The following is a 55,393-nucleotide window of genomic DNA, read 5'->3' as shown; positions in this document are numbered from 1 at the left end:
CGCTCGCGGCGTGTACAGTGCGCGCCAACGACCTGATGGCGCTATCGCGCGAGCGGATTGCGACGGAGGTATTGAAGCTGGTCGTGGCGCGGCATGCTCCGCGTGTCATAGCATTGATGGTCGAGCGCGGCATCTTCCGACCGGTGTTGCCAGAGATCGGCGACGACGCCGCGAGGCGGTTGGCGGCGCTAGCCGAGCGGGAGGCAGCGGCCGCGGTGTCGCCCGATGCATTGCGGCGGCTTTGCTCCTTGATCCCCAAGGACCCCGCGGTGCTGGAGCATGTCGGCGCCCGACTCAAGCTGTCCAAGGCGGAGCGGCGGCGGATGGTCAGTTCGGGCGAGAATATCGATCTGCGTGGGCCGGAGATTCTGGCTTATCGTATCGGCACGGCGCTCGCGGTGGATCGGCTGCTGCTGTCCGATCGCCCGATCGAAGAGGTCGTCCGCGCAGCGGCATTCCACGCGCCCACGCTTCCCCTGAGCGGTGGCGCATTCGTCACGCGCGGGATCGACAAGGGCCCGGACGTCGCAAGGTTGCTGAAGCAGGTCGAGGAAGCCTGGATCGCGGAGGGCTTCCCGCAAGCTGGCCGAGTCGAGCAACTCGCCGATGCTGCGGTCGATCAGCTCCGTTCGAGCAGGAACGCGTAGGCGTCGATTGCTTCCAGGGGACGGGCATAGACATAGCCTTGGCCATAGGTGCAGCCGAGTGCCGCCAATGTCTGGGCCAGTTCGTTCGATTCGATGCCCTCGGCGGTGGTTCCCATGCCCAGCGCCTGGGCGAGGCTGAGGATGGCGCGGACGATGGCAATCTTGTCGCGGTCGGCGAGCATGCCGGTGATAAAGCTCCGGTCGATCTTCAGCACGTCGATCGGCAGGCGCTGCAGATAGGCCAGGTTGGAGTAACCGGTGCCGAAATCGTCCATGGCAATCGTCGCGCCGAGCGCCTTCAGGGCACGCATGATGTCCGCCGTTCGGTCGGGATCGATGACCAGCGCGCTTTCGGTCAGCTCGAGCGTGAAACGCCGCCCCTCCAGACCGTGCGTGGCCAACGCGCGTTCGACGATCGGCGCAATGCGATCGCGCTGTAGCTGGATGGCGGAGAGATTGACCGCCAGCTTTGCGCCGCAGTCCCCACCCGATCTTCGGTCCCAATCGGCCAGCGTCTCCGCCGCCTTGTCGATCGCCCAGCGACCGAGCGGCACGATCAACCCCGATTCCTCGGCGACGGGGATGAAGTCGCATGGCGAATGGTCGCGCCCTTCCTCGTCGGTCCAGCGCGCCAGCGCCTCGAAGGAGACGATCTTGCCCGTCGCCAGATCGCAGATCGGTTGGTAGGCGAGCCGCATCAACCCGTTCTCCACCGCCCGGCGCAGCGCGGTTTCGATGCCGAACTGTTCGCGCGCGATATCGAACGCCTGTGGCTGATACGATTCGGCCTTGCCGCTGACCTTCGAGCGCTTGACGGTGAATTGGGCGTGGCGGATCAACTCCCCGGCATCGGCGAGTTCCTCCGCGCCGAAGGCGATGCCGATCGAGACCGACATGGTGATCTCGAAGTCGGACAGGCGAAACGGCGTGCTGAGTGCTGCCACGATGCGATCGGCGACATGCCTAGCATCCCCCGGACCGTCCTCCAGCGTCAGCAGGATACCGAATTCATCACCGCCGGTACGTGCCAGCACGTCCTGCGCGCGCAACGCGCTCTTCAAGCGACGCGCGACGGTGATCAGCAATTCATCGCCCGCCATTGAGCCGAGGCAGGCGTTGACCCGGCTGAAGCGGTCGAGGTCGATCACCATCACCGCATACCGCGCGCGCTGTGCCGGATCGACGAGCTTTGCCTCCAGCCGATCGGAAAAGCCGGCGCGATTAGGCAGGCCGGTGAGGCTGTCCGTCATCATCTCGCGGCGCATATTGTCTTCGGTGCGCAGTTCGGAGGTGTGATCGAGCAAGGTGATCAGGCAGCGCTGCAGCTGGCTGCGCTCCAGCCGCGCTAGTGTGACGCGGTAATGCCGACAATCGATCGAATCGCCGAACTGCCAGCCGAATTCATCGTGCAGCAGATCGCCGTGCAGGAAAGCCTCGACGCGCCCGCCGAGAAGTTCGAGCAACGGTGCGGCGCCATCGGCCGTGCCGAGCCCCGCATGCTGGAAGGCAGTATTGCAGGCAGCGAGATCGAAGCGGTCGCCGCGCTGGACGACGAGCGCCGCGGGTATCGGCAACAGATTTATTGCCGCCGTGGCCAACCCCAAGCTCGGCACAGCGGAAGGCTCTTCCGCCAGCGGTACCGCCGGAGACTTGCGAAGCCTGCCCAATGCCTTGGTCATCATCATCAAGCATTATTGGTAATGCAAGTTAGTTAAGAGGAACTAAAGCTGCCTGACCGAAGCTATCTTAACGTTCTGCTTCGCGCGCGCCATGTTCCATCGTTGCGCGCAGGCGCCGCGATCCTGGAATCTAGAAACGATTGTCGCGCGGGAACCCCGTTGGCGGCATGCGACCGGCGGCCCCCCGGGCCGCCCGCCAGGCCGTCACGTCGGTTTCGGTTCGCGTGCGGCCCGTATCGCCGCCCATCGCCCAACTGAGCCCGTTGGCGAACACGAACGTCACGGCGTCGGACAGCCCGCCATCGCCGTAGCGCTGCAACTGCACCCCCTGCCCCTTGGACAGTTCGGCCAGCTCGGTGAGGGGGAACACCAGCAATCGGCGATTGTCGCCGATCGCGGCGACGTAATCCGCCGCTGGATCGACCGGCTTAACCAGTTTCAGTTTCGCCCCGGGTCGCGGCGTCACCACCGTCTTGCCCTTGCGCGTCTCGGCGATCGTGTCGGTCGCCTGCACGATGAACCCGCGCCCGTCGCTTGCCGCCACCAGCAATTTCTTCGCCCGGCTCGCCGGCAGCAATGCGACGATACCGACATCGCCGTCGAGATCGATCATCAGCCGCACCGGCTCGCCGAACCCGCGCCCGCCGGGCAATTTATCGGCACCTAACGTGAAGAACCGCCCGTTCTCTGCCGCGAGCAACAATTTGTCGGTCGTCTGCGCGTTGAAGGCGAACATCGGTCCGTCGCCTTCCTTGAACTTGAGCGCGGCCAGCGCCGCCTCATCGGCATGGCCCTTCATCGCGCGAATCCAGCCGCGTTCGGACAGGATCACCGTGATCGGCTCGCGCTCGATCATCAATTCCATCGGAATGTCGCGCGACGGCGCTGCCTCGGCAACGGTGGTGCGCCGCTTACCCAGCGGCGTCTCCGGCCCATAACGCTCGCGCAGCTTACCCATGTCGCGCTTCAACCGCGTGCGCTGCCGCGCCTCGCTGCCCAGCAACAGCTCCAGCCCGCTCTTCTCAGTCTCAAGCCCGTCGCGCTCTTTCCGGATCTGCATCTCCTCCAGCTTGCGCAAGCGGCGCAGCCGCATATCGAGGATCGCCTCGGCCTGACGGTCGGTCAGCCCGAACTCCGCGATCATGATCGGCTTGGGCTCGTCCTCGGTGCGGATAATCTCGATCACCCGGTCGAGATTGAGATAGGCGATCAGATAGCCGTCGAGCAGCTCGACCCGCTCAGCGATCTTGTCGAGCCGATATTGCGAGCGCCGCTGCAGCACGACGAACTGATGCTCGACCCAACCCTGCAGCGCCTCGCGCAAGGACATCACGCGCGGCGTGCGCATCTTGTCGAGCACGTTGAGGTTCAGGCTGACACGATTCTCGAGATCGGACAGCCGGAACAGGCTCTCCATGAGCATGTCGGGATCGACCGTGCGGCTGCGCGGCTCGATCACGATGCGGATCACCGCGTCGGATTCGTCGCGCACATCGGCCAGGATCGGCAGTTTCTTGTCGTTGATCAGCCCGGCGATCTGCTCGATCAATTTGCCCTTCTGGATGCCGTACGGGATCTCCGTGACCACCGCATTCCAGCCGCCGCCCTTCTCCTTCTCGATCGTCCAGCGCGCGCGTACGCGAAAACCCCCGCGCCCGGTGGCATAGGCCTCGGCGATCGCCGCCGGCGAATCGACCACCAGCCCGCCGGTCGGGAAATCCGGCCCTCGTACATGCTCAAGTACCTGCGCATCGCTCGCATCGGGCTGATCGATCAGCAGGATCGCCGCGTCGAACAGTTCGGCGGCGTTATGCGGCGGAATGCTCGTCGCCATGCCCACGGCGATCCCCGCCGCGCCGTTGGCGAGCAGATTGGGGAACAGGCCCGGCAGCAGTTCGGGCTCTTCGTCTTCGTTGTTGTAGGTCGGGCGGTAATCGACGGCGTTCTCGTCGAGCCCCTCCATCATGTCGATCGCGACCTGCGTCAGCCGCGCTTCGGTATAGCGATAGGCCGCGGCATTATCGCCGTCGATATTGCCGAAATTGCCCTGCCCGTCGACCAGCGGATACCGCATCGCGAAATCCTGCGCGAGGCGGACCATCGCGTCATAGACCGACTGATCGCCATGCGGATGATACTTGCCGATGACATCGCCGACGACGCGCGCGCATTTCTTATAACCTTGGCTCGGATCGAGCTTCAGCAGCCGCATCGCCCACAGCAGCCGGCGATGCACCGGCTTCAGCCCGTCGCGCACATCGGGCAGCGAGCGCGCGGTGATCGTGGACAGCGCATAGACCAGGTAACGGTCGGAAAGCGCACTATCGAACGGCGCATCGACAATGGCGTTGAAGGGGTCCTCGGGGTCTTTCACGGCGCTGGGCATTGATGCGGATTAGCAGCGTGCCGGGAGTTGCGCCATGGCATCGGCATGATCTTGCGCGATCTCGGTCAACAGCCAGTCGCGGAACTGCCGGATCTTGGGTGAGGTGCGGCGATGCTCGGGATACACCAGCCAATATGCCTGGCCTTGCGTGGCGACGTGATCGAATGGGCGGACGAGGCGGCCCTCGGCAAGATCGCCGCGCCAGAAGAACGGCGTGAGCAACGCAATGCCCTGCCCGGCGATAGCGGCATTGCCTTCCATCGCCTGTGAATCCAGCCGAACGCTCGGGCGGCGACCCGGCAGCTGTGCACCGCCGGCATCGGCCAGCCAATACACCCACCATGGATCCTCCGCGCCGACCAGCGGGAGATGATGCAGGTCGGCCAGCGACAGCGCGCCGCCATGGCGGGCAAGAAAGCCCGGGCTGCACATTGGCGTGAAATCGACCGGGAGCAGTAGATCGGCCAGCAAACCGGGCCAGGTGCCCAGCCCGGAGCGTACCGCCACGTCGACCGGATCGGCGGCGAAATCGACCAGCGAGTCACTGGTGTTGAGCCGCACCGCCATGTCGGGATGTGCCATCTGGAACCCGCCAAGGCGGCGGGCGAACCACGTATTGGCGAAGGTCGTTGAGGTCGATACGGTCAGCAGCGACACATCCTCCGCGCGCAGGGCGCCGAACGCCGCGTCGAGCCCGTCGAACGCATGCGACACGGCCGGGGCAGCACGACGCCCGGCCTCGGTCAGCACCACGCCGCGCTTTTCGCGCCGGAACAGCGGCACGCCGAGCCGCTCCTCGAGCAGCTTGACCTGATAGCTGACCGCCGCCTGTGTCATGCCGAGTTCGGCCGCGGCGATAGTGAAATTCTCATGACGAGCTGCTGCTTCGAACACCCGGACAGCGGATAAGGGCGGCAGGCGGCGCATGCCGAACGATAAGGTGGCCTTGTGTATCTTGTCGAATGATTTGTTGGCGAACACTGGCGGCGCCGCGCATGTTCCATGCATCATCAACGACAGCGACAAGGAACGATGCGATGCGCGACGATTTCCTGAGCGCCGACTGGGCCGCCGAGCATGGCAGGCTGAGCAGCGACATCCATAAGCTGATCAGGCGGATAGCGGCCGGCTATACTCGGCTTTGCGCACGGCAGTTCAGCGCGCCGTGGCGGCAGCCACCACGACGCCGCCAGAATCGAGCTTGAACGGCGGCATTGCCCGCCGTTAAGCCGTCGGCATGATCCGCCTTGCCATTTGCGCTTTACTCGCCTTGACCCCCGGCATGGCCGTTGCCGAAACCCCGACGCTGCTGACCTGGCCCGATCTGACGAAGCGCGCGCAGCCGAAGCCCGATGCGACGATCGCTTATGGCGACGATCATCTGCAGAAGGTCGATGTTTGGATGCCTACAGGCGACGCGCCACGTCGTGGTTTTCCGACCGTGCTGATGGTGCATGGCGGCTGCTGGACGACGAGCATCGCCGACCGCAGCCTGATGAACTGGATCGCTAACGATCTGCGCCGCTCCGGTATCGCGGTGTGGAACATCGATTATCGCGGCGTGGACCGCAGCGGCGGCGGCTATCCAGGCACGTTTCTCGATGTCGCCAAGGCGTCGGATGCGTTGCTGACCCATGCCAAAAGGTACCGGCTGGATACCAGGCGTGTGGTGGCGGTGGGGCACTCGGCCGGCGGACACCTCGCGCTGTGGCTGGCCGCGCGTGGGCGGCTGCCGAAAGACAGCGTGCTGCATGTCGCCCACCCGCTGAAGATCGCGCATGTCATTAGCCTGGGCGGCCTGCCCGATCTCGCCGCCACCGCAGCGAGCCCCGACAATGGCTGTGGAGTCGAGGTTGTCGGTAAGCTGGTCGGCGCACCGTCGCCGGCGCGGGCCGACGTGTACCGCGACACATCCGTGCCGCGGTTGCTGCCGTTCGGGGTGGGGCAGGATTTGGTCAATGGCGCAGAGGATCGCATCATCCCGCTCCGGCTCGGCACCGGCTATGTCGCGCACGCACGCGCGGCCGGGGATCGGGCGGAACTGCATGTCATGCCCGCGACGGGGCATGTCGAGCTGATCGCGCCGGAGAGCGCCGCCTGGGCGGAAGCCAAGCGGCTGATTTGGGCAGCGCTGCGGTGAGGCGGAGCGACGTATCTACTTAACTGGGGATCGCACACGATGTACCCCAAGCCGTCACCCCGAACTTGATCCGGGGTCCAACGTGCCGCACGCCCTGCCCTTGAACTCTATGCCTGTCGCAAGCCGCGTGGCGGACCCCGGAACAAGTCTGGGGCGACGGTTCGAGGATGGCCTGATCCCGGCAGCCCGATCATTGCTTTGTACGGTCGCAACACTCGGTTGACCGCTCCTATGGAACGGGTCATCATTCCCTAGCTCAATGATAGGGTATGGAGACGGACGATGCGTATCGGACTGATTTCTGCGGCAACGATCACCTTGGTCTCCGTCACCGCCTGCAGCCAAGCGCCGCAATCGCGCCAAAGCGAGACGATGCAGACCAGCGATGTCGCCGAAGCGCCCGGCATCAACATCACCGCCGCCCCCGGCGTCGCCTTCACCTACCGTTACGCCTTCCGCCTGCCGCCTAAGCGGATTTCCGCCGCGCAGGAACAGCACGCCGGCGCGTGCGAGAAACTGGGCGTCGCGCGCTGTCGCATCACCGGCATGCGCTATCAACTGATCGGCGAGAACGACATCCGCGCGATGCTCGCCTTCAAGCTCGATCCCACGCTCGCCCGCGCCTTCGGCAAGGAAGGCATCGCCGCGATCGAGAAAGCCGATGGCAAGCTGATCGACGCCGAAATCACCGGTACCGATGCCGGCGCGGAGATCGATACGCTGAGCAGCGGCAAGGCCCGCGCTGCCGACGAGCTCGCCCGCATCGACAAGCAACTCGCACGCGGCGATCTGCCCGCCAGCGAGCGCACCGAATTGCAACGCCAGCGTGCCGAGTTGGCCGGCGCCGTCGCTACCGCGTCAGCCGGCGTCGCCGAACAGCGCGCCAGCCTCGCGACCACGCCGATGACGTTCGATTACGAATCCGGCGCCGGCATCCGCGGCTTCGATGCCAGCGCGCCGCTCACCAGCGCGCTCGATACGTTCCTGTCCTCGGCACAGACGACGCTCGCCTTCGTGCTCGGCTTCCTCGCGATTTTCGGACCACCGGCGCTCGCCGCATTGCTGCTGTGGCTGCTGTGGCGCCGGCTGCGGCCATTGCTGCCCGAACGCCTGCGCCGCCCGAGCCAGGCGCCGGTTTCCCCTCGCCCGGCGGCAACGATGGTCCCGCCGCGCGGCGATGCCAGCGACGCTTAATTGCGCCTTCGCCGCGCTTTCTATATAGGCGCGCTCATTCCCGCCCCGGCCCGCGACTCCCGTGGGTGCGGGGCGCTCTTGTCGAAGGGTAATGCCATATGGCCCGCCGCCGCCAGATCTACGAAGGCAAGGCCAAGATCCTGTACGAGGGTCCCGAACCCGGCACGCTGATCCAGTATTTCAAGGACGATGCGACCGCGTTCAACGCCCAGAAGAAGGGCACAATCAGCGGTAAGGGTGTGCTCAACAACCGCATCAGCGAGCATGTCTTCACATTGCTCGGGCTGATCGGCGTGCCGACGCATTTCATCCGCCGGCTGAACATGCGTGAACAATTGATCCGTCAGGTTGAGATCATTCCGGTCGAGGTGGTGATCCGCAATGTCGCCGCGGGATCGCTCAGCAAGCGGCTGGGGATCGAGGAAGGCACGCAGCTGCCGCGGACGATCATCGAATATTACTACAAGGACGACGCACTCGGTGATCCGATGATCACCGACGAGCATATCGCCGCGTTCGGCTGGGCGAGCCAGGAAGAGATGCACGACATCGCCGACCTGGCGATCCGCGTAAACGACTTCCTGAGCGGCATGTTCGCCGCCGTCGGGATCCGGCTGGTGGACTTCAAGCTGGAGTTCGGCCGGTTGTGGGACAATGACTATGCCCGCGTGATCCTGGCCGACGAGATCAGCCCGGACGGGTGCCGGCTGTGGGACATGGAAACCAACGAAAAGCTCGACAAGGACCGCTTCCGCCGCGATCTCGGCGGCGAAGTGGAAGCGTATCAGGAAGTCGCGCGGCGCCTGGGGCTGCTGCCCGAGGGGGCCGATGGCGCGGTGCTCGACATGGAAAAGCACCGCAAGAGCAAAGAAAAATAAGCCCGCTTGCCCGCCCTGGGATGATACAGGGCGGGCTCGCGGTCAGCGGCTGATCAGCCGTGCGGGCGCATCACGACCTTGATGACGCCGTCTTCCTTGTCGCGGAACTTCTTGTACATTTTCGGTGCGTCTTCGAGGCTCGCGGGATGCGTGATGACGAAGCTCGGGTCGATGTCGCCCGCCTCGATCCGCGCCAGCAGCGGCTTGGTATAGGCCTGGACGTGGGTCTGGCCGGTCTTGATCGTCAGCCCCTTGTTCATCATAGCGCCGATCGGGATCTTGTCGCCCATCCCGACATAGACGCCCGGGATCGAGACTGTGCCACCCATGCGGCAGCTCATGATCGCCTCGCGCAGCACGTGCACGCGATCGGTCGCCAGGAACGTAGCCGCCTTCACCTTGTCGAGCACCGCATCGGCAGCGCCGTGCGCCGAAGCTTCGCAGCCGACCGCGTCGATGCAGCTGTCGGGGCCGCGGCCCTTGGTGCGGAATTGCAGCTCGTCATACACGCTGTCGACTTCGGCAAAGTTGATCGTCTCGGCACCACCAGCTTCGGCCATCGCCAGCCGCTCGGGCAGCTCGTCGATGGCGATCACGCGCCCGGCGCCCAGCATCAATGCCGAGCGGATGGCGAACTGGCCAACCGGGCCACAACCCCAGATCGCGACAGTGTCGCCCGGCTCGATCTGCGCATTCTCGGCCGCCATGTAACCGGTCGGAAAAATGTCGGACAGGAACAGCGCCTGATCGTCGGTGACGTTGTCGGGGATCTTGATCGGTCCGAAATCGGCCATCGGCACGCGCAGATATTCCGCCTGGCCGCCGCAATAACCGCCGAGCATATGGCTGAAGCCGAACAGGCCGGCGGGCGAATGGCCCATCGCCTTGATCGCAATATCGGCATTGGGGTTGGTGCGCTCGCAGGCCGAGAACAGGCCCTTCTGGCAGAAGAAGCAGTCGCCGCAGCTGATCGTGAACGGCACGACGACGCGATCGCCGATCTTCAGGTTGGTCACTTCCGAACCGACCGCGACGACCTCGCCCATGTTTTCATGGCCCAGGATGTCGCCGGCTTCCATCGTCGGCTGATAGCCGTCGAGCAGATGGAGATCGGAGCCGCAGATCGCGCATGCCGTCACCTTGATGATGGCGTCGCGGGGATGTTTGATCTCGGGATCGGCGACAGTGTCGACGCGAACGTCGCCTTTACCGTGCCAGACTAGGGCGCGCATGATGATTCTCCGTGGTCGGGGGGTGTATTGGCCGAACAGGTGGTGACACCGATCGTTCCGTCGGCACGCACATTGGCCGCGAGGTGCTTGCGGGCGCGGCGCCCGCCCGGCATAGCGGCGCCATCGCCACAAACCGGACGTAGAACATGAAACTCCGAATTGTCGTCACGCTGAAGAACGGCGTCCTCGACCCGCAGGGCAAGGCGATCCACAAGGCGCTCGACGGCCTTGGCTTTGCCGGCGTCAACGACGTGCGCGCCGGCAAGCTGATCGAGATGGACGTTGCCGACGATACCGGCGACACCGCGATCGACGAGATGTGCCGCAAGCTGCTCGCCAACACGGTGATCGAGAATTACCGGGTAGAACGCGCATGAAGGCGGCGGTGATCGTCTTTCCCGGATCGAATTGCGACCGCGACCTCGCGGTGGCGATCCGCGAAGTCGGCGGGGTCGCGCCGGATATGGTGTGGCACGGCGACAGCGAATTGCCGGAGGGACTGGACCTGGTCGCGGTGCCGGGCGGCTTTTCCTACGGCGATTACCTGCGATCGGGCGCGATGGCGGCGCGATCGCCGATCATGCGCGCGGTAACTGACGCGGCAGCACGCGGCATGCCGGTGCTGGGCGTGTGCAACGGCTTCCAGGTGCTGACCGAGGCGGGGCTGCTGCCGGGTGCGCTGATGCGCAATGCGGGGATCGACTTCGTCTGCCGCGATGTGTCGCTGGTGGTCGACAACACGCAGTCGCTGTTCACCGGCGGCTACGATGCCGGCGAGACGATCTCCGTGCCCGTCGCGCATCACGACGGCAATTTCTTCGCCGATGACGAGACACTCGATCGGCTGGAAGGCGAAGGCCGCGTCGCGTTCCGTTATGGCGAAAGCGTCAATGGCTCGGCGCGCGGCATTGCCGGCGTGCTGAATGCCGCCGGCAATGTGCTCGGCATGATGCCGCACCCCGAACGGCGCATTGAGAAGGCGCATGGCGGCAACGATGGCCGGCGGTTGTTCGAGGGGTTGCTGGCGGCGGTGGCATAAGAGGCAGTCGCCTCCGCGACTGATGGGCGGCCAGTCTCGGCATGAGCCGCTCCCCGGCGAAGGCCGGGGCCCAGGAGCGAAAACGCAGCGTGGCTGGCGCTGCGCTCCGTTACGACTGGACCCCGGCCTGCGCCGGCGCGCAGCAGTTTAAAGACGCGTCTTGAACGGCGTGAAATCCGTGTCGCGGTCGAACACGTCGATGCCTTCACGGCGCTTGAGGAAGCCGACCACCGCATAGGTGACCGGCGTCAGCAGCACTTCCCAGCCGACCTTCAGCACCCATTGCGTGACGAGCACGGTGAGCACGAGGTCCGTCGTCCACCCCGCCGCGCCCAAGAAGGCGAGCGGATAGAAGATCAGGCTGTCCATCCCCTGCCCGGCGATGGTCGAGCCGATCGTGCGCATCCACAGATGCTGTCCATTGCTCCACAATTTCATCCGCGCGAGCACGTAGGAATTGACGAACTCGCCCGCCCAGAAGGCGATCATCGACGCTAGCACGATGCGCGGCACCTGGCCGAACACGGTTTCGTATGCCGCCTGGTTGCCCCAGCTCGGCGCCGGCGGCAACGCGACGACGACCCAGGACATGAACGCCATGAACGCGACCGCGACGAACCCGGCCCAGATCACGCGCCGGGCGCGCGCATACCCATATACCTCGGTCAGCACGTCGCCGATGACGTAAGAGATCGGAAAGAACAGGATGCCCGCGCCGAACGGCCAGCTGCCGATCCCCGGCAGATCGACCACCGCGACCTTGCCCGCGCCGAGCACGTTGGAAAGCAGGATGATCGCGACGAACGCGGCCATGACGAAGTCGAAGTAGCGCAAATGGCCAGGCGCATCGGCGGCGAGCGGCGGCGGCCTGCGCTGATCGATCTCGTTCCCGCTCATGCGAGCCTGTATGAAGCCGGTTTCGCCGCCGCGCAATCCGCGCTATTTGGAGGCGTGCGCGCCCGTAGCTCAGTTGGATAGAGCAAGGAGCTTCTACCTCCTCGGTCGGGGGTTCGACTCCCTCCGGGCGCGCCAATTTTTGCGGCCACACCTTCGCGGCCGATCGGCGCCTTGGTCCACCCGATGGCCGCTTCCGACTTGGCGCGTTAAGTGATGTGGCCGTGAACCCCGGGATCGGCGGCACTCGTCCGACGGTGCAACAGCGCTTTCGAAAGTCGAAGACGCACCGGATAATCCACATACTTGTCCAGCATCCAGGCGAAGGCGCACAGGATTGCAACCAGTATGATACCGCTCCACGGCGCATGGTCGTGCAGGAAGGTGTTGCCCCGCCAGCCGTTGAAGGCGCGTATTGCGGTCCAGACCGGTGCATGAATGACGTAGACGGGGTAGGAAAGCGCCCCGAGCGCGACCGAGACCGAAAGCCAGTGGCCGGTCGGTCGTGAGCCGGCACCGAGCCAGACAATCCATGGCATGAACAGGACGATGACCGCCAGTTCGTACAGCCAGCCGGTCGGGGGGGCCGGCTTGAACAGCAAGGGCAGGATCAGCAGCGCGAACAACAGCGCGGGATGCAGCGACAAGCGCGTCGGCCGGACCAGCCAGAGGCGGTAAAGGCCAACACCCGCGAAGAACGAGAATACCACACGCGCCAACCCGCCGACGAAAGTGGCGCGCAGCGTGCCGTTATCGAGCGACCCGACGACCAGTCCGCTCGCGACCAGCCCTACGAACCCGAGAAGGATGATGCCCATGAGAAGCCTGTTGCTCAAACGTGGTGCCAGCGCCGCATAGACGAGATTGGCGACGAGTTCGAAGAAGAGCGACCAGTACGGGAAATTGATCGGGAACAGGTCATGGTTCGTGGGGTCAAATTCCGTCGGCGACGGCAGCATCAGCAGGTTCAGCGCAAGGTGTCCGTAAAATCCCGCATGATCTGGCGGACGTTGGTACGTCCACATGGCGGCCGCGCCCATTGCAAGACCGATCAGATAAAGCGGATAAAGCCGGATCAGCCGTGCCGTGACGAACCAACCGAAGCTTCCGCCGCCCGTGATTTTGCGCTCATAAGCGTAGGAAATCACAAAGCCGCTCAGGACGAAGAAGAAGTCTACGGCTGGGGCGACGTTGGCCGGGTGCAGCGTGTCGAGGTAGAATGAAAGGTGCATCGCAACGACCGCGATGGCGGCAATGCCGCGCAAACCGTTCAGAACGTCGAAAGTCTGTTTCGATTCCGCCGACGACGCCAATGCTCCACTCCCCAAGTGCACCATACGCATACATGATGACTAACTGGAATACTTCCGTCTACATCCTCGCGACGCTCGTATGATGTGACTCAAGGTCCGGCTCACATCGGTGAGACCCTCCGCGCAGCACTGGCAGCGTACGGTTGCGCTGAAGGCCTCTGCTAAAATTCGGAATGACACTGGGCGCCGTCTGTCCCAGCTAAAGACATCGGCAGGGCGAGCGTGCAAACTACGATCTCCGACGACCAGGAGTATTCGATGCCAACCCTGTCCATCCGTGCCGAGGCCATCGCCGCACTATTGGCCGCCGCTGTTCCTGCGCAGGCGAAACTCACTCCCGCCGAGACCCGCATGAGCGCGACCGTGGATGCCGAATATGAGCGCTCGGTCGCGTTGCTGCAGAAGCTGGTCGACCAGAATTCGGGCACCATGAACCTTCCCGGCGTCACCGCGGTCGGGCGGATGATGCGTGCCGAGCTCGAGCCGTTGGGCTTTACCGTGACCTGGAGGCCGCAAGACGCGGTGAAGCGCGCCGGGCATCTGATCGCGGTGAAGCGCGGCCGGCCGGGGGCGAAGAAGCTGCTGCTGATCGGGCATCTCGACACGGTGTTCGAACAGGATTCGCCGTTCCAGAAGTTCGTGCGGCGGGGTGAGGTGGCAGAAGGCCCGGGTGCGGGCGACGACAAAGGCGGCATGGTGGTGATGCTGGCCGCACTGCGCGCAATGCAGGCCGCGGGCACGCTGAAGGACGCCGACATCTCGATCATGCTGTCGGGCGATGAGGAAGATGCCGGCGACCCGCGCACTGCCTCGCGCACCGACCTGGTGGCGATGGGCAAGGTGGCCGACGTGGCGCTGGATTTCGAGGGTTTGGTGGTCGAGGACGGCCGCGACATGGGGTCGATCGCGCGGCGATCGTCCAACGGCTGGACGCTGACCACGACGGGCAAGACCGGCCATTCCTCGCTGATCTTCACGCCCGATTATGGCGACGGGGCGATCAACGAACTGGCGCGGGTGCTGGCGGCGTTCCGAACGACGCTGCCCGAGCCCAACCTGACGTTCAACACTGGGCTGGTCGCCGGCGGATCGAGCGCGGCGCTGGATGCTGACCGCGTGCGCGCGAGCGCAGCGGGCAAGGGCAACATCATACCCTCGACGGCGATCGCACGCGGCGATTTCCGGACGCTCAGCCCCGAGCAGACCGCCCGCGTGAAGGCGAAGATGCTGGCGATCGTCGCCCAGCATGCGCCGGGGACGGGCGCCACGCTGACGTTCGACGATGGCGCCTATCCGGCGATGGCGCCGACGCCGGGCAACAAGGCGCTGCTGGACGCGCTGAACGGCGTGAACGCCGATCTTGGACTGCCGACGATGGCGGCGCTCGATCCGTTGAAGCGCGGTGCTGGTGACATATCGTTCGTCAGCGACGATGTGGACGGGCTGGTTGGGCTCGGCACGGCGAGCCATGGTGATCATGCGCCGGGCGAGACGGTCGATCTGGACAGCATCAAGCGCCAGGCAAAGCGCGCGGCGATCCTGATGACGCGGCTGAGCAGCGCGCGCTAACGTACCGCAGTGTATGGCGTTTGCGGCGTGCCCGCCGGAGCGCTACATCGACCGGCATGACCGAGATGCATAGATTCCACTCGATCCACAGCCACGGGCTGATCCGTGTCGGTGCCTGCACGCCGCGCGCGACCGTCGGCGATGCCGCGGCCAATGCCGAGGCGGCGATCGCACTGGCGCGCGAAGGACATGACAAGGGCGCGGACCTGCTCGTCTATCCCGAGCTCAACCTCACCTCGTATGCGATCGACGATCTGCACCTGCAGACCGCGCAGCAACAAGCGAGCGAGGCGGCGATCGCCGCCGTGGTGGCGGCGAGCGTGGATCTGCGCCCCGTGCTGCTGCTGGGCGCCGCCATCCCGCGCAACGGTAGGCTGTACAATTGCTGCGTGGTGGTGGCGCGCGGGCGCATCCTGGGCGTCGTGCCGAAGACCTTCCTGCCCAATTACCGCGAATATTATGAGAAGCGCTGGTTCGCCAGCGGTGCCGGGATCACCGGCGCGTGCCACATCAAGGTCGCCGGGCAAACCGTGCCGTTCGGCACCGATCTGATCTTTGCGGCCAGCGACCTGGAGCCTTTCATCTTCCATGCCGAAATCTGCGAGGATTATTGGGCCCCCACCCCGCCCTCGACCGCCGGCGCGCTCGCCGGCGCGCTGATCTGCTGCAACCTGTCCGCCTCCAACGTCACGATCGGCAAGTCGCGCGAGCGGATGATGCTGTCGGCGTCGCAAAGCGCGCGGGCGATCTGCGCGTATGTCTATGCCGCTGCGGGACCGGGGGAGAGCACCACCGATCTCGCCTGGGACGGCCAGGGCACGGTCCACGAACTGGGCGAGTTGATCGCCGAATCGCAGCGCTTCGGCAGCGATCCCGAATTGCTGCTGGCCGACGTCGACGCCGAGCGGATCGCGCAGGAGCGGATGCGTAACGGCACGTTCAACGATGCCGCGCGGCTGGCGGGTGACCCGGAAACGGCATTCCGGCGCGTGTCGTTCGAGCACCAGCCGAACTATGCCGATACCGGATTGCTGCGCGCGATCCGACGCTACCCGTTCGTGCCCAACACGCCCGAGAAGCTGGATGCCGATTGCTACGAGGCGTTCAACATCCAGGTCGAGGGGCTGCTGAAGCGCTTCACCGCGGCGCGCGCCGAGCGGCTGGTGATCGGTGTATCGGGTGGGCTCGATTCGACCCACGCGCTGATCGTCGCAGCGAAGGTGATGGACCGTTTGGGGCGGCCGCGCGATCACATCCTCGGCTTCACCATGCCGGGCTTTGCGACCGGCGAGGATACCAAGGCCAATGCCTGGACGCTGATGCGCGCACTCGGCATCACTGGCGAGGAAATCGATATCCGTCCCGCCGCGCGTCAGATGCTGGGCGACATGGCGCATCCGTTTGCCGGCGGCGAGCCGGTGTACGACGTGACGTTCGAGAACGTGCAGGCAGGCTTGCGCACCGATTATCTGTTCCGCCTGGCCAACCAGCGCGACGGGCTGGTGGTCGGCACCGGCGACCTCTCCGAACTGGGGCTAGGCTGGTGCACCTATGGCGTCGGCGACCAGATGAGCCATTACGCGGTCAATGCCGGCGTGCCCAAGACGCTGATCCAGTTCCTGATCCGCTGGTGCGTCAAGACCGACCAGTTCGACCGCGACACCGATCGCGTGCTCGAAGCGATTCTCGGCACCGAGATTTCACCCGAACTGGTGCCGGCCGGTGCCGACGGCGCGATCCAGAGCACCGAGGCGCGGATCGGGCCGTACGCGCTGAACGACTTCTTCCTGCACTATACGATCCGCCACGGCCTGGCGCCGTCGAAGATCGCGTTTTTAGCGTGGCATGCGTGGCGGGATGCGGAGGCGGGGCGCTGGCCGGAGGATTTCCCGGCCGAGGCGCGCAAGGCTTATGATCTGGCGACGATCAAGGGGTGGATGGAGAAGTTCCTGGTGCGATTCTTCGTCACCAGCCAGTTCAAGCGTTCGGCGCTGCCCAACGGGCCGAAGGTGTCGGCAGGCGGATCGCTCAGCCCGCGAGGGGACTGGCGGGCGCCGTCGGATGGCACGGCCGCGGTGTTTCTGGAAGAGCTGGCGCGGAACGTGCCGTAAATCCAACCTGTCACCCCGGACTTGTTCCGGGGTCCACCGCGCCGCAAAATAAGCGGCAGATTAGGCCCCGGAACAAGGCCGGGGTGACGTCAGATGTTACCGCTTGGCCTTGCGTGCCGCATAGCGCGCATCGCGCGCGGCCTTGGCAGCGATATCGGCATCGATCAGGCGCTGCTTCTCGGCTTCGATCGCGGCGAGCTCTGCCTCGGCCTTGGCGATCTTGTCGAGCCGAGCCTGTTCGATCGCGGCGGCCTTGTCGGCGCGGCGCTGCGCCTCTTTTTCTTCGCGCGCCTGGCGAGCAGCGGCGCGGGCCGCGGCGACGGCCGGGTCGACCTGCGGCTTGGCCTTCAGTTTCTCCAGTGCCTTTTGCTTGGCCTGGGCGGCGAGTGCCGCGCGATCCTGGAAGGTCGGTTCCTTGTACGCCATTCGTGTTCGGCCTTTCGGGCACTTCTAGTCAATTATGTGGCGGAGAGGGTGGGATTCGAACCCACGGTGAGCTTGCACCCACGCCGCATTTCGAGTGCGGTACATTCGACCACTCTGCCACCTCTCCGCGAGGTCTTCTGATGCCGCCGGAACGTGTGTTCCAGGAGCGACACCGGTCGATGAACGCGGGCCTCTAACGCAAGCTTTCGGGGCTGACAAGCCGCACTAGCCCCTATCCGTGCTTGTGCGCGCCGAAACAGTGATTAGATTGCCGTCATGTCCCGTTCCCATATCCCGATGATCCCAGCCGATACGCAAACCGCCTTGCCCCCGGTCGCCCATGCCCGCTTCGGCATTGGCGAGGTGGTGCGCCACCGCATGTTCGATTTCCGCGGCGTTATCTTCGACGTCGATCCGATCTTCGCCAATACCGAGGAATGGTACGACGCGATCCCGCTCGACCTGCGCCCGCGCAAGGACCAGCCATTCTACCACCTGCTCGCCGAGAACATGGAATCGACCTACATCGCCTATGTCAGCCAGCAAAACCTGATCCCCGACGAAACGGACGAGCCGGTCGACCATCCGGCCATCAGCGGGCTGTTCACCGATTATGCCGACGGCCGCTACACCCTGCGCCGCGAGCACCGCCACTAAGCCTCTCTTAGGTTGATTGAACCAGCCGGCCGAAGTTTAAGTCGGCCGGCTGTTTCTTGGCGGTGTCTGCCGCGAAGCCCCGGGGCTTCGCGGCACTAGCCTTCAGAACTTCACGCGCAGGCGTGTGTAGTAGAAGCCGCCGTTGAAGCCGAATGGCCCGCCGTTCCGAGCATAAACCTGGCCATCCGATGTGCCTCCGGTGATCGGGTAGATCTGCACCGTAGGCGTCGGGGCCAGCCGGTCCGGCCGTTCGTCGGTAAAGTTCTGCGCGCCGACTGCCAGCGTGAAGTGCTTGGCGAAGGTGTAGCTCAGTTCGAGATCGGTAGTGAACTTGCTTCCGAACCTCTGGTTGGCATAGCCTTCAGCCGGCGTTCCAGCTACTAGATCGAGCGCCTTGGTCGTCGTGACGCCATAATCTTGCGCACTGGTCTACGAGCTGTAGTAATTCTCGCGCACATTGAAGCTGAGATCACCAAGCGTCCAGCCGGCGTTGAACACCGCGCGATGTCTCGGTGCCAGGTTTTCGGCATCGATCAACTGCGGCAAGCCGATGACACGAAGGTTGAACGACCTGACATCCGTCTTGTTGTAGTTATACGCGAGCGAAAAGTTCAACACCGCATCCTGGACCGTGGCACGCTACGTGGCGACCACGTCGACACCGCGCGTCCGCGTCTTGAAACCATTGGTGAAATACTGCACCTGGCCGTCCACACCCACCGGCAACAGCGACGGCTGGGCGGCCAGATCCGCCGCCGTGACGATGAAGGGCGACGTCAGGCCGATCCGGTTGCGCAGATCGATCTGATAGCCATCGACCGTGATCGTCATGGCGCTGAGCGGCTCGAGAATGAAGCCCAGCCCGTAATTGGTCGATTTCTCCGGCGTCAGGTTGGTTGCACCATAATATTGCGCGACCGGGTTGTTGGTCGGATAGGTGCCGCTTTGGAACGCCACGCCATTGTTGAACGATGTCGTCACGATCGAGACGTTCGATTGGCCTGGCGACGGCGCATGGAAGCCGGTGCCGAAGCTGCCGCGGATCGATAACGCATCGGCAATCTTGTAAAGCGCATTGACCTTGCCGACCCAAGCATCGCCAAACGTATTGTAATGCTCGTAGCGGCCGGCCGCGCCGACGGTGAAGGCATCGGTGATGTCCGTTTCCAGGCCGACATAAGCGCCATAATTCTTCTGGCTGAACTTGCCTGCGGTCGCCGGGCTGGTGCCGGCATAGCCGCTGGCGCCCACCCCCTGCGCCGCCGTCGCGCCCGACAAGATATACACGCCCGGCGCGGTCTGGTCGTAGAGCTGTTGCGCCACGGCGTACGGCTCGGCGCCATAGGATTGCGGGTCGCCCGCGGTCTGCTCGTATGTTTCCTTGCGATATTCAGCACCAGCCGAGATGGTCAAGGGTGCTGCAAAATCAATGTCTGCCGCATAGGTGAAGTCGGCGTTGAAGTTCATCTCCTTCTGGATCAGGTCGCCGAATTCGAAGCTGGTCTGCGTCGCCGGGCCGTACGAGAAGTTGGCCGAGCTATACATCGACAGCGACAGCTTGTTGCGCGCCAACGTGCCCGAGACGTCGTAGCTGAACTTCCCTGCCGTGCCCTTGTAGCCCAGCACCCCGTACCTTTCCTCAGTCTCGCCGACGAAGCGTGGCGTGAAGCCGGCAGGGTAGAGTTGAGCGAAGCGGAACGTGTTGCCGTCTCGTACGAACCCACCCGCCGGGCAGGTGGCATTGCCGGCCGGGCATGGCGTCAGGAAGAAGGTGTTGTTGAAGGCGCCGTTGGCTCCCTGATTACGCACCACGCCGTTCGAATCGACTGCCGTGCTGGACACCGGTGCGCGATAGTTGAAGCTCTGATTGCCCTTGTTCTTGGCATAATTGCCAAAGAAGTAGATCTTGCTGTCCTCGGTCACGTTGATCGCCGAATTCACCACCGCCTTGTAGCCATGCGACGGCGAACTGCCCCAGATCTGCACCGGCAGCGGATAATTGGGCAGTTGCGGGGCGAGCGCCGGGAAACTGGCGGCGAAATTTGCCGCCGACGGGCGAGTCACGCCACGGCTGGTCTGCTTTTCGTCGTAACATTCGCCGGTCACGTTGATGAAGCCGAAATCGCTCTTCAGGCCGGCATTGCCGGCGATCTGGTAGCTTTCACCGTCGCCGTCATAATATTGGCCGGCCCGCCCGACCAACTCAATCCCCTGATCGTCGCGCAGACCGTAATTCAGCACACCCGCAATCGCGTCGGAGCCATATTGCGCGGTTGCGCCCTCGCGAAGCACCTGCAAGCTGCCGATCGCCAGCGCGGGGATCGCCGAGATGTCGGGCCTACAAGCCGCGCAGCGAGGGCGAGCGGACGAAGGTGGATGCATCGGAGATCGAATTCTGGCCGACATAGAAAGACGGCACGATGTTCTTGAGCGCATCCAGCATGTTGGCGGCGGGCTGCGAGGTGAGTTCGGCGGAACTGATCACGTCGACCGGCGATGGGGAATTGGTCAGCGTGCGATCCGTACGGCGGGTGCCGATGACAACGACTTCGCTATTGTCTTCCTCCGGCGTGGCGAAGCTTTCCGGTACCGCCCTGTCCTGCGTGGCGGCAACGGAGTCGATCGGCATTGTTTGGGCAACGGCCGGCGCGGCAGTCAGACTGGCAACCGCAAGCGCAAGTAGAGAGATCGATGAACTATGCATGGTTGAGCACCCCCAATGAGAAAAGCTTTCCGGATCCGCTCCCAACGGTTCTGTTACGGCCGCGCGCCGACTGCCCAAGGACAGCCGCTCACGCGGAAGCTTTGCTCCACCTGCATCTGCGAACGGACGCATACTCACGTCCTCACACCGAGGCACGCGCACGATCATCCGTGTCGCGACACCTCGATTTATTCGTGAGAGTAAGAATAGCGCTCGCTTTTTCCCGTGCGCTTTGCACATCGGGATCGATCTGATCTTTGCTCCTTATAGCCTCTTCGTAATCGAGACCGCAGACGTTCCTTGCGGGCGGCCTGCTGTTCTCGATCCACGATGCGGATGACGCCACAATCATCATGGCAATGCAACATGATGTTTTGCGGGAGAGCCGAAAAAGGTACGAGGCGGCCACTTTCGCGCGGCACTATGGTAGATTGGCAACGATCGACTGCCACTGGGAGGGCGCGAAACGGTTGACAGGCGCGCCTGCCTCCCTTAGCTGACGCTTCTTTCCCGCGCCGGGCCTGCCTGGCGTGGGGCATAGTTATTTTGAAAGTGATGTAAGGCCATGTTCGCAGTCGTGCGCACGGGCGGCAAGCAATATCGCGTCGCCGCCGGAGACAAGATCGTCGTCGAGAAACTCGATGGTGAAGCAGGTTCGTCAATCTCGTTCAGCGACATCCTGCTCGCGGGCGAAGGTTCCGAGTTGAAGTCGCTCGAGGGGCTGACCGTCTCTGCCGAGATCATCGCCCAGGCGAAAGCCGACAAGATCATCGTCTTCAAGAAGAAGCGCCGGCATAACTATCGCCGCAAGAACGGCCATCGCCAGCAGCACACGATCCTGAAGATCACTGCGATCGGCGACCACAAGGCCGACGATCAGCCTAAGAACAACCGTGATGCGGGCGCAGAAGCGCCGGCCGCCCAGGCGTAAGGAGTAATCCCAGATGGCACATAAGAAAGCAGGCGGCTCTTCGCGCAACGGTCGCGATTCGGCAGGTCGTCGCCTTGGCGTGAAGAAGTTCGGCGGCGAATCGGTCGTCCCGGGCAACATCCTCGTGCGTCAGCGCGGCACCAAATTCTATCCCGGCACCAATGTCGGCATGGGCACCGATCACACCTTGTTCGCGCTGACCGAAGGTCGCGTCACGTTCAAGCAAGGCAAGCTTGGCCGCAAATTCTGTTCGGTCGAGATGCCGGTGGCGATTGCTGCCGAGTAACATCGGGTAACCAGCCGGGTTGCCCACCAGGGTGACCCGGGTCCGCGCAAGCGGTCCGAACAAGGGAGACGGGTCACCCCGGCTCCCTTTTTTATTGCTTCCTCCCCTGCCCCTGTCGCCGACACGTCATGCGGACGTGCCAGCGGCCAAGCGACGAGGAGAGTAAGATGTTCGCGCGTACCAAGAGACTGACGTTGCGCCCCGGCTGGCCCGAAGATGCGCCGGCGCTTGCCGCCGCGATCGGCCACGAACAGGTGGTGGACAAGCTCGCGCACGTGCCTTGGCCGTATGGGCTGGAGGATGCCGCCGGCTTCCTTGGCATGGCGCACCCACCGCGCGAGCCGCGCTTCCTCGTGTTCGAATCACCTACCGAGACACCGCGGTTGGTTGGCGGGGCCGGCATCCATGCGCAGGAATATGGCGGCGAGTATCAGCTCGGCTATTGGCTCACGCCCGATGCCTGGGGTCGCGGCTATGCGACCGAGGTCGGGCAGCAGCTGGTCGATATCGCACGCTACACACTCGGGCTGCAGCGGCTGCACGCCTTCCACTTCGTCGACAACCCGGCCTCCGGGCGGGTATTGACCAAGCTCGGCTTCCGCACGACCGGCCGGATCGAACCGCGCCATTCGCGCGCGCGCGGCGGCACCGCACCGGCAGCGCTGTTCGAGCTCGACCTCGACCCTGGGGGACAATGCGAGGAGCGATTGGCGGCGTGATCCTTCGCGGGCCGGTAGTCAGCTTCAATCCGCTAGCATTCGCCTTTCTCGGGGCCCGGCTTGGAGCTTGACGACTGCACCCCCTCCCCGTTCGTGCTGAGTAGAGACCGAGCAGGCCGAAGGGCGTATCGAGGATTCGTATCGAAGCACCTTAGAGCGCGAGGCGCCTGTCCTTCGATACACCCTCTCGATACGCGCTGCGCGCTACTCGATGCCTGTCCTGAGCGCCTGCCCTTGCAGGCAGTCGAAGGGGCTACTCAGGACGAACGGAGGGAGGCACAGCTCAAGTCACCAACCCTAAGTCGCATAAGCCTGTGCCGCCGCGTGCTAGGGCCTAAGCCGCCGCCACCACCCGCCGCTGCGCCTCCGGCAGCACCGCCGCCGCATAGTCACTCTCCGCGAGCCCGATCAGCTTGCGGTCGTCATGGTTCCACGGGTGGAAGCCGGGCAGAAAGAAGGCGATCCAGGCGCCGAGGATCTTGCGCGCCATGCCGGGATTGCCGAACGCATACCAGGCGAGCCGCGCCCAGACCTTCGGCCCCGTCAGCCCGTCCTGCCGCAACAAGTCGAGCATGCCGCGCCGGCGGCCCTGGAAGAACTTGACCGTGGTGGCGACCATGACGATCGACTTGTTTCGCCACCGCTTGAAACGCGGCCAATCCTTCGTCGCGTGCATCCAGGTGTCGTAGGCGACGCCCTTGTGCTCGATCTCCTCTGCGGCATGCCAGCGCCACAAGGCGGCGGCCTGTTCGTCGCCGCCGGCAAGGTGCTTCGGATTGGCGATCAGCTGGTTGGCGAGCATCGCGGTGAAATGCTCCATCGCCATCGTCGCCGCCAGGCTGGCGATCGGCGGACGCCCCTTGGTCAGCGCCAGCGCCTCGTCGACATCGCGTTCCAGCGGCGCCGTCTCGTACCCCTGATCGGTGACGTGCCGGTTGAAGGCGACGTGTTCGCGCGTGTGGATCACTTCCTGCTTGATGAAGGCCTGGATCTCGCTGCGCAATTGCGGCGGGGTGCCGTCGCGGAAGGCACGCACGCTGTCGACGAAGAAGCCTTCGCCCTTGGGGAAGGTGACCGACAAGGCGTTGTAGAAGGCGGTCGCGTAGGGATCGTCGTTCAGCCACCAACGCCGCATCTGCGTGCCGCGGCCGAAGCGCAGATCGCGCGGGGTGATCGTCAGATCGGCCGGAGTGGTTGCTTTCGCCATCGAAACCTCGGAACAGAATGTGTACTTCAGCTAGGCCTTACTTACACTCATGTCAATAGCGCGCCGCCGCCTATCCCCCGAGCAATCCCGCGATGCCGCGATCGAGGCGGCGCGTGCGTTGCTGGTCGAGATCGGGCCGCAAGCGGTGACGCTGAAGGCGGTGGCGGCGCGGATCGGGCGGACGCATGCCAACCTGCTGCACCATTTCGGTTCGGCCGCCGACCTGCAGAAAGCGCTGATCGCGCATCTCGCGGGCACGATCACCGCGCAGATCGGCGAAGCCGCGAAACGCGCGCGCGCCGGCGACCAGGATCCGCGCGAAGTGGTCGACATGACGTTCGACGCCTTTGCGCGCGGTGCGGGGGCGATGGCGAGCTGGATGATCCTGACCGGCAACGAGGATGCGCTCGACCCGATCCTGGAGGCGATCCACCGGTTGGTTGACGATCTGTCCGAAGGCTATGAGCCCGGCCGGCAGACGATCCACGAGGAGACGCTGCAGCTCGTGCTGACCGCGCTTGGCGATGCGTTGCTCGGCGGGCCAATGGCCAAGGCGCTGGGATTGCCGCGAACGGCGGCGCGGGAATTGGCGCTGAAGACGCTGATCGCGTCGCATGTGGGCGTGCCGACCGCCTGAACGCGTCACTTCGGAACAGGTCGACGCTTATACCGGCCAAACATGTCGCTGCCGTCATCCCCGCGCAGGCGGGGATCCATAGTCCTGAACGGTAACGATTCCGCCACTGCCTGAGCCAGTATGGATTCCCGCCTGCGCGGGAATGGCGATCACATGCTGGAGCGACATAGCCACCGAATACGTCCGGGGTGACGTTGGGCCACGGTTTCCGCTAAGAGACAGCCATGCACTTTCTCGACCAAGCAAAGATTTTCGTTCGCTCCGGCAGCGGCGGCCCTGGCGCTGTCAGCTTTCGCCGTGAGAAGTTCATCGAATATGGCGGCCCCAATGGCGGCAATGGCGGCAAGGGCGGCGACATCGTGTTCGAGGCGGTCGCCGGGCTCAACACGCTGATCGACTTCCGCTACACGCAGCATTTCCGCGCGCCCCGCGGCAAGGGCGGTGCGGGCAGCAACATGACGGGTGCCGGCGGCGAGGATCTGGTGATCCAGGTGCCGATCGGCACGCAGGTGCTGAGCGAGGACAAGGAAGAGGTACTCGCCGACTTCACCGAGCTTGGCGAACGGGTCGTGTTCCTGCGCGGCGGCGATGGCGGGCGCGGCAATGCCAGCTACAAGACCTCGACCAACCGCACGCCGCGCCAGCATGGCACCGGCTGGCCCTCGGAGGAGATGTGGGTGTGGCTGCGGCTCAAGCTGCTGGCCGATGCCGGGCTGGTCGGGCTGCCCAATGCCGGGAAGTCGACCTTCATCAACGCGGTGACCAACGCGCAGGCCAAGGTCGGCGCCTATGCCTTCACCACCACGCGCCCGCAATTGGGCGTGGTGCGCCACAAGCAGAGCGAGTTCGTCGTTGCCGACATTCCCGGCCTGATCGAGGGCGCGGCGGAAGGTGCCGGCATCGGCGACCGGTTCCTCGGACATATCGAGCGTTGCCGCGTGCTGCTGCACCTGATCGACGCCAATGACGAGGATGTCGCGGAAAGCTACCGCATCGTCCGTGGCGAACTCGCCGCCTATGGCGCCGGGCTGATCGACAAGCCGCAGGTGCTGGCGCTCAACAAGATCGATACGCTGGACGACGAGCTGATCGCGGCGCTGTCGGCGGAACTGGAGGAAGCCAGTGGCGCGGAAGTGATCCCGATCTCGGCCGCTGCCGGCACCGGGCTGGATTGGGCGCTCGACCGCCTGCTCGAGGCGATCGGCCCTTCAGGCGCCGTTGTCGGCAGCGACGACGAAGGTGAGGAAGAGATCGCCTGGTCGCCGGTCTGAGCCACCACGCATGTCGCTCTTCCCACCCGCTTCCTGCCCGCGCCTGATCGTCAAGATCGGCTCGGCGCTGCTGGTCGATCCCGATGGCGGTGTGCGGCGGGAATGGCTGGAAAGCGTCGCCGCCGACATCGCCGAGCGCTGCGCCGCCGCCCAGCAGGTGGCGGTGGTATCGTCCGGCGCGATTGCGCTGGGAGCACGGCGACTGGGCCTGGCCAAGGGCGGTCGGGCCAGCCTGGAGGATGCGCAAGCCGCCGCCGCGGTCGGCCAGATCGCGCTCAGCCAGGTCTGGGCCGAAATGCTCGCCGCCAAGGGGCTGACCGCGGCGCAGATGCTGGTCACGCTGGACGATCTCGAAGACCGGCGGCGCTATCTCAACGCCGCGGCGACGCTCGACCGGTTGCTCGGGCTCGGTGTCATGCCGGTGCTCAACGAGAATGACAGCGTGGCAACCGCGGAGATCCGCTTCGGCGACAATGACCGGCTTGCCGCGCGGGTGGCGCAAGCCGCGGGGGCACAGGGCGTGGTGCTGTTATCCGACGTCGATGGGCTGTACGATCGCAATCCGGCGCTGCCCGGCGCGGTGCACGTCCCGCGCGTCGAGCGCATCGAGCCTGCGATCGAGGCAATGGCGGATCGCGGATCGGCGTCCGGCATGGGATCCGGCGGCATGGTGTCGAAGATCGCCGCCGCGCGCATCGCCAATGCCGCAGGCGCGCATCTCGCCATCGCCAGCGGACGGATCGCGCGGCCACTATCGACTGCGGCGCGACATACGATGTTCGTGGCCGAGCGCTCGGCCCCGGCGCGCAAAGCGTGGCTGGCAGGCGGACTGACCGCACGCGGCACGGTGCATATCGATGCCGGCGCGGTCGCCGCGCTGCGGGCGGGCAAGAGCCTGCTCGCGGCCGGGGCGACGCGGATCGAGGGCAGTTTCACCCGCGGCGATCTGGTCGCGGTGGCCGGGCCCGACGGGGCGGTGCTCGCGCGCGGGCTGGTGGAATATGACGCGGGCGAGGCGGCGCGGATCATGGGCAAGCGCAGCGACGCGCTGGCGGCGGTGCTGGGCTACGCGCCGCGCGGGGCGCTGGTGCATCGTAATCACATGGCGATGCTGTGAGGGCGGCGTCGCTCAACTTCCCCGGCGGAGGCCGGGGTCCAGTCGCGGGCCGTTCCTTGGCTGTCATGGCGCGTCGTTACATCCACCTTCCCGACTGGCCCCCGGCCTCCGCCGGGGAGCTGCTGTGAGTAACCGCCGGGAAGCAGCAATGACCACGATCGCAATCACCGGTGGCACCGGCTTCGTCGGCAAGCGCCTGATCGATCTCGCGCTCCAGCAAGGCTACACGGTGCGTGCTCTCGCGCGACGTCCGCAGGCACCGCGCGACGGCGTGACGTGGATCATCGGCGCGCTCGACACCGCAGACGCCCTCCCCCGCCTGCTCGACGGCGCTCACGCCGCGATCCATGTCGCCGGCATCGTCAACGCGCCCACGCGCGCCGCGTTCGCCGCGGGCAATGTCGACGGTACCCGCGCCATGGTCGCGGCGGCGCTCGCCGGTGGTCCGGCGCGCTTCATCCACGTCTCCTCGCTCTCCGCACGCGAGCCCGGCCTGTCCAACTATGGCTGGTCGAAGCGCGGCGGCGAGGACGCCGTCGCTGCCAGCGCACTCGACTGGACGATCGTTCGCCCGCCCGCGGTCTACGGCCCCGGCGACATGGAGATGCGCGACGTGTTCCGCCTCGCGCGGATGGGCCTGGCGCTGATGCCACCACCGGGGCGGCTGTCGCTGATTCATGTCGACGATCTCGCGCGGCTGTTGCTGACGCTGGTCGAGAGCGATCCCGGGCGCGTGATCCTCGAGCCAGACGATGGCAGGAGCTGGACGCACGAAGAGTTCGCCCGCGCCGTCGGCGTGGCGGTCGGCCAGCGCGTGCTGACCTTGCCGCTCCCGAAGGGTTTGCTCTCGCTAGCCGCTTCGGCGGACAAGGCATTCCGCGGCGACAAGGCGAAGCTGACGCAGGACCGGGTGAACTATCTGGCGCACCCCGACTGGGCGGCGGACCCGGCGCGGCGCCCCGCGGCCGATCTGTGGCAGGCGGCGATCGCGACGCCGGCGGGGCTGGCGGCGACCGCAGCCTGGTATCGCGCCAACGGGCTGTTGCGGTAGCGTCGAAGGAGCAGGCCACCAACCCCGCCTTACCAACGCCCCCTTCCCGCCGCATTCGCTTGGCAAGTCGGGCGGCAATTGCATAAGGACTTGTGGATGACAGACCGCACCGAGATCTTCGACACGATCGCCGCCCAGATCGCACCCTTCAACAAGAAGGGCGTCACCGTCACCGAGGCCACGACCTTCCAGGGCGATCTGGAATGGGACAGCCTGACCGTGATGGATTTCGTCGCCGCGATCGAGGACGAATTCGACATCCTCATCACGATGAACATGCAGGCCGAGATCGAGACCGTGGGTCAATTGGCCGATGCGGTGGCCAAGCTTAAAGGTTGAATGATAACCGCCGTTCGTCCTGAGTAGCGGCTGAGCGAAGTCGAAGACGCGTATCGAAGGACAGATGCTTCGATACGGGCTTTCGACGGGCTCGCCCCCTACTCAGCACGAACGGGTGTTCGAGGGAATGAGACGATGACCGACGCCGGGCTGGTAGCCGAGAAACTTTCCGCTAATCCGGTCGAGATCGCCCCGGAACGCGATCTCATGTCGAAATTCGACGCGCTGATCGCCGAGCGCCAGGCGCTGATCGATACCGGCGTCACCGATCCGTTCGCGATCGTGATGCAGCAGGTCACCTCGCCGACCGAGGCGATGATCGCCGGGCACGACACGATCCTGCTCGGCACCTACAATTATATGGGCATGACGTTCGATCCCGACGTGATCGCCGCCGGCCATGCCGCGCTCGACCGCTTCGGCTCGGGCACCAATGGCAGCCGGATGCTCAACGGCACGTTCCGCGACCATATCGAGGTCGAGGATGCGCTACGCGACTTCTACGGCATGTCCGGCGCGATCGTCTTCTCGACCGGCTACATGGCCAATCTCGGCATGATCTCGACGCTCGCCGGCAAGGGCGAATACGTCATCCTCGACGCCGACAGCCACGCCTCGATCTATGACGGCTGCAAGCAGGGCAATGCCGAGATCGTGCGCTTCCGCCACAACGATGTCGCGGATCTCGACAAGAGGCTGGGGCGACTGCCCAAGGAGGCGGGCAAGCTCGTCATCCTGGAGGGCGTCTATTCGATGCTCGGCGACATCGCGCCGCTCGCGGAGATGGTCGCGGTGGCCAAGAAGCATAATGCGATGGTGCTGTGCGACGAGGCGCATTCGATGGGCTTTTACGGCCCCAACGGGCGCGGCGTGTATGAGGAGCAGGGTTGCGACGTCGACTTTATCGTCGGCACCTTCTCCAAGTCGGTCGGCACGGTGGGGGGGTTCTGCGTGTCGAACCATCCGAAGTTCGAGGCGATCCGGCTGGCCTGCCGCCCGTATATCTTCACTGCCTCCTTGCCGCCGTCGGTGGTCGCCACCGCCACCGCGTCGATCCGCAAGCTGATGACGGCGGACAGGAAGCGCGCGCAACTATGGGATAATGCGCGCAAATTGCACGGCGGGCTGAAGGCGTTGGGCTTCGAGCTCGGTACCGAGAGGCCCGACAGCGCGATCATCGCCATCATCCTCGACGACCAGGAACAGGCAGTGGCAATGTGGCAGGCGCTGCTCGACGGCGGTCTGTACGTCAACATGGCCCGCCCGCCCGCGACGCCGGCCGGCACCTACCTGCTGCGCTGCTCGCTGTGCGCGGAGCATACGTCCGCGCAGCTCGACCGGGTGCTCGGCATGTTCGATGCCGCCGGGCGCGCGTTGGGCGTGATCGGCTGACGGCGGCCGCCCGGCTTTCCACCGCTCCCGCCGGCGTGTATATCTTGCTGCCATGAGCGGGATCGATTGCGAGATCGAGGCTCCGGGGGAGCCGCAATCGGCCTGGCGCACCATCATGCTGGTCGTGATGGCGTTGCTGGGCGCGGCGGTGCTCGTCGCGCTCGTGCTGACGCTGGGCAGCGCCAATCGGCAGCGAGACGAGGCGCTGAGCCTGCAGTCGCACAGCTACGAGGTGATGATCCTCGCCCGCACGTTGTCCAGCACGATCGCCCGGTCGGAGGCATCGCTTGGTCGCTACGTGATCAGCGGTGACAAGCAATTGGGGCGGCTCTATGCCGAGGATTGGCAATTGGCCGGCCAGCAGATCACCCGGCTGGACCAGGTCACCGCCGACAACAAGGATCAGCATCGCCGCGTCGAGCGCCTGCGCCGCGCTTATGGCGAGCGGGGCGACGAACTGTCGCTGACCGCGCTCAGCACCAATTACGGCAAGAACAACATGGCGCTGGCGCGCTATTATCAGGCGCGCAAGGCGCCGGCCTTGGCGGAGATCAACGATCTGCTCGACGAGCTCATCCGCCACGAACGTGATTTGCTCAGTACGCGCACCGGCACCGCGATGCGCTCGGTCGAACGGACCAACCGGCTGGCCGCCGTGCTGGCGATGTTCGGCATGCTGATCGTGCTGGGCGCGGCCGCGCTTGGTTGGCTAACCGTACAGGCCTTTGGCGAACGGGCCAGCGCGCGCGCCGAGGCGGAGGCGGCGCGCGAACGCTCGGCGGCGCTGGAGTCCGCCGTGGAACAGGCCACCGCCGAACTGCGCGTGCATGAAGGCAAGCTGCGGCAGGTGCAGAAGATGGAGGCGGTAGGCCAGCTGACCGGTGGCATCGCGCATGATTTCAACAACATGCTGGCGGTTGTGGTGGGCGGGCTCGAACTTGCCAGGCGCAGCCTGGTGCGTGATCCCGCATCGACCGCGCGGCATATCGACAATGCCATGGAAGGCGCCAACCGCGCCGCCGCACTGACCCGGCGCCTGCTCGCCTTCTCGCGCGAGGAATCGCTCCGGGTCGAGCCGATCGCGGCAGGCGCGTTGATCGTCGGCATGGCCAATCTGCTGGATCGCACTTTGGGCGATGCGATTACCGTCGTCACGCGCGACACACCGGCAACAGCGGACGGCGGCGGTTGGCTGACCCGTTGCGATCGCCATCAGCTGGAAAACGTCGTGCTGAACCTGGCGGTCAATGCGCGCGACGCGATGAACGGGCGCGGCAAGCTGACCATCCTAACCGCCGGCACCGCGCTCGAAGAACATGCCGTCGGGCGCTGCGCGGCCGGCGACTATGTCACGATCGCGGTCACCGATACCGGCCAGGGCATGACACCCGACGTGATGGAGCGCGCATTCGAACCCTTCTTCACCACCAAGCCGATCGGCCAGGGCACCGGACTGGGGCTCAGCCAGATCTTTGCCTTCGTACGGCAGGCCAATGGCGAGATCGGGCTCAAGTCGCGGCCGGGCAAGGGCACAACCGTGACGCTGTATTTGCCGCGCCATGTGACCGAGACCGCGGCTGCGGCGGCTCCGCTCGTGGCCGCGCCGGAGCCGGAGGCGACCGCCGGGCTCGACATTCTGGTGGTCGAAGACGACCCGCGCGTGCTGACCGCGACGATCGGCGCGCTGCAGGATCTCGGCCACCGTCCCGTCGCCTGCAGCGACCCCCTTGCCGCCCCCGCGTTGCTGGCGGAGGCCGAGCGCATCGACCTGATCGTCTCCGACGTGCTGATGCCCGGACAGACCGGCCCCGAGATGATCGCCGCGATCGGCGCCACTTACCCGCAAATCGCGGTGCTGTTCGTCACCGGCTATGCCGGCGAGGCCGGCGGCAAGGCCGAGTTCGGCGGGCATCATGTGTTGCGCAAGCCCTTCACCATCAACGCACTCGAACGCGCGGTGAGCGATGCGATGGCCGCGGCGCGGTCGCCCGAAAGTATCGCCGCCGAATAGAAATAGCGGCTGACGGCGGCCGCGGGCGCCGGTATAGAGCGCCATTGCTCCCGCGACGCCGACGTGCCTCCCGCCGTTCGCCTCCCCTGTTCGAAGGCCGCTTGCCCGCACCATGAAGTCGATCGATCGCTACATGGCCCGGCTGATCTTTCTGCCGCTGATTTCGACGCTCATCATCTCGGCGATGCTGCTGGTGCTCGACCGCATGTTGCGGCTGTTCGATTTCGTGGCCACCGAAGGCGGCCCGATCGGCGTGGTGTGGAAGATGCTGGCCAACCTGCTGCCCGAATATCTGGGGCTCGGTATCCCGATCGGGCTGCTGCTCGGCGTGCTGCTCGCCTTCCGCAAGCTGGCGACCAGTTCGGAGCTGGACGTGATGCGAGGTGTCGGCATGAGCTATTGGCGCCTGCTGCGCGTGCCCTACATGTTCGCAATCGTGCTCGCCTTCGCCAATCTGGCGATCGTCGGCTTCGTCCAGCCGAAATCGCGCTATGCCTATGAAAGCCTGCGTTTTGAACTGCGCACCGGCGCGCTCGGCGCTTCGATCAAGGTCGGCGAGTTCACCCATTTCGGCCAGCAGATGACGATCCGCATCGAACAAAGCCGCGACGAGGGGCGCAAGCTGAGCGGCATCTTCGTCAAGGCCGTGACCAAGTACCGCGCCTCCTATGCGGTGACCGCGGAGAGCGGCAAGTTCCTGGCCACCGACAATCCCGAGGAAATCGTCTTCCAGCTGAAGAATGGCGTGCTGATCAACGAGGCGCCGGGCATCGCCACGCCGCGCGTGCTGACCTTCACCACGCACAATTTGCCGATCCCCTTGCCCAAGTATGAGAATTTCCGTGGCCGTGGCGAGGGCAATACAGAGCTGACCCTGCCCGAATTGGCGCGGCTCGGCGGTAATCCCGCCACCGCCACGCAGTTGCGCGATCCGACGCGTTCCGAATTCCACTTCCGCGTGGTCGAGGTCGCGACGATGCTGTTGCTGCCGCTGCTGGCGCTGTCGCTCGGCGTGCCGCCCAAGCGCTCGACCTCGGCGCTCGGCGTGTTCCTGGCGATCGTGATGGTGGTGACCTATCACAAGGTGAACCAGTACGCCGCGTCGATCGGCAGCCTGGGCAAGATCGACCCGCTGATCGCCTTGTGGACGCCGTTCGTGATCTTCGCCGCTTTGGTCGGCTGGATGTACTATACCATCGCCTTCGTGCCCGACGGGCAGCCGATCGGCGCGCTCGAACGCTGGGCCGCCAAGACGGGCAAGTGGATCGCGCGCCACATGCCCGGCCGCCGTCCGGAGGCCGCCGCATGAGCTTCGTCAAATTCTTCCCGTCGCGCGTCGTTGCGATCTACATGTCCAAGCTGTTCGTCGTGCGCACCTTCGCGATCATGGCGGCGCTGGTCATGGTGTTGCAGGCACTCGACCTGCTCGGCCAATCCGGCAAGATCCTGGCCGTACCTGGCAATGGCGATGCCGAAGTGTGGCGCTATGTTGGCCTGCGCGCGCCGCAGATCATCGCCTTCATCCTGCCCTTCTCGGTCCTGCTCGGCACGATCCTGACGCTGTCGACGATGAACCAGAATAGCGAGATCATCGCGCTCAAGGCATCGGGCCTGTCCGCGCACCAGGTACTCGCGCCGCTGGTGCTTGCCAGCCTGGTGGTCGCGATCATCTCGTTCGCGTTCAACGACCGCATCGTCACCCGCGCCACCGCCACGCTCAATCAATGGCAAAAGGTGGATTACGGACCGCTGCCGATCGATCGCGGCGATCGATCCAACGTCTGGGTGCGCGATGGCGACGATCTGATCGAAGTCGATCAGATCAAGGGCCGCGGTGCGGCGGCGATGCTCGGCGGAATCACGCAATATGATCGCAGCAAGGGCAATCTGATCGCCATCTTGCAGGGCGAACGCGGCACCTATACCGGCCAGGGCTGGCGCATCACCAACGTCTCCCGCTTCGATGTGGCAAGCGGCAAGCTCTCCAAGCTCGGCGACGTCGTGATCGGCCGAAATGTCCGCCCCGACCAGTTCACGCTCGCCAGCGTCGATGCCGATTCGCTCTCGTTCGGTGCGCTGCGCAGCGCGATCAGCGATCTCGCCGATGCCGGCCGACCCACTAAGGCGCTGGAGGGCTCCGCCTGGCACAAACTCTCAGCGCCTTTGTCATCGATGCTCATGCCACTCTTGGGTGCGGTCGCCGCCTTTGGCCTGGCCCGGTCGGGCAAGCTGTTCCTACGCGCGGCGCTCGGCATGGGCCTGGGCTTCGCCTATTTCGTGGCCGACAATTTCGCGCTGGCGATGGGCAATCTTGGCGCCTACCCCCCGTTCCTCGCTGCCTGGGCGCCGTTCCTGCTGTTCTTCCTGATCGGCGAGGCAGTGCTGGTCCGCTCCGAGGAATAGCGACTTACCCAGCTGTCGTGACCAGCGCGCGCGCAGACTGGTTGGGCTGGCGATTGATGCTCCGGCCGTTCAGCAACAGGCTCAACCATGCAGAGCGGCTGACCAATCCGAAATGGATCGCAATGCAGGCGATCGTAGTGGCCGTCACGGCGACGACATAGACCGCCAGATAATGCAGTTTCGTTCGCAGCAGCGCCGCGTTCACCACCGCCAGCATGGGAAAGTGCAACAGGTACAAGGTGAACGATACCGCGCACAGGCTCTTGGTCCAGGGACCGATGCGCCGGATTCGCAACGCCGAACGGAGGATGAGTAAGGACGCCGCCGGTGGGCAGATTGCCTCCCCGGCAAAGCGTACGATGATATCCCAATTGGCGAATGTCTCGGGCGGCAGCCGCAGCCGGACCACGCCGTACCAGACCAGATAGCCGACAGCGCTACAGGCGAGCACGCCGGCGGGCAGCCTCCACGTCCGCAGCATCAAGCCGCGGATCGATCGTGAGCATGCCATCCAGATCCCGAACCCGTACAATGGCGCGAATGCGGCTATCTGTGCCAGTTGCATCGCGATGCGCCCATATTGCGCCGGCATGACGGCAACGATGGTCGGCGTCGTCATCAGCAGCAGGAATCCAAGCGTGGACAAGTAGAACAGCACGCCACCCTGCCCCACGGAACGGGCGATGGCGATGGCGACGGCACGAGCAAGAGTGCGTCGCCCGAGAAAGGTAAAGGCGAGATAGGTCAACCCGCCGTAGACGAGCAGCGCGTACAGGAACCAGAGATGGTACCAGTCGAATAACACTATCCGCGACGCCGCTGCTGCAGGAAGCTCGGTGCGCAGAACAAGCGACGTGATCGGAGAAAGGACGGCGACACCGAACAATGCCGGTATGCCGACGCGCTTGACATGCCGGGCCAACCATACGCGTGGCGGCCGGCGTCGCAGGTTCAAACCCGCCAGCAATCCCGAAATCGCGAAAAACGCGCCCATGCGAAACGACGCGGAGGCTAAGTCGATGGTCTGGAACAGCAGGTGTGGCGCATGCAACATCGCGCCGTGCAGGATCGGGCCGCCGAGCATGAGCATGCCGCGCCACGCGTCCAATCCTTCGATCCGACCTCTTATGTGCCCCCGCACCACGCCTCTAGCTGACTTGCGGAGGGACGCTGCCGCTGCAGCGTTTCACCAAGGCTCTAGGCAGGGAGCGATCGAGCGCTGCTCGCACCGCCGTCCTAACCGCCACATATCCATCGCGGTTGAGGTGCAAACCGTCGGCATTGTAGAACGCCCCCGGTTTTCCCCCGACAAGAAGCGACGGCACGATGTCGACATAGACCAAATCGGGCTGTTCCCGTACCAGCCCGCGCACCGCGTCGTTGAACTCGATCTGCGCGGGCCGCTCGTCCCAGCGTAGCGGGCTTGGCTTCAGCGACAGGATGAAGATTGGGACGGCGCCCATCTGCCGGCGCTTTTCCGCGATGAAGGTCTTCAACTCGTCGAACGCCTTCTTGGGCGAGACACCGAAGGCAATATCGTTCTCGCCCGCATAGAAGACGATCGCGCGTGGAAAGCGACCTGATTCGCCATTGTTGAAGCGTCGGCTGATTTCGGGCAGCGACGCGCCGGAAAGGCCGCGATTATGCGCGTCCCATGGCAGCATATCGGCACTGAGCTGATCCCATTGATGCATCGACGAGCTGCCGACGAACCACAATGCGCAATAGCTGTCCGGAGCGCGGGTATCGGGCAACGGCGAAGCAGCGATCAACGCGGCCTCTGCCGATGCGGCGCGGCTCCACATCCACACCCAGCCGCCGAAGATCAGCACGAACACGGAGAGACCCGCAAGAACCTTGCGCGCCTTCTCCCATCGCCCCAGCCCCGGCATCAACCCCTTACGCATATCAAACCTCTCGGCATGACGATGCGGGCGATCGGCCTAAAGCCGCGTTAACAGGCCGCTAATTGATCGCGCCCGAAGTGACGCAGATACAGACAGGCGGCAGCCGCCTCAAGCCTTCCCCAAGATCAGGAACGCCACCGCCGCCATGATGCACGCAAATGCCGCGAATGTCTCCAGTGGAGCGGCTCGCCGAGGATCGTGACCATGAACCCCGCGAAAACGATCAGGGCGATCGCTTCCTGCACGATCTTGAGCTGTGCGGCGCTCCACCCGCTCTGATAGCCGATCCGGTTCGCCGGTACCGCCAGCGAATATTCGACCAGCGCGATGCCCCAGCTGATCAGGATGACGAGCACGATCGATTTGTGCATCCCGCCTTTCAGATGCCAGTACCGAGCGATCGTCATGAACACGTTGGACGCGATCAGCAGGAAGACCGTGGGCATAAGGCTAACTGGCAGAAAGCGCGCGGCTTTGCACCCGGTATGGCTTCTTAGCGTGCCACCATCGTGCTACGCGCGATCTTGGCCACCAGCACCGGCAGGCCTGGATAGCTCGCCTTATGATAGGGAGATTCCATATCCAGCGCGGCGGAAATGCGGCGGTGCGCCTCGCCCAAGGCATGATAGGGCAGCCCCGGCAACAAGTGATGCAGCGCATGATAGCGCAAGCCGACCGGTGCCCACAGCATCGGCAGGAAGGCCGGTGGCGGCACATTGACGGTGTCGAGATACTGCGCGGTGACGGTCATCGCCTCGCCTTCATTCTCCCACAGATGCGCGACCAGGGTACGCACCTGGTTGATCACCATCACGCCGGACGCGATCATCAGGCCGATGGCAAATGCACGCAGCGGGAGCACGCCGGTAAAGACCATCGTCAGCAAGGCGATCGCCCACAGGCTGGCAGCCGTTTCCTGCCAATGCCATTCCCTGCGCGCAGCACCTTCGGGGTGACGACGGCGGAATTCGGGATTGATCGACAGCGACGAATAACGCTCGACCGTGAGCTTGCGCACGGCGGGAAACACTGCCGACAATGGCGACAGCACGGCATAGCGGAACAGCAGGGCGACCGGCGCCAGCAACGAAACGAGGATGAACAGCGGCAGCGTCCACGGCTTCATCAACGCCAGTGGCAGATATTCCGGATCCTCCGCCGTGCCGTAGCGCGTGCGCGCGTGGTGCAGATTGTGCACGCCTTCATACATGAAGGACGGCACCAGCAGCGGCACGCCTGCCAAGACGTTCCAGCCAAGATGGAAGCCAGGCACCGCCGACGGCTTGAAGTGGGTCAGTTCATGGATGAAACTGCCCGCGCGGTAGAGTGCCAGCACCGAGACGAGCCCGGCCAGGATCGCCCAGCCGGTTACCGGGATCATCACTGCCGCGACCATTGCGCCATAGCCGACCACACTCGATGCGAGCAGGTCCGCCCAATAGATTGCCGGCCGGTGCGCCACCAGATCGCGCGTGAGATCGGCGGCGGCACGCAGCATCGCGCGATCATCCGCAATCCGTTCGCGCGCCGCGCCGACAACGGCAGCCGGCGCCTCGGTCGCACGTCGATCCAGGGTGAGTGAGCTATCCATGACTTGGTCCATTGCTAGAAGATAGTGGCGCTACGATGGCAATCAAAGGGTCGCTTGACAGCAACGGCCGGAATCGGGACGTGGAACACCCGTTCGACATGAGGTTCTGCCCCTTGGCTACTCCATTCTCCATCCGCCCGGCCGATAGCAAAGCCGACCGCAAAGCGTTCGTGAATCTCGCCTACCGTCTCAACGCCGACGATCCCAATTGGGTGCCGCCGCTGAAGAGCGAAGTGGCGGGGCTGATCGAGCCCAAGTCGAATGGCTGGTTCAGCCATGCCAAAGGCCAATTGTTCCTGGCGTGGCAGGGCACGCGGGTGATCGGGCGCATTTCGGCGCATATCGACACGCTGGCGTTGACGCTGCCGCCGGAGCAGGGCTTCGGCCCCGGCGTCGGCTGCTGGGGGTTTCTCGATACCGAAGATCGCGAGACGGCACACGCCCTGATCGCGACGGCCGAGGAGTGGCTGCGCGGCCAGGGCATGCGCCGCGCGCTGGGCCCGATCACCATGTCGATCTGGGAAGAGCCCGGACTGCTGACCAGCGGGTTCGATCACCCCCCGACGGTGATGATGGGCCATCACAAGCCGCAGTATCGCGAATGGATCGAGTCCGCGGGCTATACCGGCGTGAAGACGCTTTACACCTACGAGTTGGACATCACGAAGGAGTTCCCGCCGATCTGCGGGCGGATCATCGCCGCGGGCGAGAAGAACGCACGCATCCGCATCCGCAATGTCGACAAATCGAAGTTCGACGAGGAGGCGGAGATCATTCTGGCGATCCTGAACGACGCATGGTCGGACAATTGGGGCTATGTCCCGCTGACGCCGCCGGAGATCGCCGATGTCGGCAAGAAGCTGAAGCCGATCGTGTTCGAGGATTTGATCCGCATCGCCGAAGTGGATGGCGAGCCGGTGGCGTTCATGATCACCCTGCCCGACCTCAACGAGGCGATCGCCCCGCTCAAGGGCAACCTGTTGCCATTCGGCTGGGCTAAGCTGCTGTTATGGCTGCGCAAGCCCCAGGTGCGGACCATGCGCGTGCCGCTGATGGGCGTGGTCAAGCGGCTGCAATCGTCGCGGATGGCGAGCCAGCTCGCGCTGATGATGATCGAATATATCCGCCGTGCGTCTGTCGCCAATTACGGTGCCTCGCGCGGAGAAATCGGCTGGATTCTCGACGACAATCAGGGAATGCGCTCGATCGCCGACATCCTCGAGTGCGATATCAACAAGACGTACGAGATCTACGGCAAGGATCTATGACCGCGACCCGCAGCGGGGCAACCGCCGCGGGCCTGGCGGCATGTCACTTGGCGAGCGGATCGAAGCCCTCGGCAAGCCATTCGTCGCGCGTCTGGCAAGTGCGGTGCTTCAGGCGCGAGCCGGTGACGAGATCCTCGACGCAATAGCGCGTTGCCTTAGCAGGCTTGGTAGCCTCCGGTTGCTTGGTGTCGGCGGTCGCAACAATGGACGCGGCCGATACAGGTGCGGGCACTTCGGTGCGTGTAGCGGCGGGCGATGCGGCGGCGATCAGCGTGCCGGCAAGCGTGGCAATAACGGTCTTGATCATGATGGTCCTCCAAGCTCACGATCGGCACGTGCCGATCGTGACCGTGTTAGTGCATTATACATGCCAAACACCTGGTCGGAGTATTATCAACTACTTAGTGCCGGTCGGGCCCGCGATGATCGGGAGAAGCCCCGAACATCTCGTAAAATCGACCAATAATCAGGATATAGCGGCATCTAATGCCGCTCAGAACTGGCGCGAGATCCCGAAATAGAGTTCAAGATCGGGCGATGCCGCGTTCAGCCCGGCATTGCCGCCGGCGTCGAGCTGCAGATCGTCCATCACCTTCCAGCCGACCGACAGCCCCGCCAAAGCCTGCGTGGCGTGATCGGCAGGGTCGTTGTCGCGTAGCGCCTGGAACTCCAATGTGCCGTTGACCGCATCGCTCAGCGCGACGCCCAATCCGACGACGGTACCGAAGGCAAGATGCCGGCCATCGCCATCCTCATCCACCGCAGCATCGATTTCCGGGCTGAGTTGCAGGCTCACTGTGTCGTTCAGGTCGTAGCTGACCGGCACGATCGCCCCCGCACCCCAATCCCCCGCGCCAACCGGCCCGCGTCCCACGGGCACCGTCACGAAGGGCTGCACTGCCGCCGAAAAACCCTTGCCGTCGGGGTTCATCAGGTTCGCCTTGATGCCGAGATACGCATCGCCGACGCGACCGGCACGATCGATATCCCCCCTCGCTTTGTCGCGCACGCGGACATGCCCGTACGGGGTCCAGCCGATCTGCGCCTCGATGCTGTCGGTCACACCGATGCGCAACTGCGTATCGCCGATCAGGACGGTATCGGTACGCGTATCGCTGTCCCGCTCCAGCGTCCAATTCGCCAAGCCGGTTTCCACCGAAACACGCCCCGGCGCGATCGTGCAGGCGGGCGTGCCGAGCCCCGGGCGCGCGGGGCAATATTCCCGCTCTTGCGCCACGGCCGGTATCGCCCAAATCAGCATCGCACCCGCCAACATCATCCGCATATCACTCTCCCCTCGACCGAAGCCGCTCCTAGGGAAAACGGCTGTTCAAGCAAACGAGCGATTTCGCGCCCCGCGCCTCAGCGCAGGCGCACCCAGGTCGGTGCGTGATCGCTGGCCTTTTCGCGGCCGCGATATTCCTTATCGACTCCGGCGTCGATCAACCGGTCGGCCGCCATTGGGCTGAGCAGCAGGTGATCGATGCGGAACCCCGCGTCCCGCTGCCATGCCCCGGCCTGATAATCCCAGAAGGTCCACACGCCGCCCTTGGGAAAGCGCGTGCGCAGCGCATCGGTCCAGCCCTGCGCGATCAGGCGCCGTAGCCCCTCGCGGCTTTCCGGCTGCATCAGCGCGTCGCTCTGCATCGCACGCACGGAGAAGGTGTCGTCATCGTTGAGGATGACGTTGTAGTCGCCCGCCAGCACCACCGGCTTTTCCTCGGCCAGCAGATCGCGCGTGTGCGCCGCCAGCCGATCGATCCAGCGCAATTTGTAATCGAATTTGGGGCCGGGCAGCGGGTTGCCGTTGGGCAGGTAGATCGATGCAACGACCAGCCCGTCCACCTCGACCTCCAGATAGCGGCTATGCTCGTCTTCGGGCTCGCCGCCCAGGCCGCGAACGCGCTCGACCGGGTCCTGCCCCCGGGCCAGCACCGCCACGCCGTTCCAGCTCTTCTGCCCGTGCCACACCGCGCCATAACCGGCGGCACGGATGTCCGCCTCGGGAAACGTCTCGTCGCTGGTCTTCAGTTCCTGCAGGCAGACGATGTCCGGCTGTTGCTCGGCGAGATATTCGAGCAGGCGCGGCAGGCGCGCCTTCATGCCGTTAATATTGAAGCTGACGATCTTCACGCTGGACGTCAGACCGAAAAGCTGGAGCCGCAACCGCAGCCCGAGGCCGCGTTAGGATTGTCGACCTTGAACGCCGCACCGCCAAGGGACTCGACGTAATCGACCGCACAGCCGCGGACCAGATCAAGGCTAATCGGATCGACCACCAGCCGCACCGCGTCGGTCTCGGCAACCGCATCGCCATCATCGACCGTCTCGGCCAGTTCAAACTTGTACTGGAACCCGGAACAACCGCCGCCATCGACCGCGAGGCGCAGGATGGCAGGCTTACCCTGCCGGGCGGCAATCGCCGCCACACGCGCGGCGGCGGGAGGAGTAAGGGTGACCGCGGCGAGATTGGATGTAGCCATGTTATGGAGATAGGCGGTCGGGACGGGATCGGCAACCGACGCGACGATGGCGCCGGCAAGCAGCGACCGTTCAGTCCGCCGAGGGAGCCGGGCCGCCGACGGCCAACGGCGTCGTCGTCACCGCGCTACCCTGCAACCGCAGGTAATCGGCGGTCTGCAGGAACGGCACCGGATTGACCGCATGGCCATCGATACGCACCTCGTAATGCAGATGCGAGCCGGTCGAACGCCCGGTCGACCCCATCAGCGCGATCAACTGGCCACGCTTCACGCGCGTCATCGGTGCGACGAGGATCTTCGACAGATGGCCGTAGCGCGTCTGGATGCCCTTGCCGTGGTTGACCTCGACCAGATTGCCGTAGCCGCCCGAACGCTCGGCGCGATCGACCACGCCGTCGGCGGTGGCATAGATCGGCGTGCCGACCGGGCCCGGAATATCCACACCGGCATGCATCGCCGCCGTGCCGCGGAACGGATCGCTGCGAACGCCAAAATTGCTGGTGAACATCAGGTGATCAACCGGCTGGACCGAGGGGATGGCGATCACGCCCTGTTCGACCGTGTCGAGTTTTTTCCAGGTCATGAACAAGGAACGGAACTGCTGGTCGCTTTGTGCGTCTACACTGACGGCGCTGATTTCGGCGGCTTCGAACGGACCACCGGTTGCTGCTTCTGCGGCCGGATTGGCCGGGGCTGCCTGGGCAGCACTGCAGATCGAAAGGCACATCGTCACTGCGGCGACTGCGACTGAAATCTTGGTCATTAAACCCCGGCGATCTTGCTGGGATGCCGAAATATCCGGCATCCGACCCTGAACCGTCCTGATCGCAGCCCCTCCGCGCTCTTGACGATGCCGGTGTGGCCGAGACCTCATGCAAAGGGCAACCCCTGCAGGCGTCCTGCGCGGCCAAGTGCCGGAGCGACGCGGCGAGCCGTTGAAAATCCGGTCGATCTTGCGGTGGAATCAACTGGGCGCTGCAGCTTCATGAGCGATTGCGTTGATCTTGCGCCATAAATGCGAGCGTCAGCGTAGCGCCCGCACGGCCTCCAGCACCTCGGCGGCATGGCCTGCAACACGTACCCGTGGCCAGGATCGCTGCAGCACACCGGCGGCATCGAACAGCCAGGTGGAGCGCTCGATCCCCATATATTTCCGGCCGTACAATTGCTTCTCCACCCACACGCCGAACGCCTCGCTCGCCGTCCCGCTTTCGTCGGAGGCCAGCGTCACGGTCAGGTCGTATTTGGCGATAAACTTGCGGTGCTTTGCCGGGCCGTCGCGCGACACGCCCAGGACCGCACATCCGATCGCGCGAAAATCGTCACTGAGCGCACTGAAATCCTGCGCTTCACGGGTGCAGCCCGACGTATCGTCCTTGGGATAGAAATACACCACCAACGGCTGGCCGACATAGTCGCGTAGCCTGATCGTCGCGCCCTCCGCCGAGGCGAGTTCCACATCCGGCAACGCCGCGCCGATTTCGATCGTCATCATCGTCCCCCGATTGCCGTCCAGAATGCCATCACCTCATGACGCGTGCGATCGAACGCGGCAATCACCTCGACCCAGTCCGCCAGGCCAACCGCGCGTGCGATCAGCGCCTGCGTCGCCGTGCCCGGCACCTGCGCATCGGGCGCGACGAGCCGCAGCGTGACGATCATCCGGGCGAGCAGGTCATGCGCCGCGCGCAGGCCAGGTGGCGCAATCCCGGCGCCGATCAGGGCATCCAGCGCGCGGCCAAGATTGGCATCGAATGCCGTTCCGTGCAGCAATTGCGCAACATGGACGGCGAATTCCAGGTCGACCAAGCCGCCGGGCAACAGCTTGGCATCCAGCGGCCCGGCCGGTGGCTTATGCGCTGCCATCTCGGCACGCATCGCGCTCGCGTCGGCAATCACGTCGCGATCGACGCGGTCGCCGTGCAGCACGGCGCCGATCACCGCGGCGGTTGCGGTACGGGCAGCGGGCGATCCAAACACCGGCCGCGCGCGGGTCAATGCCATGTGCTCCCACGTCCAGGCGCTTTCGCGTTGATAGCGCGCAAAGCCGTCGAGCGAGACGCTGAGCGGCCCCTGTGCGCCCGATGGCCGCAACCGCGTGTCCACCTCGTAGAGTGGGCCGGATGCCGTCGCGACCGACAGGGCGCCGGTTAGCCGCTGCGCCAGCCGATTGTAGTAGAGCACCGAACCCAGTGGCTTCTCACCGTCCGATTCGGCGGCGAAATCCCCGGTGAAGATGTAGATCAGGTCGAGATCGGAGGCGTGCGTCAGCGCACCGCCACCCAGCCGCCCAAGCGCCAGGACGATCAGTTCGCTACCCGGCACGTACCCGTGCTTGGCGGCAAACTCCGTGACGGTCGCGGGCGCCAGCGTCTCGATCGCCGCTTCGGCAACGCGCGCATAGCCGGCCGACACGTCGAGCGGATCGGCGGCGCCGGCGATGATCTGGGTGCCGAGCGCAAAGCGCTTTTCGCCGACGATCTTGCGCACATGGTCGAGCAGCGCCTGGTAATGATCGTCGCCGGCCGTGTTCGTCGCCATTTCCGCCGCCAGCTCGGCAACCGAGCCGACCGCCTCCAGCGCCGTGGCATCGATCAACCCGTCGAGCAGCGCGACGCGCCGTCCCAATGCCTCGGCCAAGGGCGGCGCATGGCTCAGGATCGCGCCGAGCAACCGCGCCAGCGCCGGGCGCGCTTCCAGCAGCCTGAGGAAATTGATGGCGCTGGGGAGCCGAGACAACATCGCGTCGAGCTTGAGGATAGCACCGTGCGGATCGGGCGCCGTGCCGATCGCATCGATCAGCCCGGGCAGCACGGCCTCCAATGCCTGCAATGCCGCCGGGCTGCGCAACGCGACATAGCCGCCCGCGCGCCACTCGGCGACGCGTTGCGCCGCACCGGCGACGTCCACGAAGCCCGCCGCTGCCAATTGTTCGGCCAGGCGGTCAGGGTCGTGCGACAGCGTGCCCGCCTCTTCCGGCTCGATCGCGTCGTAGCGGCGCGCGGTGCTGGCGACATGCGGCGCAAGCAATTCGAGCAGCGCTTCGCCATCGGCCAACCCGTGCAATCGCGCGACGCTATCCAGCGCGGCGCCGACCGGCAGCCGATGTGTCTGCCGGTCGTCGATCATCTGCACACGATGCTCGATCGTCCGCAGGAGCGTATAGCTGCCGGTGAGCGCCACGGCGTCCGCTCGATCGATCCACCTTGCCTCGGCCAGTGCAGCCAGCGCATCGCGCGTCGCAGGCGCCCGCAACGCAGCGTCACGGCCGCCGTGGATCAACTGGTGGATCTGCGCGAAGAATTCCACTTCGCGGATTCCGCCACGCCCGCGCTTGAGGTCGAAGCCGGGGCCGAACGCCTGCCCTTGCGTGTGATGGCCGCGGATGCGTCGCGAAATCCCCCGAATCTCGCCGATCGCGCCGAAATCGAGCGCGCGGCGCCATACGAACGGGCGGATAGTGTCGAGGAAACGCTGCCCGAGCGCCATGTCCCCGGCGGCGGCGCGAGCACGGATATAAGCGGCCCGCTCCCAGGGCAGCGCCTGCGATTCGTAATAGCCGATCGCCGCATCGACCGGCAGCGCTGCCGGTGTCGCCTCGGGCGATGGGCGCAACCGCAGGTCGACGCGCAGCACATAGCCGTCGCCATCACGTGCCTGCAGCAATTCGACCACGCGTTTGGCGATGCGCACCGCGGCCTCCTGCGGCTCCTCGCGCGGACGGCAGGGCAGCGTCAGCGGATCGAATATCAGCACCGGATCGATGTCGGACGAATAATTGAGTTCGTGGCTGCCCTGCTTTCCGAGGGCGATCGCGGCGAACCCGCGAGGCTCGGCGTCCGGCGTACGCTCCTGGATGGCAGTACGGATCGCCATATCGAGCGCGCGATCCGCAAAGTCGCTGAGTGCTTTGGTGACTGCCGACAGATCCAGAACACCGGACAGGTCGCCAATCGCGACCAGCAGTGCCAGGCGCCGGCGTTCCAGCCGCAAGCGGCGTGCGACGGGCATGTCGGGATCGTCGACCGCCACCTGGTCGAGCGGCAACAATCCCGCGTCCAGCATCGCCTCCAGCTCGGGCTCGCGGCCCAGCGTCATTGCCAAAAAGGGCGCATGGTCCCGCGCTCGGGCAATGGCGGCGATGATTTCGGGCCTGGGCGCCATTGCCTTCATGCCGCCGAGAATGTTACCCGAGATAACATTGGTCATCGGTGAGCAACAAATGACGTCATCAGCCGTTTATACCACATGACCGAACCCGTCGCTACGCACCCGGACAGCATAGGTTTCGACGGAGTCCGCGTGGGCATATCCTGCGCCGGCGAGATGATGTCGCGGTCACTTCACTTGGCGTACGACAATCGGCTCGAGCATCCCGACATGTTCACCATGCTGTTGGACAGGCTCGACCAGATCGACTGACCCCACCTCAGTCGCGATTGCGACTGAGGCTTTCGACTTCACCCATGATCGTATCGAGCGCGGTCATGCCAGGCTCATTGCTGTGCGTGCGGCGCGACGGCAGCGATCCGTCGCCAAGAATGGCCTCAAGCGCCACACGACCACGCGCGACTCGGCTCTTGATCGTGCCGACGGCCACGCCGCAGATTTCGGCTGCCTCTTCATAGGCAAAGCCACCGGCACCAACGAGAATCAACGCTTCGCGCTGGGGCTGTGGCAGGTGCAGCAACGCACGCTGCATATCGCCCAACTCGACGTGGCGGTCCTGGCTGGCAGGTGCGGCAAGAATCTTGTCGGCGACCAGATCGTCCCACTCGCCCTTGAAGCGCGCCCGGCGCATCTGGCTGAGATACAGGTTGCGCAGGATGATGAAGGTCCAGGCGCGCATGTTCGTGCCGGCTTGAAAGCGCTGGCGGGCAGCCCAGGCTTTCATCAAGGTCTCTTGGACGAGATCGTCCGCGAGATCGCGATTACCCGAAAGCGACCGACCGAAGGCGCGCAGATGCGGAATGACCTGCGCCAATTCCTTCTTGAATTCGGGATCGGACAGCGGGACATGTTCGACCACCACGTCTTGGCCGATATCGTCTTCTGTCGTGTCGGAGTCGCTCATGAATACCCGCTCTTTGCCTCACCGGCGTATAACATAGGAAGCCGCGGCGCTTTGCGCCACGGCAGCTCCAACAATCGCCGGGAATATTAACGCAATAGCAGGTACGCGAAAATCGCGATCACGAGCACCAAGGAAATAGCCAGAACGTAGCGGGTCACCCCGGGGGTCGCGCCGCCGCGCGCCTCGGTGCCGGATACATGGATTTTTTCGTTAGGATCGGTCATGCAAGCTCAAACCCGCGAAAAACGTTTTGGCTCCGTATCAACGGGAACTTTCGTCCTTCGCGGGCACCTTTCATCAGGCTGACGGCACCGTCGATTGATCGAAGAACAAGGCCTGCGCGATCGCCGCTTTGACGGTGGAACGCTGAAACGGCTTGGTGATGAGGAACGTCGGCTCTGGACGTTCGCCGGTCAGCAGCCGCTCCGGGAAGGCAGTGATGAAGATCACCGGCACTTCGAACTCGGCAAGGATGTCCTTCACCGCGTCTATGCCGGATGAATCGTCCGCCAGTTGGATATCTGCCAGAACCAGGCCCGGCCGATCCTCCATCGCCAGCGCCACTGCCTCGTCGCGCGTGACGGCAACGCCGGTCACGTCATGGCCGAGATCGCGCACGATCGTCTCGATATCCATGGCGATGATCGGCTCGTCCTCGATGATCAGCACGCGCGAGCGCGTCTGCTTCTCGATCTCGCTCAATGCCTCGGCGACCAGCGTATCCACTTCGCTTGCATCCACGTCGATCAGATACGCCGTGTCCTCGGGCGTGAAGCCCTCCATCGCGGTCAGCAGGAGTGCCTGGCGCGACAATGGCGTCATGTGCGCAAGCCGCGCCCGTGCGATCGATTCATGATCGTCGCCCTCATCGGCGCCGGAATTCTCCAACGTCTCGTCATAATTGGTCGACGCCCAGATCGCCTGGAACATGCGGTAGAGGCCCAACCGCGGATCGACGTCGCGCGGAAACTCGGCCGGCGCGGCGACGATCGCCTCCAGCGTGGCACGAACATAACGGTCGCCATGGGTCTGGCTACCGGTCAGCGCGCGACCATAGCGGCGCAGGAAGGGAAGATGAGGGGCAAGTTGCTGTCCAAGCGACATAACTGTCGAGGTCTCCTGACGTGAAATGGCCGCGCCCTTGTGGAAGCCACTCAACGCCTTTGCAATGCGTTTCGCGTGCCAGGCACCCAACCGGATTTTTTCGGCTCGCAAGCGGAACAATCGAGGTTGTATTTGGTTTCATCCGCTGTTCACACTAAGGTCCACCCAGCGGTCACCACGACCGCTCCGTGTCGCGTTCGTACCATTCGTTGCCGGCGATGTCCGGAATTCCAGGGGACATTGCATTGCGTTCGGGCGACTCTTCGAAAAAACCGGCGGCCGAGACGGCAAGTACAAAGGTGCAGAACAAGGACCGCGACATGGGTGCGGCACTGCGCACCGTGTATCAGAAGACGGTTGAGGAAGAGATACCTGACGACCTGCTCGATCTACTGGGCAAGCTCGACTGACCGGTTCGTGATCGATCCCGCCGCCCAGCGCGCTCCGGGTTCCGCCGATAGCAGTGACGGTGCCGAAGACGCGTCGAACGTGATCGTGCCAAGCCGCTCGTCGCTCTTCGTCGCGCAGATCCCGACCGGCGCCAAGATTTTCCTGATCCTGAGTGCCGCCTTGCTGCCGCTGGCGGTGATCGCTTTCTTTGCGACCCTGAAGACCACACAGAATGCCGATGCCGATGCGCGCGCCAGGCTGCGGGTCGCAGCTTCCGAAAGCGCGCGCAAACTGTCGATCGAGCTGATCGGCGACATGACCGCCTTGCGCACTGCGCTGAACGCGCTGGATGCGGATGCGGGCGACGCGCCGAGCTGCGCACGCGCCCAAGGCGTTTTCGCGCAGCAGGCAGCTGGCGGCACGCGCTTTGCGATCGTCGACAATCGTGGGCGCCTGTTGTGCGGCGCGCAGCTGCCAGCGCCCATGGTGCTGATCCCCTCCGCCCATGATGCGCCGATCGCCGCGCGCGTGCTGCCGGGACGGGGCCTCGTCCTGGCGATCGGCGGCCGAGCCGGTGGCACGAGCGCCACGGCCTTCTTCCCGGCGGGCTTCTTGGCACAGACCGGGCGGCCGAGCGGCTTTACCCCGCCGTTCGAAGCAACGCTCGAGCGCGGCGGCGACAGTGTCATGCTGGTCGAATTGCCGCCACGTGCTGCGCTGGAGCGGCGTGAGTCCCTTCATGCCGCGCTTGGAATCGGGGAGCTGACGCTCAGCATGACGGTGCGCAGCTTGCCGATATCGTCGCCATTGCTGATCGCGCTGCTGCTACCGATCCTGATGTGGGCCGCGGCGGCGAGCATTGGCTGGTTCATCGTCGATCGGCTGCTGATCCGGCCGCTGCGCCGGCTGCGCACCACGGTGGCCGCCTATGTGCCCGGCGAGGAGATCGATCCCGACGAGGTCCGCGCCTTGCCCGCGCAGGAGATCCGCGAACTCGGCGACACGTTCCGCGCGATCAGCCGCACCGTGGCGGCGCACGAGGCCGGCCTTGCCGAGGGATTGGTGCGCCAGACCAAGCTCACGCGCGAAGTGCATCACCGCGTGAAGAACAATCTCCAGGTGATCTCCAGCCTGATCAATTTCCATGCGCGTGGCTCGAAATCGGTCGAGGCGACGGCGGCTTATTCCGGCATCCAGCGCCGTGTCGATGCGCTCGCGGTCGTCCACCGCCATCACTTTGCCGAGATGGAGGAAAGCCGCGGCCTGTCTCTGCGCTCGGTGATCGGGGAGCTCGCATCGAACATTCGCGCGACCGCCCCTGCCGGCGCCTCGCAGCTCGGCATCGTGCTCGATGTCGAGCCATGGCTGGTCAACCAGGATGTCGGCGTGGCGGTGGCATTCCTGCTGACGGAAATCGTCGAGCTCGCCATGAGCTGCAATGCGGGCGCCCAGATCCGCATCTCGGTGAAGGGCGGCGACACCGTCGACCGGGCCATCCTGCGCGTCAGTTCGCCGGCCCTGATCGATTGCGGTGCGCTGCAGGATGGACTGACCGATCGGTATGGCCGCGTGATGGAGGGTCTGTCCCGCCAGCTGCGTGCCAAGTTGCACCACGATCCACTGATCGGTGCCTACGAGATCGCCATCGCGGTGATCGGCCGCGACTGATCGATTCCGACCGCGATCGTTTTTTCGCGAAAAAGCCGGAACCGATCTTCTCGATGGCCGTTTTGTCTTCGGATAGCGAATTTATGCCCCCCCGCTCTCGCTATCCACGACATGGGCCCGGAAGCGTCTACCCTCCCCCCCCGGAGGCGCTTCCGGGCCCCACTACTTTCTGCGGGCTTGCACCTCATCTGCCGTGAAAAATCGGAGCGCAGCCGGAACGATCCAGCGCCTTCGATCATTTCCGCTATCTAGGCAGATACGCCTGCAAGGAGATCCAATATGCGCAAGTTCATCCCGATCGCGACCGTGGCCGTTGCTCTGCTGGTCAGCGCCTGCAACACCGTCGCTGGTGCCGGCAAGGACGTCTCGTCGGCTGGCGACGCAGTCGCGAAGACTGCCAAGGACTAAGCTTCGGCCATTCGGCGAAGTACCGAGCCCTCTCCCCTATGGGGAGGGGGCTTTTTCATGTCAGGCGGGCTCGATGGTCTCGGCCGCGGCGACCTTCGCCCGCTTCCGCTCGGTGAACCAGATGCCGATCAGCGCGAGTTCGTACAGCATCACCAGCGGGATCGCCAACAGCAGCTGCGAGCCAACATCCGGCGGGGTGAGCACCGCGGCGAGCGCGAATGCCGCGACGATCGCATACCGCCGGGCGGCGACGAGTTGCTTGCGCGTCACGATCCCTGCCCGCTCGAGCAGCATCAGCAGCACCGGCAGCAGAAAGGACGCGCCGAACGCGAACAGGAACTGCATGACGAACGACAGGTAATTGGCGACCGAGGGTAGCGCCTCCTGCCGGATGCCACCCAGATCGCCCTGGAACGACAGCAGGAAGTGCAACGCCATCGGCACCGCGATGTAATAGGCCATGGCGGCGCCGCTGAGGAACAGCACCGGCGTTGCCAGCAGGAAAGGCAGCAGCGCGCGCTTTTCCTGGCGGTACAGACCGGGCGCGACGAACTGCCACAATTGCATCGCGATCACGGGGAAGGACGCCATCATCGCGGCGAAGAAGGCGACCTTCACCTGGACCAGGAACGCCTCGAAGATCTGCGTATAGATGATCTTGTTCTGCCCCGCCTGCACCAGCGGGTGGACCAGGAAGCTGAAGATCGGGCGGGAGAAATAGAAGGCGATGGCAAAGGTCAGCGCCAGCGCAAGCGCGCAATAGAGCAGCCGACGACGCAGTTCGATCAGGTGATCGAGCAGCGGCGCGCGGGTAGCGTCGATCTCGGTCGTGTCGTTCACGACGCCGTCTTCGGGTCGGTCGTCGGCGACGCGGCCTCGACGGCGCTGGGATGATGCGCCGGCACGTCGGCGCTGTCAGGCACCTGGGGCCGAATCGGCTGCTCGATCATCGCAGGTTGCTCGACCATCACTGGCGGAGGATCGCCCGCAACCGGCGGTTCGCCGGCCGCGGCATGCTCCACGACATCATGGTCTTGCACGATAACCTCGGGCACGCTGTGGTCGGTGCTCGGCTGATGTTCGCGCATGATGCGCTCGTTCTCGGCCGCCCACTTCTTTTCCATCTCGTGCAGTTCCGCCTCGCGGACCATTGAATCGAAGCCGGATCGGAACTGACGCATCACGCCACGCGCACGACCGACCCAGAAGCCGACAAAGCGCATCGCTTTCGGCAAATCCTTGGGGCCGATCACGACAAGCGCGACCATCGCGACGAGCAGCAATTCGGTAGGCGCGACGTCGAACATTCAAAAAGCCTGTCAGCGAAGAAAGCTAAAACTCAGCGCTCTTCGCGCAGCTTCTCGCCGTCGCGATCGAATGCGGGATCGGCCGCCTTCTTCGCGTCGATCCGGCTGACTTCCGGCTTGTCGTCTTCCTCGGCCATGCCCTTCTTGAACTGCTTGATGCCCTTGGCGACATCGCCCATCATGTTCGAGAAACGACCGCCGCCCAGGAGCAGGATCGCAACCACTCCGAACACCAGCCAATGAACCAGGCTGAAACTACCCATCACGCATCTCCTTGGAGGTTGCAGGGTGTCTAGTCCTGTTTTGTTTCAGTTACCACCTCCAGTTGCTCGGTTGCGAGATCGACGGGGTCGAGCAACCCGGCCGCCTTCAGATCGTCTAGCCCAGGCAGGTCGCGGCGGCTGGCAAGGCCGAAATGCGCGAGGAATTCCGCCGTCGTGGCATAGAGAAGCGGGCGCCCCGGCACCTCGCGTCGGCCGGCCGGGCGAACCCAGCCTGCCTCCATCAACACGTCGATCGTGCCCTTGGATATCTGCACGCCGCGAATCGCCTCGATCTCGGCGCGAGTCGCGGGTTCGTGATAGGCGATGATCGCCAGCGTCTCGATGCCCGCACGGCTGAGCTTGCGCGGCTCCTCATGGGTACGGCGCAGCAGATGCGCGAGATCGGCCGCGGTCTGGAAATGCCAGCGCTCTCCGCGCCTGACGAGCTGAATGCCGCGCGGCGCATAATCTTCCTGCAAGCGCGCCAGCGCCGCACGCACACCGGTCGCGTCGTTCAGCTGCGCGCGGATCGCCTCCACGGACATCGGCGTCGTCGCGGCGAACAGCACCGCCTCCACCGCGCGGACCAGCTCGTCGCGGCTATCGGCAAACCCGCTCATGCCGGTGCCCGCAGGTATAGCGGCGCGAGCGGCGCGTGTTGCCGCAACTCCACTTTGCCCTGGCGCGCCAGCTCCAGCGCCGCGACGAAGCTGGAGGCGAGTGCCGAGGCGCGAAATTGCGCGTTCGCGGTATCGGGCAGGAAAGCCCCGATCGCGCGCCACTCGATCGATGTGCCGAGCAGGCGCGACACGCGCTCGAGTGCGGCCTCCAGCGTCATGACGTGGCGATCCGTCACCACGTGCATCACCGGGCGGTTGCGCGCTGCGATCCGGCCGTAGGCGGCGATCAGGTCGAAGATCTCCGCCTGCCACAACGCCTTGCGCGTCGTGCGCAATCCCTCCGCCTGGCCGTGCACGAACACATCCCGCCCTATCCTGTCCCGCGCCATCAACCGCGCCCCGCCCTCACGCATCGCATTCAACCGTTCGAGGCGCAGTTGCAGCCGCAGCGCCAGCTCGTCCGGATCGGGCTCGATCGTGGGGTCGCGCGGCAGCAGCAGCGCGGATTTCAGATAGGCGAGCCATGCCGCCATCACGAGATAGTCGGCGGCAAGCTCCAGCTTCAGCGCCGCCGCCTCATCCACGAAGCGCAGATATTGCTCGACCAGCGCCAGGATCGAAATCTCGCGCAGATCCACTTTCTGATTGCGCGCCAGCGCCAGCAGCAAATCGAGCGGGCCCTCCCAGCCATCGATCTCCAGGGTCAGGGTATCGGTTTCGCTCATCGGGGCACACTAGCGGGATCGGGCGTGGCGGCCACCCGGATCGTGATGCTCGGCATGATCGAAAGCCAGACTGCGGTGGCCCTACAGACCCGTTCGTGTCGAGCGAAGTCGAGACACCTTTCCCCAGCGCAGGTGTCTCGACTCCGCTCGGCACGAACGGATGGTGGTGGATCTGTCTGAAGTCATGAAACTCTGCCTCCAGCACATACTTTCGTGTTCTCCCGCGAAAGCGGGAGCCCAGGGTCCCAAGCGACTGCACAGATGACGGTGCCCCCCTACCCAGCCGTCACCCCGGACTTGTTCGGCAGTTGTACCGCTGGAACAAGTAATTCGCCGTCATCCCCGCGCAGGCGGGGATCCATATACTCGAACGTCTGATTTCAACCGCTAAGCGCGCCACTATGGATCCCCGCCTTCGCGGGGATGACGAACCATTTTGGAAAGGGATAGTTGCCGACTTGTTCCGGGGTCCACTGCGCCGCACAATCCGCCCTTGAAGGCGCTATCGTAGAGGCAAGCCGCTTGGTGGACCCCGGAACAGGTCCGGGGTGACGGCTAGGCTGGCTTTACGCATCCACAAACCGCCGCCTTGCACGCTCGATCGCCGACGTGCATCAGACCAGCGCGAGCAACGCATCGCGCTTGGCAATCAGCGCTTCGAAATCCCCCTCGCCCCGTACCCCAGCGATCGTCGCCATCGCGCGATCGAGTCGCACCACCGCAACCTGCGAGATCTCCGGCACCCGGCCGGCAATATCCTTCATCTCATGCATCCGCGCCCAGCAATCGAGCACCAGGTCGCACCCCGCAGCGATCGCACCGGCGGCCTTGTCGCCCGCGCTGCCGCTCAGCGCCTTCATGTCGATGTCGTCGGTCATCAACAGCCCGTCGAAGCCGATGCGCGTGCGGATGATGTCGCCGATGATGACCGGGGACAGTGTCGCCGGGCGCTCTGCGTCCCAGGCCTCGAACACGATGTGCGAGGTCATGCCCATAACGGCATCCTTCAGCGCGCTGAAGGGCGCCAGATCGTCGGCCAGTGCCCCCTCGGTGGCAGAAACGGTCGGCAGCAGATGATGCGAATCGACGATCGCGCGACCATGCCCCGGCATGTGCTTGACCACGCCGACCACGCCGCCGCGTTGCAGCCCGTCCAGCGTCGCCCGGCCCAGCGCCGCCACGCGCTGCGGCTCCCGCCCCAGCGCGCGGCTGGCGATCGCCTCGGTCGCGTCGGGTTGCGCCACGTCGAGCAGCGGCAGGCAATCGACGGTGATGCCCACCTCGGCCAGCATCAGCGCGATCGCCTCGGCATTGGCGCGCGCCGCCTCGATCGCGGAGATCGGCGCGATCTCGTACAGCGCATCGAAGGCCGGCCCGGCCGGGAAGACCGGCCATTCAGGGGGCCGCATCCGCGCCACGCGCCCGCCCTCCTGGTCGATCAGGATCGGCAGGTCGTCGCGCCCCGTCATCGCGCGCAGATCGTCGGTCAGCGCGCGCAGCTGTCCGCGCGTTTCGATGTTGCGTCCGAACAGGATGAAGCCGACGGGCTGCGCGGCGGTGAAGAAGGCGCGCTCCGCGGGCGTGACGACCGGCCCGGACAGGCCGAAGATGACGGGGATCATGATGTGCTCGCTAAATGCCTAGCCCACCGCCCTACCCCGCCGCACGTGCCTAAGTCGAGCGGTGGGGGTGTGGCAGTTGTGCAGCGCCATTTACCGCAATCGCAGCGTTCTCCCGCGGAAGCGGGAGTCCAGGGCTCCGGTAGATATCGTCTGTGGCCTTGGGCTTCCGCTTTGCGAGAGAACGAGGTCATATTCGGCGCAGCAGGCGACGCTAGCCTCGCCCTAGTTGCTCGCCACGAAGCACGCTTCGCCCGCAACCTTCAGCTTGCCGCACAATGCCGATGCCTGCCCGGCGCTGCCGGCATTGACGCGCAAGCGATATACCGTGCGCCCGTTCACCTCGGCCTTCTGCACCGATTTGCCCAGTGGCTCGAGATAGGTGAAGCGCTTGGACGACTTGGCCCATCCGGCATTGGCCTCGGCCTCGCTGGCGAAAGAGCCGAGCTGCACCAGCGCGCCGCCGGACGATGCCGCATTGGCAGCGGGCATGCGGCCCTGCGTCGGCGGGGTCGCGGTCAGCTTGCCGCCGGATGCGGGTACCGCGACGACGGCCTTGCTGCCGCCCATCGCGTTGCTGGTGCCGGGCTTGGCCTTGGTGCCCGTCACCGGTGCTTCCGGCGCGGCGTCGACATTGATCACCGCATTGCCGCCGGCCGTGCCGTCGCTGGTCGCGATGGCGCTGTCGCCTTCACCTTCGACCTTCAGGCCGCCGGGATCGTCGGGCTTGACC

At 65.0% G+C, this 55,393-nt stretch carries 57 protein-coding genes, 2 tRNA genes and 2 pseudogenes (2 of these 61 only partly in view); 28 read left to right on the top strand and 33 right to left on the bottom strand.

Annotated features, from left to right (window positions below):
* A protein-coding gene (locus tag NV382_RS19190; protein WP_260598447.1) for a CCA tRNA nucleotidyltransferase crosses the window boundary here: on the top strand, positions 1-647 show its 3' portion. The gene continues 562 nt to the left of window position 1, outside the view; only the last 647 of its 1,209 coding nucleotides appear in the window; its start codon lies beyond the left edge, outside the window; it ends in the stop codon at positions 645-647.
* On the opposite strand, the gene NV382_RS19185 is transcribed toward NV382_RS19190, so the two are convergent.
* The 3 genes from NV382_RS19185 to gcvA all read right to left on the bottom strand — a co-directional run bounded on the left by NV382_RS19185 (position 620) and on the right by gcvA (position 5,693).
* Positions 620-2,332, bottom strand: coding sequence for a putative bifunctional diguanylate cyclase/phosphodiesterase (locus NV382_RS19185; RefSeq protein WP_260598445.1), 1,713 nt, complete (start codon positions 2,330-2,332; stop codon positions 620-622). The genes NV382_RS19190 and NV382_RS19185 overlap by 28 nt on opposite strands.
* Positions 2,333-2,456: 124 nt before the next feature.
* Complete coding sequence (gene parC, locus NV382_RS19180) at positions 2,457-4,700, bottom strand: DNA topoisomerase IV subunit A (RefSeq protein ID WP_418066715.1); 2,244 nt, start codon at positions 4,698-4,700, stop codon at positions 2,457-2,459.
* 21 nt (positions 4,701-4,721) lie between these two features.
* Entirely contained in the window at positions 4,722-5,693 is a 972-nt protein-coding gene (gene gcvA / locus NV382_RS19175; protein WP_312026760.1) for a transcriptional regulator GcvA, read from the bottom strand.
* 56 nt (positions 5,694-5,749) lie between these two features.
* Here gcvA and NV382_RS19170 point away from each other — a divergent pair, with 56 nt between their 5' ends.
* From NV382_RS19170 to purC, 4 genes are all read left to right on the top strand, one after another.
* Positions 5,750-5,917 (top strand): hypothetical protein, encoded by a 168-nt coding sequence (locus NV382_RS19170; protein ID WP_260598442.1) that lies wholly within the window; start codon positions 5,750-5,752, stop codon positions 5,915-5,917.
* 32 nt (positions 5,918-5,949) lie between these two features.
* Positions 5,950-6,852, top strand: coding sequence for an alpha/beta hydrolase (locus NV382_RS19165; RefSeq protein ID WP_260598440.1), 903 nt, complete (start codon positions 5,950-5,952; stop codon positions 6,850-6,852).
* Between the two features lie 282 nt (positions 6,853-7,134).
* Positions 7,135-8,046, top strand: coding sequence for a hypothetical protein (locus NV382_RS19160; protein WP_260598438.1), 912 nt, complete (start codon positions 7,135-7,137; stop codon positions 8,044-8,046).
* A gap of 98 nt (positions 8,047-8,144) precedes the next feature.
* The gene (gene purC, locus NV382_RS19155) at positions 8,145-8,924 is read left to right on the top strand and encodes a phosphoribosylaminoimidazolesuccinocarboxamide synthase (protein ID WP_260598436.1); all 780 of its coding nucleotides are present in this window, start codon (positions 8,145-8,147) and stop codon (positions 8,922-8,924) included.
* Positions 8,925-8,977: 53 nt separating this feature from the next.
* Here purC and NV382_RS19150 read toward each other — a convergent pair whose 3' ends face one another.
* Positions 8,978-10,156 (bottom strand): zinc-dependent alcohol dehydrogenase, encoded by a 1,179-nt coding sequence (locus NV382_RS19150; RefSeq protein WP_260598434.1) that lies wholly within the window; start codon positions 10,154-10,156, stop codon positions 8,978-8,980.
* Positions 10,157-10,302: 146 nt separating this feature from the next.
* Here NV382_RS19150 and purS point away from each other — a divergent pair, with 146 nt between their 5' ends.
* Positions 10,303-10,533, top strand: a complete 231-nt coding sequence (gene purS / locus NV382_RS19145; RefSeq protein ID WP_260598432.1) for a phosphoribosylformylglycinamidine synthase subunit PurS — start codon at positions 10,303-10,305, stop codon at positions 10,531-10,533.
* On the top strand, positions 10,530-11,195 hold the full coding sequence (purQ, locus tag NV382_RS19140) for a phosphoribosylformylglycinamidine synthase subunit PurQ (protein WP_260598431.1): 666 nt from the start codon (positions 10,530-10,532) through the stop codon (positions 11,193-11,195). Before purS ends, purQ begins: the two co-directional genes overlap by 4 nt.
* Positions 11,196-11,342: 147 nt before the next feature.
* Here the strand turns inward: purQ and NV382_RS19135 are convergent, their stop codons facing one another.
* Positions 11,343-12,092, bottom strand: coding sequence for a queuosine precursor transporter (locus NV382_RS19135; RefSeq protein WP_260598430.1), 750 nt, complete (start codon positions 12,090-12,092; stop codon positions 11,343-11,345).
* 58 nt (positions 12,093-12,150) lie between these two features.
* Here NV382_RS19135 and NV382_RS19130 point away from each other — a divergent pair.
* A tRNA-Arg gene (locus tag NV382_RS19130) sits at positions 12,151-12,227 on the top strand.
* Between the two features lie 71 nt (positions 12,228-12,298).
* Here the strand turns inward: NV382_RS19130 and NV382_RS19125 are convergent.
* The gene (locus NV382_RS19125; RefSeq protein WP_260598428.1) at positions 12,299-13,402 is read right to left on the bottom strand and encodes an acyltransferase family protein; all 1,104 of its coding nucleotides are present in this window, start codon (positions 13,400-13,402) and stop codon (positions 12,299-12,301) included.
* Positions 13,403-13,660: 258 nt separating this feature from the next.
* Here NV382_RS19125 and NV382_RS19120 point away from each other — a divergent pair, with 258 nt between their 5' ends.
* Positions 13,661-14,971: a M20/M25/M40 family metallo-hydrolase gene (locus NV382_RS19120; RefSeq protein WP_260598426.1), complete on the top strand. Its 1,311-nt coding sequence runs from the start codon at positions 13,661-13,663 to the stop codon at positions 14,969-14,971.
* Positions 14,972-15,027: 56 nt separating this feature from the next.
* Positions 15,028-17,082, top strand: a complete 2,055-nt coding sequence (locus tag NV382_RS19115) for an NAD(+) synthase (protein WP_260598425.1) — start codon at positions 15,028-15,030, stop codon at positions 17,080-17,082.
* Between the two features lie 96 nt (positions 17,083-17,178).
* Here the strand turns inward: NV382_RS19115 and NV382_RS19110 are convergent, their stop codons facing one another.
* Both NV382_RS19110 and NV382_RS19105 read right to left on the bottom strand, forming a co-directional pair.
* Positions 17,179-17,508 carry a DUF6481 family protein gene (locus NV382_RS19110; RefSeq protein ID WP_260598423.1) on the bottom strand — a complete coding sequence of 110 codons (330 nt, stop codon included), beginning with the start codon at positions 17,506-17,508 and terminating at the stop codon, positions 17,179-17,181.
* 37 nt (positions 17,509-17,545) lie between these two features.
* Positions 17,546-17,635 (bottom strand) — tRNA-Ser (locus NV382_RS19105).
* 149 nt (positions 17,636-17,784) lie between these two features.
* Between NV382_RS19105 and hspQ the strand changes: the two genes are divergently transcribed.
* Positions 17,785-18,165, top strand: coding sequence for a heat shock protein HspQ (hspQ, locus tag NV382_RS19100; protein ID WP_260598422.1), 381 nt, complete (start codon positions 17,785-17,787; stop codon positions 18,163-18,165).
* A 429-nt stretch (positions 18,166-18,594) separates the two neighbouring features.
* On the opposite strand, the gene NV382_RS19090 is transcribed toward hspQ, so the two are convergent.
* From NV382_RS19090 to NV382_RS19080, 3 genes are read right to left on the bottom strand one after another with little or no spacing between them, the layout of a single operon-like run.
* Entirely contained in the window at positions 18,595-18,780 is a 186-nt protein-coding gene (locus tag NV382_RS19090; protein ID WP_260598420.1) for a hypothetical protein, read from the bottom strand.
* Positions 18,781-18,804: 24 nt separating this feature from the next.
* Positions 18,805-20,457: a TonB-dependent receptor plug domain-containing protein gene (locus NV382_RS19085; RefSeq protein WP_260600487.1), complete on the bottom strand. Its 1,653-nt coding sequence runs from the start codon at positions 20,455-20,457 to the stop codon at positions 18,805-18,807.
* Between the two features lie 46 nt (positions 20,458-20,503).
* Positions 20,504-20,794, bottom strand: coding sequence for a TonB-dependent receptor plug domain-containing protein (locus NV382_RS19080; protein WP_260598419.1), 291 nt, complete (start codon positions 20,792-20,794; stop codon positions 20,504-20,506).
* 640 nt (positions 20,795-21,434) lie between these two features.
* Here NV382_RS19080 and rplU point away from each other — a divergent pair.
* From rplU to NV382_RS19065, 3 genes are all read left to right on the top strand, one after another.
* Complete coding sequence (gene rplU, locus NV382_RS19075) at positions 21,435-21,800, top strand: 50S ribosomal protein L21 (protein WP_260598418.1); 366 nt, start codon at positions 21,435-21,437, stop codon at positions 21,798-21,800.
* 13 nt (positions 21,801-21,813) lie between these two features.
* Positions 21,814-22,086, top strand: coding sequence for a 50S ribosomal protein L27 (rpmA, locus tag NV382_RS19070; RefSeq protein WP_260598417.1), 273 nt, complete (start codon positions 21,814-21,816; stop codon positions 22,084-22,086).
* Positions 22,087-22,253: 167 nt separating this feature from the next.
* The gene (locus NV382_RS19065; protein ID WP_260598416.1) at positions 22,254-22,805 is read left to right on the top strand and encodes a GNAT family N-acetyltransferase; all 552 of its coding nucleotides are present in this window, start codon (positions 22,254-22,256) and stop codon (positions 22,803-22,805) included.
* A 334-nt stretch (positions 22,806-23,139) separates the two neighbouring features.
* Here NV382_RS19065 and NV382_RS19060 read toward each other — a convergent pair whose 3' ends face one another.
* Complete coding sequence (locus tag NV382_RS19060) at positions 23,140-24,012, bottom strand: metal-dependent hydrolase (protein ID WP_260598415.1); 873 nt, start codon at positions 24,010-24,012, stop codon at positions 23,140-23,142.
* 49 nt (positions 24,013-24,061) lie between these two features.
* Here NV382_RS19060 and NV382_RS19055 point away from each other — a divergent pair, with 49 nt between their 5' ends.
* The 9 genes from NV382_RS19055 (at position 24,062) to lptG (ending at position 34,233) form a co-directional block, all read left to right on the top strand.
* Entirely contained in the window at positions 24,062-24,649 is a 588-nt protein-coding gene (locus tag NV382_RS19055) for a TetR/AcrR family transcriptional regulator (protein ID WP_260598413.1), read from the top strand.
* A gap of 224 nt (positions 24,650-24,873) precedes the next feature.
* Positions 24,874-25,920, top strand: coding sequence for a GTPase ObgE (obgE, locus tag NV382_RS19050; protein WP_260598412.1), 1,047 nt, complete (start codon positions 24,874-24,876; stop codon positions 25,918-25,920).
* 10 nt (positions 25,921-25,930) lie between these two features.
* Positions 25,931-27,037, top strand: a complete 1,107-nt coding sequence (gene proB / locus NV382_RS19045; RefSeq protein WP_260598410.1) for a glutamate 5-kinase — start codon at positions 25,931-25,933, stop codon at positions 27,035-27,037.
* A 148-nt stretch (positions 27,038-27,185) separates the two neighbouring features.
* Entirely contained in the window at positions 27,186-28,088 is a 903-nt protein-coding gene (locus NV382_RS19040; RefSeq protein WP_260598408.1) for an NAD-dependent epimerase/dehydratase family protein, read from the top strand.
* A gap of 96 nt (positions 28,089-28,184) precedes the next feature.
* On the top strand, positions 28,185-28,427 hold the full coding sequence (locus tag NV382_RS19035; protein ID WP_260598407.1) for an acyl carrier protein: 243 nt from the start codon (positions 28,185-28,187) through the stop codon (positions 28,425-28,427).
* A gap of 135 nt (positions 28,428-28,562) precedes the next feature.
* Positions 28,563-29,819, top strand: a complete 1,257-nt coding sequence (gene spt / locus NV382_RS19030) for a serine palmitoyltransferase (RefSeq protein ID WP_260598405.1) — start codon at positions 28,563-28,565, stop codon at positions 29,817-29,819.
* Positions 29,820-29,871: 52 nt separating this feature from the next.
* Positions 29,872-31,830 carry an ATP-binding protein gene (locus NV382_RS19025; RefSeq protein WP_260598403.1) on the top strand — a complete coding sequence of 653 codons (1,959 nt, stop codon included), beginning with the start codon at positions 29,872-29,874 and terminating at the stop codon, positions 31,828-31,830.
* A gap of 112 nt (positions 31,831-31,942) precedes the next feature.
* Positions 31,943-33,139 carry an LPS export ABC transporter permease LptF gene (gene lptF, locus NV382_RS19020; protein ID WP_260598401.1) on the top strand — a complete coding sequence of 399 codons (1,197 nt, stop codon included), beginning with the start codon at positions 31,943-31,945 and terminating at the stop codon, positions 33,137-33,139.
* Positions 33,136-34,233 (top strand): LPS export ABC transporter permease LptG, encoded by a 1,098-nt coding sequence (gene lptG, locus NV382_RS19015; RefSeq protein WP_260598399.1) that lies wholly within the window; start codon positions 33,136-33,138, stop codon positions 34,231-34,233. Before lptF ends, lptG begins: the two co-directional genes overlap by 4 nt.
* 4 nt (positions 34,234-34,237) lie before the next feature.
* Here lptG and NV382_RS19010 read toward each other — a convergent pair whose 3' ends face one another.
* The 4 genes and pseudogenes from NV382_RS19010 to NV382_RS18995 all read right to left on the bottom strand — a co-directional run bounded on the left by NV382_RS19010 (position 34,238) and on the right by NV382_RS18995 (position 37,731).
* Positions 34,238-35,323: an acyltransferase family protein gene (locus tag NV382_RS19010; protein WP_260598397.1), complete on the bottom strand. Its 1,086-nt coding sequence runs from the start codon at positions 35,321-35,323 to the stop codon at positions 34,238-34,240.
* Between the two features lie 58 nt (positions 35,324-35,381).
* Positions 35,382-36,140, bottom strand: coding sequence for a GDSL-type esterase/lipase family protein (locus NV382_RS19005; RefSeq protein WP_260598396.1), 759 nt, complete (start codon positions 36,138-36,140; stop codon positions 35,382-35,384).
* A 108-nt stretch (positions 36,141-36,248) separates the two neighbouring features.
* Positions 36,249-36,586, bottom strand: a pseudogene (locus NV382_RS19000) (DMT family protein).
* Between the two features lie 47 nt (positions 36,587-36,633).
* Entirely contained in the window at positions 36,634-37,731 is a 1,098-nt protein-coding gene (locus NV382_RS18995; protein WP_260598394.1) for a fatty acid desaturase family protein, read from the bottom strand.
* Positions 37,732-37,829: 98 nt separating this feature from the next.
* Between NV382_RS18995 and NV382_RS18990 the strand changes: the two genes are divergently transcribed.
* Positions 37,830-38,999: an N-acetyltransferase gene (locus NV382_RS18990; RefSeq protein ID WP_260598393.1), complete on the top strand. Its 1,170-nt coding sequence runs from the start codon at positions 37,830-37,832 to the stop codon at positions 38,997-38,999.
* Positions 39,000-39,042: 43 nt separating this feature from the next.
* On the opposite strand, the gene NV382_RS18985 is transcribed toward NV382_RS18990, so the two are convergent.
* From NV382_RS18985 to NV382_RS18955, 7 genes and pseudogenes are all read right to left on the bottom strand, one after another.
* The gene (locus NV382_RS18985) at positions 39,043-39,306 is read right to left on the bottom strand and encodes a hypothetical protein (RefSeq protein ID WP_260598392.1); all 264 of its coding nucleotides are present in this window, start codon (positions 39,304-39,306) and stop codon (positions 39,043-39,045) included.
* Between the two features lie 186 nt (positions 39,307-39,492).
* Positions 39,493-40,284, bottom strand: coding sequence for a transporter (locus tag NV382_RS18980; protein WP_312026759.1), 792 nt, complete (start codon positions 40,282-40,284; stop codon positions 39,493-39,495).
* Positions 40,285-40,361: 77 nt separating this feature from the next.
* Entirely contained in the window at positions 40,362-41,132 is a 771-nt protein-coding gene (xth, locus tag NV382_RS18975) for an exodeoxyribonuclease III (protein WP_260598391.1), read from the bottom strand.
* A gap of 8 nt (positions 41,133-41,140) precedes the next feature.
* Positions 41,141-41,482, bottom strand: a complete 342-nt coding sequence (gene erpA / locus NV382_RS18970; protein ID WP_260598389.1) for an iron-sulfur cluster insertion protein ErpA — start codon at positions 41,480-41,482, stop codon at positions 41,141-41,143.
* Positions 41,483-41,552: 70 nt separating this feature from the next.
* Positions 41,553-42,149, bottom strand: a pseudogene (locus tag NV382_RS18965) (M23 family metallopeptidase); the annotation flags it as partial.
* 357 nt (positions 42,150-42,506) lie between these two features.
* Positions 42,507-42,977: a peroxiredoxin gene (locus NV382_RS18960; RefSeq protein WP_418066714.1), complete on the bottom strand. Its 471-nt coding sequence runs from the start codon at positions 42,975-42,977 to the stop codon at positions 42,507-42,509.
* Positions 42,974-45,655 carry a bifunctional [glutamine synthetase] adenylyltransferase/[glutamine synthetase]-adenylyl-L-tyrosine phosphorylase gene (locus NV382_RS18955; protein WP_418066804.1) on the bottom strand — a complete coding sequence of 894 codons (2,682 nt, stop codon included), beginning with the start codon at positions 45,653-45,655 and terminating at the stop codon, positions 42,974-42,976. The genes NV382_RS18960 and NV382_RS18955 overlap by 4 nt, the downstream gene beginning before the upstream one ends.
* A gap of 75 nt (positions 45,656-45,730) precedes the next feature.
* Between NV382_RS18955 and NV382_RS18950 the strand changes: the two genes are divergently transcribed.
* Positions 45,731-45,904, top strand: a complete 174-nt coding sequence (locus NV382_RS18950) for a hypothetical protein (protein WP_260598387.1) — start codon at positions 45,731-45,733, stop codon at positions 45,902-45,904.
* Between the two features lie 7 nt (positions 45,905-45,911).
* Here the strand turns inward: NV382_RS18950 and NV382_RS18945 are convergent, their stop codons facing one another.
* The 3 genes from NV382_RS18945 to NV382_RS18935 all read right to left on the bottom strand — a co-directional run bounded on the left by NV382_RS18945 (position 45,912) and on the right by NV382_RS18935 (position 47,660).
* A complete protein-coding gene (locus tag NV382_RS18945) occupies positions 45,912-46,556 on the bottom strand; it encodes a sigma-70 family RNA polymerase sigma factor (RefSeq protein WP_260598386.1) in 645 nt (214 codons plus the stop codon).
* Positions 46,557-46,642: 86 nt separating this feature from the next.
* Positions 46,643-46,780, bottom strand: coding sequence for a hypothetical protein (locus tag NV382_RS18940; RefSeq protein WP_260598385.1), 138 nt, complete (start codon positions 46,778-46,780; stop codon positions 46,643-46,645).
* 73 nt (positions 46,781-46,853) lie between these two features.
* Entirely contained in the window at positions 46,854-47,660 is an 807-nt protein-coding gene (locus tag NV382_RS18935; protein ID WP_260598384.1) for a response regulator, read from the bottom strand.
* A gap of 245 nt (positions 47,661-47,905) precedes the next feature.
* On the opposite strand from NV382_RS18935, the gene NV382_RS18930 reads away from it, so the two are divergent.
* The 3 genes from NV382_RS18930 (at position 47,906) to NV382_RS18920 (ending at position 50,126) form a co-directional block, all read left to right on the top strand.
* Positions 47,906-48,070, top strand: coding sequence for a NepR family anti-sigma factor (locus tag NV382_RS18930; protein WP_260598383.1), 165 nt, complete (start codon positions 47,906-47,908; stop codon positions 48,068-48,070).
* Between the two features lie 79 nt (positions 48,071-48,149).
* Positions 48,150-49,718 carry a sensor histidine kinase gene (locus NV382_RS18925; protein WP_312026783.1) on the top strand — a complete coding sequence of 523 codons (1,569 nt, stop codon included), beginning with the start codon at positions 48,150-48,152 and terminating at the stop codon, positions 49,716-49,718.
* A gap of 279 nt (positions 49,719-49,997) precedes the next feature.
* A complete protein-coding gene (locus NV382_RS18920) occupies positions 49,998-50,126 on the top strand; it encodes an entericidin A/B family lipoprotein (protein WP_260598382.1) in 129 nt (42 codons plus the stop codon).
* Positions 50,127-50,186: 60 nt separating this feature from the next.
* On the opposite strand, the gene tatC is transcribed toward NV382_RS18920, so the two are convergent.
* From tatC to NV382_RS18885, 7 genes are all read right to left on the bottom strand, one after another.
* Complete coding sequence (tatC, locus tag NV382_RS18915; RefSeq protein ID WP_260598381.1) at positions 50,187-50,966, bottom strand: twin-arginine translocase subunit TatC; 780 nt, start codon at positions 50,964-50,966, stop codon at positions 50,187-50,189.
* Positions 50,963-51,433, bottom strand: a complete 471-nt coding sequence (gene tatB, locus NV382_RS18910; RefSeq protein ID WP_260598379.1) for a Sec-independent protein translocase protein TatB — start codon at positions 51,431-51,433, stop codon at positions 50,963-50,965. Before tatB ends, tatC begins: the two co-directional genes overlap by 4 nt.
* Before the next feature lie 32 nt (positions 51,434-51,465).
* A complete protein-coding gene (locus NV382_RS18905) occupies positions 51,466-51,696 on the bottom strand; it encodes a twin-arginine translocase TatA/TatE family subunit (RefSeq protein ID WP_260598377.1) in 231 nt (76 codons plus the stop codon).
* A gap of 29 nt (positions 51,697-51,725) precedes the next feature.
* Complete coding sequence (gene scpB, locus NV382_RS18900) at positions 51,726-52,316, bottom strand: SMC-Scp complex subunit ScpB (protein WP_260598376.1); 591 nt, start codon at positions 52,314-52,316, stop codon at positions 51,726-51,728.
* The gene (locus tag NV382_RS18895; RefSeq protein WP_260598374.1) at positions 52,313-53,041 is read right to left on the bottom strand and encodes a segregation and condensation protein A; all 729 of its coding nucleotides are present in this window, start codon (positions 53,039-53,041) and stop codon (positions 52,313-52,315) included. Before NV382_RS18895 ends, scpB begins: the two co-directional genes overlap by 4 nt.
* Before the next feature lie 614 nt (positions 53,042-53,655).
* On the bottom strand, positions 53,656-54,663 hold the full coding sequence (locus tag NV382_RS18890) for a glycoside hydrolase family 3 N-terminal domain-containing protein (protein WP_260598373.1): 1,008 nt from the start codon (positions 54,661-54,663) through the stop codon (positions 53,656-53,658).
* A 222-nt stretch (positions 54,664-54,885) separates the two neighbouring features.
* Positions 54,886-55,393 carry the 3' portion of an SPOR domain-containing protein gene (locus tag NV382_RS18885; protein ID WP_260598372.1) on the bottom strand. It continues 227 nt past the right edge of the window, so 508 of the gene's 735 nt are visible here — the last part of the coding sequence; its start codon lies off the right edge, out of view; it ends in the stop codon at positions 54,886-54,888.

Source organism: Sphingomonas endolithica (assembly GCF_025231525.1).
Lineage (GTDB): Bacteria > Pseudomonadota > Alphaproteobacteria > Sphingomonadales > Sphingomonadaceae > Sphingomonas > Sphingomonas endolithica.
This window is presented reverse-complemented; position numbering and strand designations above follow the sequence as displayed.

Excerpts from the sequence above, each read along its gene's own strand:
- NV382_RS18935 (WP_260598384.1), bottom strand. The coding sequence starts at position 47,660 with ATGTCGCTTGGACAGCAACTTGCCCCTCATCTTCCCTTCCTGCGCCGC.
- NV382_RS19065 (WP_260598416.1), top strand. The coding sequence starts at position 22,254 with ATGTTCGCGCGTACCAAGAGACTGACGTTGCGCCCCGGCTGGCCCGAA.
- NV382_RS18950 (WP_260598387.1), top strand. The coding sequence starts at position 45,731 with ATGACCGAACCCGTCGCTACGCACCCGGACAGCATAGGTTTCGACGGA.
- NV382_RS18895 (WP_260598374.1), bottom strand. The coding sequence starts at position 53,041 with ATGAGCGAAACCGATACCCTGACCCTGGAGATCGATGGCTGGGAGGGC.
- NV382_RS19080 (WP_260598419.1), bottom strand. The coding sequence starts at position 20,794 with ATGCCGATCGACTCCGTTGCCGCCACGCAGGACAGGGCGGTACCGGAA.
- NV382_RS18980 (WP_312026759.1), bottom strand. The coding sequence starts at position 40,284 with ATGCGGATGATGTTGGCGGGTGCGATGCTGATTTGGGCGATACCGGCC.
- erpA (WP_260598389.1), bottom strand. The coding sequence starts at position 41,482 with ATGGCTACATCCAATCTCGCCGCGGTCACCCTTACTCCTCCCGCCGCC.
- NV382_RS19135 (WP_260598430.1), bottom strand. The coding sequence starts at position 12,092 with ATGAGCGGGAACGAGATCGATCAGCGCAGGCCGCCGCCGCTCGCCGCC.
- hspQ (WP_260598422.1), top strand. The coding sequence starts at position 17,785 with ATGTCCCGTTCCCATATCCCGATGATCCCAGCCGATACGCAAACCGCC.
- NV382_RS18990 (WP_260598393.1), top strand. The coding sequence starts at position 37,830 with ATGAGGTTCTGCCCCTTGGCTACTCCATTCTCCATCCGCCCGGCCGAT.
- NV382_RS18955 (WP_418066804.1), bottom strand. The coding sequence starts at position 45,655 with ATGAAGGCAATGGCGCCCAGGCCCGAAATCATCGCCGCCATTGCCCGA.
- NV382_RS19010 (WP_260598397.1), bottom strand. The coding sequence starts at position 35,323 with ATGCTCATGCTCGGCGGCCCGATCCTGCACGGCGCGATGTTGCATGCG.
- NV382_RS19185 (WP_260598445.1), bottom strand. The coding sequence starts at position 2,332 with ATGATGATGACCAAGGCATTGGGCAGGCTTCGCAAGTCTCCGGCGGTA.
- NV382_RS18960 (WP_418066714.1), bottom strand. The coding sequence starts at position 42,977 with ATGATGACGATCGAAATCGGCGCGGCGTTGCCGGATGTGGAACTCGCC.
- NV382_RS19035 (WP_260598407.1), top strand. The coding sequence starts at position 28,185 with ATGACAGACCGCACCGAGATCTTCGACACGATCGCCGCCCAGATCGCA.
- NV382_RS19150 (WP_260598434.1), bottom strand. The coding sequence starts at position 10,156 with ATGCGCGCCCTAGTCTGGCACGGTAAAGGCGACGTTCGCGTCGACACT.
- lptG (WP_260598399.1), top strand. The coding sequence starts at position 33,136 with ATGAGCTTCGTCAAATTCTTCCCGTCGCGCGTCGTTGCGATCTACATG.
- NV382_RS19170 (WP_260598442.1), top strand. The coding sequence starts at position 5,750 with ATGCGCGACGATTTCCTGAGCGCCGACTGGGCCGCCGAGCATGGCAGG.
- lptF (WP_260598401.1), top strand. The coding sequence starts at position 31,943 with ATGAAGTCGATCGATCGCTACATGGCCCGGCTGATCTTTCTGCCGCTG.
- NV382_RS19055 (WP_260598413.1), top strand. The coding sequence starts at position 24,062 with ATGTCAATAGCGCGCCGCCGCCTATCCCCCGAGCAATCCCGCGATGCC.
- NV382_RS18985 (WP_260598392.1), bottom strand. The coding sequence starts at position 39,306 with ATGATCAAGACCGTTATTGCCACGCTTGCCGGCACGCTGATCGCCGCC.
- tatB (WP_260598379.1), bottom strand. The coding sequence starts at position 51,433 with ATGTTCGACGTCGCGCCTACCGAATTGCTGCTCGTCGCGATGGTCGCG.
- proB (WP_260598410.1), top strand. The coding sequence starts at position 25,931 with ATGTCGCTCTTCCCACCCGCTTCCTGCCCGCGCCTGATCGTCAAGATC.
- NV382_RS19165 (WP_260598440.1), top strand. The coding sequence starts at position 5,950 with ATGATCCGCCTTGCCATTTGCGCTTTACTCGCCTTGACCCCCGGCATG.
- NV382_RS18945 (WP_260598386.1), bottom strand. The coding sequence starts at position 46,556 with ATGAGCGACTCCGACACGACAGAAGACGATATCGGCCAAGACGTGGTG.
- purQ (WP_260598431.1), top strand. The coding sequence starts at position 10,530 with ATGAAGGCGGCGGTGATCGTCTTTCCCGGATCGAATTGCGACCGCGAC.
- NV382_RS18940 (WP_260598385.1), bottom strand. The coding sequence starts at position 46,780 with ATGACCGATCCTAACGAAAAAATCCATGTATCCGGCACCGAGGCGCGC.
- NV382_RS18920 (WP_260598382.1), top strand. The coding sequence starts at position 49,998 with ATGCGCAAGTTCATCCCGATCGCGACCGTGGCCGTTGCTCTGCTGGTC.
- spt (WP_260598405.1), top strand. The coding sequence starts at position 28,563 with ATGACCGACGCCGGGCTGGTAGCCGAGAAACTTTCCGCTAATCCGGTC.
- NV382_RS18890 (WP_260598373.1), bottom strand. The coding sequence starts at position 54,663 with ATGATCCCCGTCATCTTCGGCCTGTCCGGGCCGGTCGTCACGCCCGCG.
- purS (WP_260598432.1), top strand. The coding sequence starts at position 10,303 with ATGAAACTCCGAATTGTCGTCACGCTGAAGAACGGCGTCCTCGACCCG.
- obgE (WP_260598412.1), top strand. The coding sequence starts at position 24,874 with ATGCACTTTCTCGACCAAGCAAAGATTTTCGTTCGCTCCGGCAGCGGC.
- NV382_RS19110 (WP_260598423.1), bottom strand. The coding sequence starts at position 17,508 with ATGGCGTACAAGGAACCGACCTTCCAGGATCGCGCGGCACTCGCCGCC.
- NV382_RS19005 (WP_260598396.1), bottom strand. The coding sequence starts at position 36,140 with ATGCGTAAGGGGTTGATGCCGGGGCTGGGGCGATGGGAGAAGGCGCGC.
- rplU (WP_260598418.1), top strand. The coding sequence starts at position 21,435 with ATGTTCGCAGTCGTGCGCACGGGCGGCAAGCAATATCGCGTCGCCGCC.
- scpB (WP_260598376.1), bottom strand. The coding sequence starts at position 52,316 with ATGAGCGGGTTTGCCGATAGCCGCGACGAGCTGGTCCGCGCGGTGGAG.
- NV382_RS19120 (WP_260598426.1), top strand. The coding sequence starts at position 13,661 with ATGCCAACCCTGTCCATCCGTGCCGAGGCCATCGCCGCACTATTGGCC.
- NV382_RS19060 (WP_260598415.1), bottom strand. The coding sequence starts at position 24,012 with ATGGCGAAAGCAACCACTCCGGCCGATCTGACGATCACCCCGCGCGAT.
- NV382_RS19040 (WP_260598408.1), top strand. The coding sequence starts at position 27,186 with ATGACCACGATCGCAATCACCGGTGGCACCGGCTTCGTCGGCAAGCGC.
- rpmA (WP_260598417.1), top strand. The coding sequence starts at position 21,814 with ATGGCACATAAGAAAGCAGGCGGCTCTTCGCGCAACGGTCGCGATTCG.
- NV382_RS18995 (WP_260598394.1), bottom strand. The coding sequence starts at position 37,731 with ATGGATAGCTCACTCACCCTGGATCGACGTGCGACCGAGGCGCCGGCT.
- NV382_RS19160 (WP_260598438.1), top strand. The coding sequence starts at position 7,135 with ATGCGTATCGGACTGATTTCTGCGGCAACGATCACCTTGGTCTCCGTC.
- NV382_RS18905 (WP_260598377.1), bottom strand. The coding sequence starts at position 51,696 with ATGGGTAGTTTCAGCCTGGTTCATTGGCTGGTGTTCGGAGTGGTTGCG.
- NV382_RS19115 (WP_260598425.1), top strand. The coding sequence starts at position 15,028 with ATGACCGAGATGCATAGATTCCACTCGATCCACAGCCACGGGCTGATC.
- NV382_RS19025 (WP_260598403.1), top strand. The coding sequence starts at position 29,872 with ATGAGCGGGATCGATTGCGAGATCGAGGCTCCGGGGGAGCCGCAATCG.
- purC (WP_260598436.1), top strand. The coding sequence starts at position 8,145 with ATGGCCCGCCGCCGCCAGATCTACGAAGGCAAGGCCAAGATCCTGTAC.